The organism is Paenibacillus plantarum (genome assembly GCF_013141695.1).
GTDB lineage: Bacteria > Bacillota > Bacilli > Paenibacillales > NBRC-103111 > Paenibacillus_E > Paenibacillus_E plantarum.
In genome coordinates this window covers 346,028-397,479 of sequence record NZ_WHNY01000004.1, presented here as the reverse complement: position 1 = coordinate 397,479, position 51,452 = coordinate 346,028, and the positions used below count along the sequence as shown (strand labels likewise).

At 45.2% G+C, this 51,452-nt stretch carries 34 protein-coding genes and 1 pseudogene (1 of these 35 cut by a window edge); 33 read left to right on the top strand and 2 right to left on the bottom strand.

The features are described from left to right. From GC096_RS01360 to uidA, 9 genes are all read left to right on the top strand, one after another. Positions 1 to 90, top strand: a 90-nt coding sequence (locus GC096_RS01360; protein ID WP_281366710.1) for a sigma factor-like helix-turn-helix DNA-binding protein, incomplete at its 5' end; no start/stop codon positions are given. A 70-nt stretch (positions 91 to 160) separates the two neighbouring features. Continuing rightward, on the top strand, positions 161 to 835 hold the full coding sequence (locus GC096_RS01355) for an ABC transporter ATP-binding protein (protein ID WP_171628497.1): 675 nt from the start codon (positions 161 to 163) through the stop codon (positions 833 to 835). 766 nt (positions 836 to 1,601) lie between these two features. Then, positions 1,602 to 3,320, top strand: a complete 1,719-nt coding sequence (locus tag GC096_RS01350) for a sensor histidine kinase (RefSeq protein WP_171628496.1) — start codon at positions 1,602 to 1,604, stop codon at positions 3,318 to 3,320. 13 nt (positions 3,321 to 3,333) lie between these two features. Continuing rightward, positions 3,334 to 4,878 carry a response regulator transcription factor gene (locus GC096_RS01345; RefSeq protein ID WP_171628495.1) on the top strand — a complete coding sequence of 515 codons (1,545 nt, stop codon included), beginning with the start codon at positions 3,334 to 3,336 and terminating at the stop codon, positions 4,876 to 4,878. 256 nt (positions 4,879 to 5,134) lie between these two features. Then, positions 5,135 to 6,004, top strand: coding sequence for an ABC transporter permease (locus GC096_RS01340; RefSeq protein ID WP_171628517.1), 870 nt, complete (start codon positions 5,135 to 5,137; stop codon positions 6,002 to 6,004). A gap of 14 nt (positions 6,005 to 6,018) precedes the next feature. Beyond that, complete coding sequence (locus GC096_RS01335) at positions 6,019 to 6,897, top strand: carbohydrate ABC transporter permease (RefSeq protein WP_171628494.1); 879 nt, start codon at positions 6,019 to 6,021, stop codon at positions 6,895 to 6,897. Positions 6,898 to 6,952: 55 nt separating this feature from the next. Next, positions 6,953 to 8,470: an ABC transporter substrate-binding protein gene (locus GC096_RS01330; RefSeq protein ID WP_171628493.1), complete on the top strand. Its 1,518-nt coding sequence runs from the start codon at positions 6,953 to 6,955 to the stop codon at positions 8,468 to 8,470. Between the two features lie 84 nt (positions 8,471 to 8,554). Next, positions 8,555 to 10,840: a glycoside hydrolase family 2 protein gene (locus GC096_RS01325; protein WP_171628492.1), complete on the top strand. Its 2,286-nt coding sequence runs from the start codon at positions 8,555 to 8,557 to the stop codon at positions 10,838 to 10,840. A 27-nt stretch (positions 10,841 to 10,867) separates the two neighbouring features. Then, a complete protein-coding gene (gene uidA, locus GC096_RS01320) occupies positions 10,868 to 12,670 on the top strand; it encodes a beta-glucuronidase (protein WP_171628491.1) in 1,803 nt (600 codons plus the stop codon). A gap of 604 nt (positions 12,671 to 13,274) precedes the next feature. Here uidA and GC096_RS39470 read toward each other — a convergent pair. Both GC096_RS39470 and GC096_RS01310 read right to left on the bottom strand, forming a co-directional pair. Continuing rightward, a pseudogene (locus tag GC096_RS39470) lies at positions 13,275 to 13,543 on the bottom strand (DDE-type integrase/transposase/recombinase); the annotation flags it as partial. 122 nt (positions 13,544 to 13,665) lie between these two features. Next, complete coding sequence (locus GC096_RS01310; protein ID WP_171628489.1) at positions 13,666 to 14,301, bottom strand: bifunctional 4-hydroxy-2-oxoglutarate aldolase/2-dehydro-3-deoxy-phosphogluconate aldolase; 636 nt, start codon at positions 14,299 to 14,301, stop codon at positions 13,666 to 13,668. Between the two features lie 275 nt (positions 14,302 to 14,576). Here GC096_RS01310 and GC096_RS01305 point away from each other — a divergent pair, with 275 nt between their 5' ends. The 24 genes from GC096_RS01305 to GC096_RS01190 form a co-directional block, all read left to right on the top strand. Then, on the top strand, positions 14,577 to 15,485 hold the full coding sequence (locus GC096_RS01305) for an ABC transporter permease (protein ID WP_312886158.1): 909 nt from the start codon (positions 14,577 to 14,579) through the stop codon (positions 15,483 to 15,485). Between the two features lie 13 nt (positions 15,486 to 15,498). Further along, complete coding sequence (locus tag GC096_RS01300) at positions 15,499 to 16,383, top strand: carbohydrate ABC transporter permease (protein WP_171628488.1); 885 nt, start codon at positions 15,499 to 15,501, stop codon at positions 16,381 to 16,383. 18 nt (positions 16,384 to 16,401) lie between these two features. Further along, on the top strand, positions 16,402 to 18,000 hold the full coding sequence (locus GC096_RS01295; RefSeq protein ID WP_171628487.1) for a type 2 periplasmic-binding domain-containing protein: 1,599 nt from the start codon (positions 16,402 to 16,404) through the stop codon (positions 17,998 to 18,000). 20 nt (positions 18,001 to 18,020) lie between these two features. After that, positions 18,021 to 19,094, top strand: a complete 1,074-nt coding sequence (locus GC096_RS01290) for a sialidase family protein (protein ID WP_171628486.1) — start codon at positions 18,021 to 18,023, stop codon at positions 19,092 to 19,094. A 29-nt stretch (positions 19,095 to 19,123) separates the two neighbouring features. Then, the gene (locus GC096_RS01285; RefSeq protein WP_171628485.1) at positions 19,124 to 21,463 is read left to right on the top strand and encodes a helix-turn-helix domain-containing protein; all 2,340 of its coding nucleotides are present in this window, start codon (positions 19,124 to 19,126) and stop codon (positions 21,461 to 21,463) included. Between the two features lie 305 nt (positions 21,464 to 21,768). Beyond that, on the top strand, positions 21,769 to 23,058 hold the full coding sequence (locus tag GC096_RS01280) for a glycoside hydrolase family 28 protein (RefSeq protein ID WP_171628484.1): 1,290 nt from the start codon (positions 21,769 to 21,771) through the stop codon (positions 23,056 to 23,058). Then, positions 23,046 to 24,224 (top strand): TolB-like translocation protein, encoded by a 1,179-nt coding sequence (locus GC096_RS01275; protein WP_171628483.1) that lies wholly within the window; start codon positions 23,046 to 23,048, stop codon positions 24,222 to 24,224. The genes GC096_RS01280 and GC096_RS01275 overlap by 13 nt, the downstream gene beginning before the upstream one ends. A 187-nt stretch (positions 24,225 to 24,411) precedes the next feature. Continuing rightward, on the top strand, positions 24,412 to 25,308 hold the full coding sequence (locus GC096_RS01270) for an ABC transporter permease (protein ID WP_312886156.1): 897 nt from the start codon (positions 24,412 to 24,414) through the stop codon (positions 25,306 to 25,308). Positions 25,309 to 25,349: 41 nt separating this feature from the next. Beyond that, complete coding sequence (locus GC096_RS01265) at positions 25,350 to 26,222, top strand: carbohydrate ABC transporter permease (protein WP_376769466.1); 873 nt, start codon at positions 25,350 to 25,352, stop codon at positions 26,220 to 26,222. A 76-nt stretch (positions 26,223 to 26,298) separates the two neighbouring features. Beyond that, positions 26,299 to 27,849 carry an extracellular solute-binding protein gene (locus GC096_RS01260; RefSeq protein WP_171628481.1) on the top strand — a complete coding sequence of 517 codons (1,551 nt, stop codon included), beginning with the start codon at positions 26,299 to 26,301 and terminating at the stop codon, positions 27,847 to 27,849. Between the two features lie 87 nt (positions 27,850 to 27,936). Next, positions 27,937 to 30,186, top strand: coding sequence for a helix-turn-helix domain-containing protein (locus GC096_RS01255; protein ID WP_171628480.1), 2,250 nt, complete (start codon positions 27,937 to 27,939; stop codon positions 30,184 to 30,186). Between the two features lie 71 nt (positions 30,187 to 30,257). Further along, positions 30,258 to 30,872 (top strand): SGNH/GDSL hydrolase family protein, encoded by a 615-nt coding sequence (locus GC096_RS01250; RefSeq protein ID WP_376769465.1) that lies wholly within the window; start codon positions 30,258 to 30,260, stop codon positions 30,870 to 30,872. A 76-nt stretch (positions 30,873 to 30,948) separates the two neighbouring features. After that, positions 30,949 to 34,980 (top strand): LamG-like jellyroll fold domain-containing protein, encoded by a 4,032-nt coding sequence (locus GC096_RS01245; protein ID WP_171628478.1) that lies wholly within the window; start codon positions 30,949 to 30,951, stop codon positions 34,978 to 34,980. A gap of 107 nt (positions 34,981 to 35,087) precedes the next feature. Beyond that, positions 35,088 to 37,289, top strand: coding sequence for a glycoside hydrolase family 88/105 protein (locus GC096_RS01240; RefSeq protein ID WP_171628477.1), 2,202 nt, complete (start codon positions 35,088 to 35,090; stop codon positions 37,287 to 37,289). A gap of 32 nt (positions 37,290 to 37,321) precedes the next feature. Then, positions 37,322 to 38,491 (top strand): oligogalacturonate lyase family protein, encoded by a 1,170-nt coding sequence (locus GC096_RS01235; protein WP_171628476.1) that lies wholly within the window; start codon positions 37,322 to 37,324, stop codon positions 38,489 to 38,491. A gap of 344 nt (positions 38,492 to 38,835) precedes the next feature. Then, the gene (locus GC096_RS01230) at positions 38,836 to 39,801 is read left to right on the top strand and encodes an ABC transporter permease (RefSeq protein WP_171628475.1); all 966 of its coding nucleotides are present in this window, start codon (positions 38,836 to 38,838) and stop codon (positions 39,799 to 39,801) included. A gap of 50 nt (positions 39,802 to 39,851) precedes the next feature. After that, the gene (locus GC096_RS01225) at positions 39,852 to 40,718 is read left to right on the top strand and encodes a carbohydrate ABC transporter permease (RefSeq protein ID WP_171628474.1); all 867 of its coding nucleotides are present in this window, start codon (positions 39,852 to 39,854) and stop codon (positions 40,716 to 40,718) included. Positions 40,719 to 40,804: 86 nt separating this feature from the next. Beyond that, on the top strand, positions 40,805 to 42,400 hold the full coding sequence (locus tag GC096_RS01220) for an extracellular solute-binding protein (RefSeq protein WP_171628473.1): 1,596 nt from the start codon (positions 40,805 to 40,807) through the stop codon (positions 42,398 to 42,400). Between the two features lie 37 nt (positions 42,401 to 42,437). Next, positions 42,438 to 44,795, top strand: coding sequence for a helix-turn-helix domain-containing protein (locus GC096_RS01215; protein ID WP_171628472.1), 2,358 nt, complete (start codon positions 42,438 to 42,440; stop codon positions 44,793 to 44,795). A gap of 20 nt (positions 44,796 to 44,815) precedes the next feature. Next, complete coding sequence (locus GC096_RS01210; protein WP_171628471.1) at positions 44,816 to 45,913, top strand: TolB family protein; 1,098 nt, start codon at positions 44,816 to 44,818, stop codon at positions 45,911 to 45,913. Positions 45,914 to 46,103: 190 nt separating this feature from the next. After that, positions 46,104 to 48,422, top strand: a complete 2,319-nt coding sequence (locus GC096_RS01205) for a helix-turn-helix domain-containing protein (protein WP_171628470.1) — start codon at positions 46,104 to 46,106, stop codon at positions 48,420 to 48,422. A 222-nt stretch (positions 48,423 to 48,644) separates the two neighbouring features. Then, positions 48,645 to 49,604, top strand: a complete 960-nt coding sequence (locus GC096_RS01200) for an ABC transporter permease (protein WP_171628469.1) — start codon at positions 48,645 to 48,647, stop codon at positions 49,602 to 49,604. Between the two features lie 3 nt (positions 49,605 to 49,607). Continuing rightward, a complete protein-coding gene (locus GC096_RS01195; RefSeq protein WP_171628468.1) occupies positions 49,608 to 50,480 on the top strand; it encodes a carbohydrate ABC transporter permease in 873 nt (290 codons plus the stop codon). Positions 50,481 to 50,532: 52 nt separating this feature from the next. After that, a protein-coding gene (locus GC096_RS01190) for an extracellular solute-binding protein (protein ID WP_171628467.1) crosses the window boundary here: on the top strand, positions 50,533 to 51,452 show its 5' portion. 616 nt of this gene lie beyond the right edge of the window; the window shows 920 of its 1,536 coding nt (coding positions 1-920); it begins with the start codon at positions 50,533 to 50,535; its stop codon lies off the right edge, out of view.

Genomic DNA, 51,452 nt, shown 5'->3' with positions numbered 1-51,452 from the left:
GAGCTGGGGATTTCGCGTTCGTATGTATCGCGTATTGAGAAGCGGGCGTTGATGAAGCTTTATCATGAGTTTTATAAGGCGAAGCGGTAAAAGAATTGAATTCATTGGAATTGAATCGCATTCTTCATTCATTTGGCATCAAATAATGGAGGCGAAGACAATGACAGCCTTAATACAGATTGAGCAAGTGAGTAAATTTTACTATATTGGCGGGGAGATAATCCGCGCCCTAGATGACATTTCGCTAGACATTGTACAAGGCGAATTTGTTGCTATTATGGGACCTTCGGGGTCTGGGAAGTCCACGCTGATGAATATCATCGGTTGTTTGGACGTTTCGGATGAAGGCCTGTATGTGCTGGATGGGAAGCAGATTCATTCGCTGAAGGATTCACAATTGGCTGAGATTCGGAATCGGAAGATCGGGTTTGTTTTCCAGAACTTTAACTTACTGCCGAGATTAAATGCCTATGAAAATGTGGAGTTGCCGCTGATATATCGCGGCTTATCGAGGAAGCAGCGGGAGCCGCTGGTTCTCAAAGCGCTGGAAGCTGTTGATTTGTTGGATCGCAGGCGGCACTTTCCATCGGAGCTGTCTGGTGGACAGCAGCAACGTGTTGCGATTGCGCGCACGTTGGCGGGAGATCCGCCGATCATCTTGGCGGATGAGCCTACGGGGGCGCTGGATTCAAAGACAGGCGCGGAGATCATGGATATTTTCAGGCGCTTGAATGAGCAGCAGGGACGGACGATTATTGTGATTACGCATGATCGGCAGGTTGCGGAGCAGGCAAAGCGGATTGTAAGGTTTCGGGATGGCAGGTTATTTAATTGAAACGAACAATATTACTCACAAAGATCGGCCCTACGATAAAATCGTAGGGCTTTTGAGCTTTTAATAATGGTGAATGCTGCTTTGATGACCATGAGGAACGCTTGTTTATTGAAGTGAATTCAAATGATTGTAAAAGTGAAATTTCATGAGCATAATTCATTAGGGATCTACTATATCAAAAATGGGTTGGAGGCAAGTTGAGTTGGTGGTTGGTGATCAAGTGAAATAAAGATCGTTAGTGGTAAATAGATTTCGTTAGTGAATATTTACTATTGTGAACATTCACTTTTTAATTTCTAAGGGTTTGTTGATTAGTGTTGAATATATCGGGTGGATCTAGGACAGCAAGGGTACCGCTGTCCCTCTGCTTCGATTTGTATTTGATTTGCCAATATCCGAAAACACTATTTTATTCGAACAAATCTCGCTTACAGATCAATATAATCGACTTCAAAATATCCTTGATATCCAGGCATCTGCAAAGGTAAACTTCATTATAAAACGTGGTCTAACCGCTTACTAAAAACAGTTCCTGATGATTGTACTTACCTAATTTTGGTTTCACATGACAGATATTCTTTGTAGGACCGATACATATGACTATATTTAAATACTTATGGAATAACTTGCGTTTTTTTTCTAGCCGTAGCAACATCACATATTTTACAGATACCCTTATATCAATTTAGTAGTATATAATGGACCGAGAAAATATTTCAAATTAATTGGAATCTTATCTACTACAATGTTAAAGGAGACTTCTAACATGCTGTCGTTAAATTTTAATACGATTCGGTTTAAGTTAATCTTCGGTTTATTCGTTATCATGCTGCCGATTATTACTTTTCTTGTTTATAACAGCTATTATTCAATTAGCGTGGTTCGCAATCAGGTGGCACAATCTAGCAATAACCTGCTTCACTTATATACGGGATTGATTGATAAAGATTTAAATAATATTGACACCTATCTGCTGCAATTTGCCGCCCAGAACGCAGGATTATCCTATTTAGAGCGTCCAGCTGAGCAGGACCAAGATACCTATAATCTAGCCCAATATCAATTATTTCGGGAATTGTATGAGAAAAGTAACTCGTATAATGCGCTGGATTTTTTCTTTGCCTATTCCGTAGTGAACCAAGATCTAATCCTTGCTCCCCGAAGTACTGTTTCAGAGAGTCCAGATCTTTATGAATTTAAAAACACACTTAAGGAGATAGCTCAAGATTCTCAAAAACTTTCCCATTATAGTATGAATCGCTGGACCACAATTACAATTAATGGAACTCCTTACCTTATTCATCTATTTAAATTTGGAAATGTGTATATTGGGGCACTGGTAAATTCCAAAGAAGTCATGGTGCCTCTTGATCTGTTGGACCTAGGGGAAAACGGAAGATCGCTGATTGTTGATGCAGGTAATCAACCTCTAATGGACATTGATTTTTACAACGCACAGAAAATTCAACTGAACTATGAACGGGGCACTTATTTACTAACTGGCACGAATCAAAAGTATCTAGTCATTGGTGAACAATCAAGTAAAGGAGATTTCAGTTTGCTTGCCGTAATTCCGGATCGTAATATTATCGAGCAGCTTCCTTATACACAGCGTATTATATTGATAATAACAATTGGGGCGGTCTTTGTTTTAATCGGAGCTTTATATTTCTTGAGAAGGACCGTACTTCTGCCGATTAATCGCATTATTGTAGCGATGCGCAAGATCAAGGACGGCAACTTGGAGGCTCGGATCGTTAATACGCCGATATCTCAAGAATTCCGAATGATGAATGAAACCTTTAACGATATGATGGTTCAAATACAGGAACTCAAAATTAATGTCTATGAAGAACGTTTAAACAACCAAAAGGCCGAGTTAAAGCATCTGCAATTGCAGGTTAACCCTCATTTTTATTTGAACTCCTTAAATATTGTATACTACTTAGCAGAGGATCAAAATTATCCTTTGCTAAAGGAGTTATCCTTGTCATTAATTGGTTATTTCCGGTTCATGTTTCGTAGTCATATGGATTTCGTACTGCTTAAAGATGAAATCCAACATGTTCAAAATTATTTGCGTATTCAAGAATTTCGTTTTCCTGAAAACCTGACTACTCATTTCTTCATAGCGGAATCACTAATGAACTATAAAATCCCTCCTTTAATCGTGCAAACATTTATTGAAAATGTGATTAAACATGCCGTTTCTCTAGATGAGCCAATTCATATTCGGATTGATATTGAGCAAAATGTAGACCAATTGATTATTCGTATTGAAGATACCGGCAAAGGGTTTGAACCTGGGGTTTTGCAGAAATTGGAGCAAGGAATAGCCCTCATGAACAATGACTCGGGAGAACATATCGGAATATGGAACGTGCAGCGAAGAATATGGTTGCTTTATCAAGATCAAGCGAACATCACCTTCTATAATAATCCTGGGGCGGCTGTTAAAATCGTGCTTCCACTTCAGTTAGAATAAGGAGATCATTGCTATGTACACATTATTGATTGTAGATGACGAAGTATACATTGCCAACAAGGTGAAAGCAACCGTTGATTGGGAACAGCTTGGAATAACAAAAGTATTTGTTGCATATAATATCCGCCAGGCTAAAGAGTTATTCGAAAGTCATTCAATTGATGTGATGATTTGTGATATTGAAATGCCACAAGGTAATGGTCTGGATCTTTTGACGTGGGTAAGAGAAAAATACTTGAAAACAGAATCCATTTTTTTAACATGTCATGCTGATTTTGAATATTCCAAGCAAGCGCTGCGACTGGGAAGCCTAGACTATTTATTGAAGCCAGTACCGCAACATGAATTAAAGGAAGCCGTACAAAAAGCTATTTTAAAAATAAAGACAGAACGACCATTAGTAATCGAACGTTTTTGGCAGGACTTACTTCAACAAAACATACCTTCACACCCGGAAACAATAAAGAGAGTTCTCTCTGAAAAAAGTATCCCTTATTCAGAAATGGCAAGCTTTCTGCCCATACTGATAGGCGTGCAATTCTGGGAGAAAAAGCTTTCCGTGCGTGAGGAAAATATTATGGAGTATGCTCTTCGAAAGACAGCGGAAGAGCTAATCCTGCAACAAGGGAATAAAGGTCAAATCATTCAGATTAAAACCGGTCTTATCTTAATCATCCTTGAATTGAGGAAAGATTCCTGTCCGACCGAGGAAATGCTGACAGATTTGTGTAGGTCTTTCATTGAAGCTAGTCATCAATATTTTTATTGCCAGCTATCCTGTTATATGGGCGAAGTGACGCAAATTCAAAACGTACTTGCTATGTATGATAAACTAGTGTATCTGCACCTTAACAATGTTTCTCTTAGTAAACAGGTAATCGCTCTTCGCGAAAAAAACGTTAAGACACAAGACGTCTCTTGGCCTCAAATGAACATATGGGCTGAAATGATGAAGCAGGGGGATAAAAAGAAGCTTCAAACGGAAATCGTAAATTCACTTCATTCATGGAAGCAAATAGAAGGACTGGATGCGAAAGGTCTGAAGCTATTTTACCAGAGTTTTTTGCAAATGCTGTTGTATTTTGTGCAGCAAAACGGTCTTAAAGCGGATCAAATTTTCACAGATCACTTATCTCCTGATCGAGCACTTATTGTTACGAAGTCCATCAATGATCTTCAAAACTGGGTGATGGAGGTTCTAGATATCACTTTTCTTCACATACAAGATGAAGGGGAAAATGAATCTTTCGTGGATCGAATTAAACAGTATATTACTTCCCATATTGATCAGCCGTTATCACGGCAATACATTGCTGACCATATCGGACTAAGTCCGGATTATCTTGTGAAATTGTTTAAGAAGGAAACAGGGATATCGATCTCAGATTACATAGTACAAGAAAGGATTCATATTGCTAAAGAGCTTCTCGCACATTCCGATTTACCTGTGAGCAGCATTGCTCAGGCTGTTGGGTATTCCAACTTTGCTTATTTCTCAACCACTTTTAAGAAAGAGATGTCGATGACACCTCAGGACTATAGAAAAACGTTTCGTTAATTTCAGATAAACATCCCGTTTTGGGATGTTTATTTTATTAGGACGGAAATTCAAAAATGGGAGTGCGGATTTTTGGTAGTTGCTTAAAATCGTTTCGCTTAATATAAGGTTTATAAGAACCGAAGAGTTGAATAAGGGGGAGATGACATTGAACACAAGGGCATATGAAACATCACGATCAAAATTACAGCCCCAACAAGTTACAGCCACGAGAGCGTTATTAAAAAAGGTGGTCAAGTACCGGGCATTACTCTTAATGACACTTCCAGGAGTTTTGTATCTGTTGATTAACAATTATTTGCCTATGTTTGGGGTAGTCATTGCATTCAAAAACATCAATTTTGCGAAAGGAATCTGGGGAAGCGACTGGGTAGGATTTAAAAACTTTGAATATTTGTTTAAGACATCTGATGCCTATATCATCACCAGAAATACAATTCTGTATAACGTCGTATTTATCATTTTAACTACAGTGTTTGCCATCGGTTTAGCAATCATGTTGAATGAAATAAAGAATCGATTTTTGTCACGGATGTTTCAAAGCTTTATCTTACTGCCCTATTTAATTTCCACGGTTATTGTGGGCTACCTGGTATTATCATTTTTGGATGTTGAAAGTGGATTTATCAATACATCGATTCTTCCTATGTTGGGGATGAATTCAATCGAATGGTATGCAGAAACGAAATATTGGCCTTATATATTAACGATTGTGCACACATGGAAGGACGCAGGATATTTATGTGTGATTTATTTAGCAGCAATTATTGGGATTGATCAAGAATACTACGAGGCTGCAACGATAGATGGGGCCAACCGGTGGCAGCAGATGTGGGGTGTTACCCTACCGCTAATTACTCCTGTCATTACGATAATGTCACTATTAGCCATCGGACGTATTTTCTATTCTGACTTTGGGCTATTCTATCAAGTACCCTTGAATACAGGGGCCTTGATGCCGGTTACTAATACCATTGATACCTATGTATACCGAGCACTTATGAATTTAGGTGATTTCGGAATGGCGTCTGCTGCTGGGCTGTACCAGTCTCTTGTCGGATTTATCCTCGTTATGATATCCAATTTTATTGTTAAAAAAGTAAACAGCGAGAATGCACTGTTTTAAGGAAGGTGACACCCATGCTAACAAATAAAGGATATCAGTTATTTTTAAATATGATTATGTTGCTCTTTGCCATCTGCAGTGTATTTCCTTTTCTTCTTTTGGTTTCGGCATCCTTTACGGACGATATGGAGCTGATTCGCAGCGGATACTCGCTAATTCCTGAGACAATTAGTTTTTCAGCATACGAGTATCTCTGGAATGACGCTGCGACAATCATGCGAGCGTATGGAATCACGATACTAGTAACCGTCGTAGGGACACTAATAGGACTAACATTTATTTCTTTGCTTGCTTATCCGTTATCCAGGAAAGAGATGCCATTTCGCAAGTTTCTGGCTTTCTACGTTTTCTTTACCATGTTGTTTCATGGTGGACTTGTCCCTACGTATTTGGTCTATACCAATTTACTTGATTTGAAGAATACGATTTGGGCCCTAATTATTCCGGGATTACTGGTGAATGCGTTTTATGTGATTCTCATGCGTACCTTCTTCGCAACCTCCATACCGCCATCGATTATTGAGTCGGCTTATATTGATGGAGCGAAGGAGTCAAGAATTTTTATAAGTATCGTCGTCCCCTTATCAACACCAGTGCTTGCCACCGTTGGTCTATTCCAAACCATTCGATATTGGAACGACTGGTTCAATGGGCTAATCTATATTACCGAAAGCAAATATTACAGCCTCCAAAATTTATTGAATCGCATTTTGCTGGATATCCAATTTATGCAGAACAGTGATGGACAAACGATGGAAGCGGCGGCGAATTTACCTTTGGAATCGATGCGAATGGCTATTGCTGTTATAGGGGTCCTTCCGATCATTGCTGCGTATCCATTCTTTCAAAAATTCTTTATTAAAGGGATTACTGTAGGCGCTGTAAAAGGATAATAGCTATAACTGGCCTATGCCAGTTTAGTATAAAATTACAAAAGGGGAGTTTTGTATGGTAGCACTGAAGAAATTGAGTATAAAACTTGGTTTATTAGGGCTTGGAACGAGTGTCTTACTGGCGGGCTGCAGCTCAAATAGTAGTGAAACGCCCCAGAAAGTACAGGAGAGCGGGGCTCAGTCAAAGCCGTATGAAATTGTCATGGTGTTTCCCATCAATAACCAACCGAAAGAATTGCAGTTGGTTACGGAGGAAATCAATAAAATCACGAGAGAAAAAATTAATGCTACCGTAAAACTTGTGCCGATCAGCTTTGGAACTTGGTCACAGCAAACAACTGTTATGCTGGCGGGTAAGGAGAAAATTGATCTCATGTATAGTAGTGTCCGCGGGTCATATACGCAAACTGTAGCTCAGGGACATTTCCTGCCACTGGATGAGCTTATTGCTAAACGCGGTCAAAATGCTAAGAAGGCTCTGGATGAACAAAATCCTGCCATTATAAATGCAACGAAAGTAAACGGAAAAATATATGGCTTGCCAAATATTAAAGATCTGGCGTCCGATTACGGAATCACGATGCGTAAGGACCTAGTTGAAAAATACAAGATTGATGTAAATAGCATCAAAACACTTGATGATTTGGATGCGGTGTTTAAACTAATCAAAGATAATGAGCCCGGTGTAACGCCAGCCGTAAAATATGCCTCTTCCATTATTGATTCTTACGTGGCGGCTCTTATGGACTCACTTGGAAACGGCTTCGGTGTTCTCCCTAAGCATGACAATGGGTTAAAGGTCGTGAACTGGTTTGAAACCAAGGAATACGAGAATTTGCTCAAACTTGTTAGAAGGTGGTACCTAGCGGGTTATATTGCAAAGGATGCCGCTACGGATACGGAAACGAAATATAATCTCGTCAAGGCAGGAAGAGGCTTCTCATGGTTATCCCAAATGAAGCCTGGCATTGAGCAGCAGGAATCTCGAAGCACGGGCAAGGAAATGGTTTCCGTTCGTCTATCTCAGCCGATCACGACAACAGATAAAATTACAGGCAGCGCTTGGAGCATTACGCAGAGCTCGGAAAACCCGGAACGCGCAATGATGTTGTTGGACTTATTGTACACGAACAAAGACCTTCAAAATCTGTTCAGTTGGGGAGTAGAAGGAAAGCATTACGTGAAAAAAGGGGATGTTATTGATTTCCCTGCAGGGGTCGATGCGTCTAGCTCTGGTTACAATCTACAACAAGGCTATATGTTCGGTAACCAGTTCTTATCCTATATCTGGAACGGCGACGAGCCGCAGCTTTGGGATAAAATGTCCAAGTTCAATAAAAGTGCGGTAGTATCAAAAGCTCTCGGCTTTAGTTTTGATGCAGAGCCTGTGAAAACAGAAATCGCTGCGGTTACGAATGTACAAAATCAATTTAAAATTGCTTTAGAAACGGGTATGGTGGACCCTGAAACGAAGTTGCCTGAATTTAATAAACAGTTAAAGGCCGCGGGGCTGGATAAAATCATTGCTGAAAAGCAGAAGCAGTTGGATGAGTGGGCTAAGAGCAATAAATAAAATTTGCGGTAGATCCCTTGCACTATGCGAGCGGGTCTACCGCAATTATTTTCCAATATTGAATCATAAAGTGAGGTTAGCAGGATGATACGAACCATTGAGATGAATGATGAATGGATTTTTACTAAAAACAATAGTGTTACCTATTCATTGGATGATATTCAAGGAGGGGAGGAAGTCACTCTCCCACACTGCTGGAATCACATGGATGGGCAAGAAGGAAGTCAGTACTATCGAGGACAGTGCTGGTATCAAAAAAGACTGATTCTCTCCAGCGAGGATAAGGCAAAACAATTATTCCTGGAAATCGGAGCAGCAGGGATGCTTGGTTCGGTTTATATTAACGGGCAAAGTGTCGGCGAGAGCCGGTGCGGATATTCCATGTTCAGAGTCCATCTGAATCCTTACCTTATCCCAGGAGAAAACCTTATAGCTATCATGGTGGATAATAGCTTGCACAAGGATGTATTCCCCCTAATGGCTGACTTTACGTTTTATGGAGGTTTATATAGGGATGTAAAGCTGTTGGTCATGGAGGATATACATTTTGATCTACAGGATCAAGGAAGAGATGGTGTGTATTTAAATCAAAAAAAATTGGGGAGTAACACCTTTGAATTAGAAGTTTTCGGAAAAGTAATCAATGAATCTTCTATTCCAGTAATGGGGACTCTTATCGTTCAAGTTAGCGACCATGAGAACAAGACAGTTCTAGAAGAAAGCCAGGAATTATCACTAATCTCTGAAACTGCCTTTAATTTGAAAAGTGAGATCCATAATCCTACACTATGGGAAGGTATTGAAAATCCATATTTATACACCGTCAATGTTTCCATAAATATAGAAGGAAAGACTTATGATCTGCGATCAATGAAGTATGGATTTAGAACGTTAGAAGTAACAGCAGAAAGAGGCTTTCTACTGAACGGTAAACCTATAAAGCTTAATGGGGTTAGTCGTCATCAAGATTATGCGGGTGTAGGTAATGCCATTACTAAGGCTCACATGGATGAAGATATGGCTTTAATTCGAGATATTGGTGCGAATAGCATTCGTCTCTCTCATTATCAGCACGACGATTACTTTTATAACCTGTGTGATCAAAACGGGATGCTAGTTTGGGCGGAAATCCCTTTTATTAGTATTCCTTCTACCCTAGACCCTGAAAATCAGAATGCATTAGATCAGCTTGAAAGATTGATTAAGCAGGCCTATAATCATTGCTCCATCTATTGCTGGGGAGTGCAGAATGAAATCACAATAGCTATTGAAAATGAGAAAACATATGAAAGTGTAAACCGGCTAAAGGATTTGGCCAAACACTTGGATCCTGATCGGCTAACGGCACAGGCTAATATATATTCGGTTGAAGACGATAGCCAACTTAACACCTTTACCGATCTTGTCGGCTATAATTTGTATTATGGGTGGTACTATGGTGAAATGAAAAACTTAGGAGAAAGACTGGACCAATTCCATCGTGTACAGCCAAATGTGCCTGTTCTTGTAGCCGAGTATGGCGTAGATACGAACCCTCGGTTTCATTCTTATTCTCCGCAAGTGAAAGACTATACCGAGGAATATCAGCTGCTCTTCCATCATAATGCGTTACAGACATTTAATGATAGGCCGTATGTCTTGGGAGGCTATGTATGGAATATGTTCGACTTCGGTAGTGCAAATAGAATCGAAGGCGGCGATTCTGGTAAGAACTTGAAAGGGCTCGTAACGATTGACCGGAAAATAAAGAAAGATGCCTATTATCTATATAAAGCCTATTGGTCTAAGATTCCTTTTGTTCACATTGCCGGGCGTCGTTTTGCTAATAGGCATAGGGAGTTGAATGATATTGTTATTCTTTCCAATATTTCTAGTATCAAAGTTTATAAAGATCAACTCCTGCTCAAAGAAATAAATAGTGAAAAACCAGTAAAGTTGGTGCAGGATCTTTCGCTAACCGCAGGGGAGAATCATCTGAAGGTTGTGGGCGTGGATGAACATGGTACCATCTATACCGATGAGATTGTGCTTCATTATACGATGGAATTAGATAACAGCTATGTTTATATAAAGAAGGAAGAGGCTAGGCTTGTTGTGAACTGGTTCGAAAAGTTCGATTTAACCGATGTTAAAGAGATTGAACTGAAAGAGAGCTGTTATTCGACTTTTGACACGATTGAAGATCTATATACGAATGAGAAAGCCAAAGAAGTGTTTCTTAAATATTTTGATCATACAACTCACAATCCTAGGTTTGAATTGACCAAAGGAGTCATGTCCATTGAGAAAATGTCGAAGCTCTCATTCTTCAATATTCCTAAAGAACTGCTTACTGTAATTAACAAAGAACTGAATGTGATTAAAAAATAAGCTTCAGGATAAGGGTGATTTTTCGAAATGTTATATCCTCAAAGCAACACGAAAAGAGAATTAATAGAGTTAAATGGAATCTGGAGTTTCAAGTTGGATGACGGAACAGGGGTAGCTAATCGAATATATGAACAAAAGCTGCAGGGGACAATCCCTATGCCTGTGCCGGCCAGCTATAACGATTTGACGGAAGACGCTCGAGTTAGGGACCATGTAGGTGACGTATGGTATGAAAGAGAGTTTTATGTATCCGAAGCTTGGAGAGGGAAGAGGATCATTCTCCGATTCGGCAGCGTTACACATTACGGCAAAGTGTGGATTAATGGACAAGAGGTAATAGAGCATCACGGAGGTTACACGCCATTTGAAGCAGACATTGCACCTTTCGTATTTTTCGATCGAAAAAATCGGGTTATAGTTCTCGTAAATAATGTGCTCGACTACACTACAGTCCCCATCGGTGAGGTGAATGTCAGACGTGATGCTGCGGGGAATGAGATTAGAAAGCAGGACTATTTCCATGATTTCTTCAATTACAGCGGTATTCACAGACCTGTTCGGATATATACGACGGCACAACAGTATGTCAAAGATATTACTATTCGCACAGACCTTCGCGGCCAAACAGGCGTAGTTTATTATAAAGTGGAAACCGAAGGGTCTACCAATGTTAAGGTAACGATTCTGGATGAACAGGAGAATGTTGTTGCTGAATCATCAGGTTTGCATGCAGATATGGAAATCGAGGATCCCGTGCTTTGGGAGCCTGGGGCTGCCTATTTGTATACGCTAAAAGTAGAAGTTATTAGCATTGATGGCAGTGTTGTGGACACATATAACGAACTCTTTGGTATTCGTACGGTCAAAGTGGAAGGAAAAGAGTTTCTGATTAATGGCAAGCCCTTTTACTTTAAAGGATTTGGTAAGCACGAGGATGCGGAAATCCATGGCAAAGGTTTGGATGAAGCGTTAAATATCAAGGATTTTAGCTTAATGAAGTGGATTGGGGCTAATTCATTCCGTACTTCCCACTATCCGTATTCAGAAGAAATCATGCGACTGGCTGATCGTGAAGGAATAGTTGTTGTTGACGAGGTTGCTGCGGTAGGGCTTCATCTATCATTAGGAGCTTACGCTTCATCTAATAAACGTAATACCTGGCAAACCATTCAATGCCAAGAGAGCCATCAACTTGCTATTAAAGAGTTAATAAAGAGAGATAAGAATCACGCATGTGTTGTAATGTGGGCTATTGCTAACGAACCTGCCGGTGAGGAAGAAGGAGCATATGAATATTTTAAACCACTTGCGGATTTGACCAGGAAGCTTGATCCTACAAGACCCATTACTATTGTGAATTATTTTGCCGCCTCACCAACTACCTGCAAAATTCATTCGTTAAGCGATGTTTTGTGCTTAAACCGATACGTAGGCTGGTATGCGTTTGGTAATGACTTGGAGATGGCTGGCAGAGTACTACATCAGGAACTGTTAGCATGGTGGAATCTTACTGCTAAACCTGTCTTTCTAACGGAGTTTGGTGCGGATACCATCCAAGGGCTGACTTCTACGGTGCCTCTCATGTGGTCGGAAGAGTATCAATGTGACTTTTTGCAAACATACCATCAAGTTATGGACAAACTCGACTTCGTGGTTGGTGAGCATGTCTGGAATTTTGCGGATTTTGCTACAAAGCAAGGGATTGTAAGAGTGGATGGAAACAAGAAGGGCGTATTCACTAGGGACAGGCGCCCCAAGAAAGCCGCTCACTTTCTGCGGGAACGATACCGAAATATCAAGGATTACTACTATAAAACTGAAGGGAATTAATAAAACATTGATAATTTGAAAGTCTTGAAATGTTAGAGCATTTTCAAATTGGAGGCATAAGTCTGCCTTAGAATTGGATGAGGGAGGGGCTGTTGAGAGACAAATAAGTTTTAAAGCGACAAATTAAGCTTTGAAATTAAAAAAGGCGCCACTCCTAGAGTGAACGCCTATTTAATTTATTGGTTGGAGACAATTCTTATTCGTATGGAAGCAAACAAAACAGTCAACTCGAGGTGGCGATTGAACTAAATGAGCAGATATGATTAAATTTAAGGAATGTAGCTGTGATTAAGACGCAGTCCCTTACGGATACACTAGGATTTCTACATTAACAAGCGCTTTCCTTGTTGTATAAAGCATCAGAGGATTTGTATGGTTTCGGGATGGGCGGCTGCAGAAAGATAGTTAGTATTTGTAAAACCAGAACTCCAGGGAAAATTGGGGGTTCTGGTTTATTTTATTTATACGGAGCACATCGCTCAAATCGGTTCTGGTGCAAGGATTAAAAAGTTTTCAGTTACCTGACATACTATACAGCAGATATTTTTGAGCCATTCAACAGTAGAGAGGATAGAAGAATTATTATCGGTCTGCCTTTTCCTTATCAAATGGCTTCGATTCCCTTTGATGTCTGTTCGGCAGTTAGAAATGATTTGAAGCCAAACATCGGTTTTGTTATTTTATTTATGAACCGGTTATCTTGCTCAACAATGTTGTTTAGATACTTTGTCTGTCTAGTCAAGGTTTCTTTTGGTAAGGCTTTTTCATTTATTAATTTCGTTTTCCCCATAGAATCAACTGCTCTATATAAATAATTCCACTGACCTTGACTTTAACGTAGGTTTCGTCGGTCCGTCACGAGTCGTTTGTAGGTTTCAAAAAGGAACGGATTCGTTTGTCGATTTCGGGTCCATATTCATGGACCCATCCCATGACTTCATTATCAGTTACTGTATCATGAATTAGAGCTTTGCATCACAACCCCAGAGAAAGCATCAGCCTTTAGAGGCAGCAAGTAATCGCGACGCTTTCTCAGTAATCCATGAGTAATTTCCAGCTTGAATTTGTGGAAGATTAATTAGAGAGCCACCAATGCCTAAACCATAACATCCGATTTGTAGAAATTGGCTAATGTTCTCTTCAGTAACTCCACCCACGGCCATCATAGGAATATGAGAGAGAGGACCCATCAGCTCCTTGATATAGGTTAGGGTAAGGCTGGCACTTGGGAATACTTTGACTGCTGTTGCACCAGCCTTCCATGCTTTAACGATTTCCGTTGGCGTAAGGGCTCCTGGGAAGATAGGTATTTGTTGACTGTGAGCAAAGCGAATAACTTCCTCGTCGGTGTTGGGTGTCACAAGGAATGCAGCGCCAGCATCTATAGCCCGCTTGGCATCGTCGAAATCCAGTACAGTGCCTGCACCAATGTACATCTGATCTCCAAGCTTGTCCTGCAGCCGAGCTATCATGGAAAGTGCGCCAGGTGTATTCAAGGTAATCTCCATGACCGTCACGCCACCTTGCAGTAAAGCGTCAGCCACGAACTCCACGTGCTGTTCTTCAACGCCTCTGACAATGGCAATGATCCGAGTTCGTTCGATTTCAAGTAATCCTTTTTCACGATTCATGTTGAGAGCCTCCAAGTAAGGGATAGGTCCTATTATGACATGCATACTATCAAACATCTATCCTAGCAAGACGAAAAACCTTATAATTCCTACAATTGTAATCAATGAACCATGCAGGTCAACAGACTTCTATATACGTTTTATTGGCTCTCGCTATAGGATGGAGGTATGTCGCGGAAGAGGAGGAGATACCAAAGAGCAGCTGAGATTAGGAATGAGATAAGAAGGAAGTAGAGACAGAATATCAGGATAACGGAGAGGGGGCGACCGGAATTGTGAACAGAGTATCGCTTAAAGGAATCAGCCGAAATTGGGAATTGTACCTATTGATCTTGCCGGCCCTTACGTATGTCATTGTATTTGATTACATTCCTATGTATGGTGTCCAGATTGCTTTCAAGGACTTTAATGCTGTGCAAGGAATATGGGGGAGCCCCTGGGTGGGGCTGCAGCATTTTGAACGATTTTTTAATGGATATTATTTACAAAGGCTGCTAACCAATACTTTATTGATTAGCGTTTACTACTTAATCATCAGCTTTCCATTATCTGTCCTGTTCGCACTATTGATTAACGAAATTAGGCAGGTCATGTTCAAGAAGACGGTACAGCTTGTCACTTATGCACCTCATTTCATATCGACAGTTGTATTGGTAGGCATGATGGCGATTTTCCTTTCGCCAAAAACCGGGCTGGTGAATCAATTTCTCCTATGGACAGGGGCGACTCCAATTGATTTTATGGCGGAGCCTTCATGGTTCAAGACGTTATATGTGTTTTCTGGTGTATGGCAAAATATAGGATGGAATTCCATTCTGTTCATCGCAGCTTTGGCCGGCGTTGATCCGCAGCAGCATGAATCGGCCACACTGGAAGGAGCTAGTAAGCTCCAGCGCATCTGGCATATCAATGTGCCGGCGATTATGCCAACAGTGATGATTCTATTTATCATGCAATGCGGGCAAATTATGGCGGTAGGCTTCGAGAAAGTGTTCTTGATGCAAAATGATGTGAACATAAGTGCATCCGATATAATTTCCACTTATGTATATCGATCGGGTGTATTGGGAGCGCAGTATAGTTTCTCTGCGGCGGTTGGACTGTTCAATTCGGTCATCAACTTAATCTTGTTAATCGTAGTGAATCGCATTTCGAAAAGGCTCACGAATACAAGCCTATGGTAAGGAGGGATCAAAGGTGGGCAGACTTGCGCAAACCAGAGGAGATATCGTATTCGATATAATAAATTATACATTGTTAAGTTTAGGAACGATACTTGTTCTCTATCCACTCGTATTCGTGCTAAGCGCATCGTTCAGCAGCCCGGCGGCTGTGGTCGAAGGTCAAGTATGGCTGCTGCCGAAGCAGATTAACGTGCAATCCTATATCCGGGTTTTCCAAGATGACGGGATTATGAGAGGATATATCAATACTTTGATTTATACCTGTGCAGGCACAGCGGTAAATTTGCTGCTTACCATAGGCGCTGCCTATCCCCTGTCACGTAAGGATTTCAGAGGGCGTCATGTTCTGACGATCATATTTGTCATTACCATGTTTTTCAGTGGCGGGCTGATTCCAACCTACTTGCTGATCAAAAACCTCGGCTTGATCAATACTATCTGGGCGATTATTTTGCCGAGTGCCGTATCGATGTGGAATATTATTATTATGAGAACTTTTTTTCAGGCTATTCCGATTGAGCTTCAAGAGTCAGCCCAGATCGATGGATGCTCGAATTTTCGTATGCTTCTAAGCATCATTCTTCCGTTGTCTATGCCGGTCATAGCCGTTATGCTTTTATTTTACGGAGTCGGCCACTGGAATTCATTTTTCAACGCACTTATCTACTTGTCGGATTCTCAGAAATATCCACTGCAATTAATTCTTAGACAGATTCTATTGCAAAATCAGATGGGAAGCATGGTCAGTGGCTCTGAAACTTCGGTTGACCAAATCATGCTGACGGAAGGCCTGAAATATGCCGTCATTATTGTCTCCAGTCTGCCTGTCTTAATGCTGTATCCGTTTCTCCAACGTTACTTCGTTAAAGGAGTCATGATTGGAGCTATCAAAGGCTAAATTAGGGGGAATCACTTCATGTTGTATCTAAAATCTATTAAAACCGCTTTCGTTGTTATCATGGCTACAAGTCTGCTATCCGCATGCACGAATACAGATATGGTGACGCCAACAGGGCAAGCTAAAAATGCAAGCAAAACGCTGAATGAAACAGGCATGCCCATCGTGAATCAGCCCATTACGCTTCGTATGATGGCGGGCCAATCGCCCCTTCAGGGGGAATGGAAGGATAAGATTCTTTGGAAGGAGGCAGAGAAGCGAACGGGTATTCATATCGATTGGAACCTAGTCCCGCAAGCAAGTCTGGAGGAGAAGAAGAACCTTCTTCTGGCGACCAATGATATCCCAGATGCCTTCTATGGCGGAGGGATTAATTCGCAGGACATGATTACTTATGGACAACAAGGTTTGTTTATTCCATTGAATGATCTGATTGATAAGTACGCGCCTAATTTCTCCAAAATCCTGAAAGCGAATCCGGAAGTGCTCAAAGGGATCACCGCTCCTGATGGCAAAATTTATGGACTTCCAAAAATGTCCTCGAATATTACGCACCGAATTGGCACGAAAATGTTCATCAATCAGAAATGGCTAGATGAAGCAGGACTGAAAATGCCTTCGACAACCGATGAGCTCTATGGGGTGCTTAAAGCCTTTAAGGCAAAAGACCCAGAACGTATTCCGCTGAGCAGCACAGATATCAGCAATGCATTGCGTTCTTTAGCAGGAGCCTGGGGTCTTTACAGCCGTGGTAATGCCAACCCTTACGTCGACTATGACGATAAAGCGGGGGCCATGCGGTTTATGCAGACGGATCCGAAATACAAAGATTTGCTAACGTACATGAACAAATTGTATACGGAGGGCTTGTTGGATAAAGAGATTTTCACCAACAATGCAACCATTCTGACTGCCAAAATCTCCAAAGGGCTGGTGGGTGGATTCTCTAATATTAATGTCGTTCCTGCAGGACAATTGAAAACGAATTATGCTGGTTTTGGCGCAGCGCTGAAAGGCCCCTTCGGCGATCAAAACTGGGGAGGCATTAGCCCTGTCCTGCAAAATCAAGGAGCTTTTGTGATCACCAAAAACAACAAAGAGCCTGAAGCCACGATGCGCTGGGCGGATTACTTTTTGGATGGGGACGGAGCCGTTTTATACTGGATGGGCGTAGAAGGCAAAACCTACGAGATGAAAGATGGCAAATATCGATTTGTACAGGATATTGTGAACAATAAGGATGGTTTGACCCTGGATCAAACAATTTCCCGCGAGCTTGTTTCGCCCTTCTCTGTGCACCCTATTGTTCGTGAAGAGCGCTTCGCTTGGGATACCGGAGAAGGGATGCCGGAAGTCATTACAGCGGCTAACAACTTGAAGCCGTTCGTCCCCAAAGAAATTTGGCCTGCGTTCTTGTTTACCAAGGAGGAAAATGATCGTTTAAAAGCTTTGAGTACCGATATCCACACCTACGTGGGTGAAATGCAGACACAATTCATCATGGGGAAAGCGCCATTCTCCAAGTGGGATGAATATGTAGCGACGATCAAGAAAATGGGTCTGGACGAATATATGAAAATCCATAAAGACGCTTATGATCGCTACAAACGCAATTAGGCAGAAAGAGAGGAAGCGCCATGAGGCCTAATTTTGATTTGGCATTGGAAGGGGCAGCGATTCAGTTCGTAGATGGTGATCGTTACCGAGTTCGTCAGTGGCAAGGAATCCCTGGCGTAGCATGCGCCCCAGATAATAGGTTGTGGGCGGCCTTCTACAGTGGAGGCAAAGGAGAAGGCCCCAGCAATTATGTCGCCCTCGTCAAAAGCGAGGATCGCGGACAGTCGTGGTCGGATCTGCTCTATGTGATCGATCCGCCGGACCAGGTGCGAGCTTTCGATCCTTGCTTATGGAGGGACCCTTCGGGACGCTTATGGGTATTCTGGTCCCAAAGCTATAGTTGGTACGACGGACGCTGCGGGGTATGGGCTTCGATCTGCGCGGATCCGGGAGCTGACTCGGTTGTCTGGACTAGTCCAAGACGTATTGCTGATGGTATTATGATGAATAAACCAACCGTGCTGAAGAACGGGGAATGGCTGCTGCCGATTGCTGTCTGGGCTTGCCATGAATCACCGCTGAATGAGCTGCCGGAGCAAGCCTTTTCGAATGTCTACGTTTCGAAGGATGAGGGGGAAACCTTCCACCTGCGAGGTTCTGCGGACATTCCGAATCGTCACTTCGACGAGCATATGCTTGTTGAGCGGGGAGATGGAAGTTTATGGATGCTGGTCAGAACATTCTATGGAATCGGGGAGAGTGTCTCTTTGGATGGTGGAAGCACTTGGTCGCCTGGCAAGCCGACTGTGCTTGGCGGTCCTAGCTCTCGATTTTTCATCCGTAGACTGCAATCAGGCCGTCTACTGCTAGTTAACCACTATGGGTTCAAAGGGAGAAGTCACCTGACTGCGATGCTGTCAGAGGATGATGGACTTACGTGGAAGGGCGGGCTAGTCCTTGATGAAAGAGGAGATATCTCCTACCCAGACGGTATACAGGATCAGGAAGGCTATATTTATGTGATATATGATAGGGAACGGGACAAAGCCAAAGAGATATTGATGGCGGCGTTCACTGAAGCAGATATTGAGGCAGGTACATGTGTGTCCGAGTATGCTGCATTGCGGCAATTGGTTAATAAGGCCAGCAATTAAGAAAGTCCGGTAAAGGAGAAAGACGACTTATGAGCACAGGAAAAAAACAGAGAACACCTCAGGTTTCACGGCTTATGACTTACTTTTTTTCCTATTTGTTCTTAGTCGTCTTTCTATTGGCGGCCATCGGAGGATTCGTTTATACGAAGTTTTTCGATACGCTGGAGGGGATTGTTGAGCAGTCCAATATTACCTCATTGAAGCAGATCCGCGATCAGATTGATCAACGGTTTAATGAATTACGGCAAATGTCTTTGCAAATTTCCAGTAATAACAAGCTGATGCGGTATTCGTTCTCCGAAGGTGGCTATGAGACGAAGCAGGGCATTCAGGAGCTGAGGTCATACGGCTCGACACATTCCTATCTGTTGGATATCGGTCTCTATTTCAATGAAATGTCGGAGCAGAAGGTCTATGCGGCAAGCGGCGTCTATGATCTGGACACTTTTTTTGAGAACGTTTACCCTTTTGCGCATTTGAACCATGTTGAATTCAAGAATCTGGCAGCGGGACTTAAGGAGCCGTATTTATTGCCTGTTCAATCCATAAGCTTGAATGGTGCCAACAAGCTGGATGCGGCCATTTACATGTTTCCTCTCCCAGGAAACGGCGTTAAACCGACACAAGTACTTCTCTATTTGATCAGTGGGGCGGAAATGAAAAAGGCGATTGGGGGGGCAATAAAGGAATTTGAAGGAGAGGCATTCATCATCGATAAGGACGACCACATTATCGTATCCGCCTCTAGTGGAAGCGGGGAAGGGAAGGACGCAGCCAGACTGCTGCCATGGTTACCTGCGGATAGAACAGCATCCATCGTGAGCAGCCTGAATTTGCCGGAGGGACCGCATTCTTCGGTTCAACTCGAATCCGGATTTATGCCGTGGTCCTACTATGTGGTCGTGCCGACAGGACAGTTTCTTACTGTGGTGAGGCAAACTCAGACTATTTTTTATATCATCGTGGTTTCGGTGTTGCTGCTAGGGATCGGGTTATCTCTGTTCCTTGCCAGACAGCATTACAAGCCGATCAAAAGGCTATTGGATTCCGTCCGGAAGAATCCGTCTTCCGAGGTACATCGGCAAAATAATGAACTCGGCTGGCTAAGCGAAGCGTTTGAGCATATGAATCTGGAGAATAACGACCTGCGTTCGCATCTCCGAACCAAATCCGCTGCATGGAAGGAAAAAATTCTGGCAGATTTGATCAAAGGCAATGTGAGATCCCGCGAGGAGCTTAACGAATTGACGATCAAAGCGGGCATGCAGCTTTCTTATGAACGATTTGCCATATTGCTTATTCGTATCGATGATTATCGCAATTTTGAAAAGACGAATACGGCGATCATTCAGAATGTTCTCAAATACAGCATTATGAACGTGGCTGAAGAAATCTCCATGGAGTTAGGCCATGGCTATGCGATCGATCTAACGGAGAATCGCGGTGTTGCGCTTTTAGTTGGTATTAAGGCGGAAGAAGAAGTGGAATGCGAGCAACTACTGCATGAGGCTGCTGAAAAAATTCGTGATTTCTTCGAACGGCTTTTTCCATTCACCGTCACGTTAGGGATCAGCGAATTGTTTCATCATGTGCTGGATACGCCGGTTTACTACAGGCAAGCAGTTGAAACGTCCCATCGTCGTTTCTTGGAAGGGAACAATGTCGTTCTGAAGTATCAAGATGCACCCATTGAAGAAGCAAACTCGCGCTATGAGATTATGGATGAGGCTGTCTCGAATTTGATAAAGGTCATTAAGCTGGGAGACAGAGAATTGGTAAGTTCAGTCATTACCGAAGAGATCCAAGAAATCCGTGGCAGCGATTTGACGCCTGGAGCTGCGAGGGCTCTATGTCAAGGGTTGATTATAGCAGTACTCAAACTTGCTAAAGAGATTTCACGAGAAGAGCAGGACCGAGAATCAGACGAGATGCTGCAAGTTTTTGCTTTTGAAACGGTGGAGGAGTTTGAGCGTATCTTCCTACGTTACTGCACACGATTTGCTGATGAGATGAGCCGTAAGAAGGAAAGTCGGAATTTCGAACTGCGCGATAAAATCGTGAATTATGTTTCCCAGCATTATGCCGACGTTACTTTGAATTCCAACCAAATTGCCGATACCTTCGGAGTTTCTCCATCGTATCTATCACGGTATTTCAAAAATCAAACAGGAACTACACTTAGTGACTATGTGGAAGAGATTCGCATGAATCAAGCGAAAGAACTTCTGCAAGCTAGGTCGATGAGTGTCAAAGAGATTGTCGAGAGCGTAGGCTACCTAGACCAGTCGCATTTTATTCGTAAGTTTAAAAAAAGAGAAGGTATCACGCCTCAGCAGTACAAGATGCTGTTCCCAGATTCAAGGGATTAGGGACAGAACTTTACCATTCGAGAAGTGTTTTCAAGTCTTACGATAATTCGTAAGACTTTTTTGTGTGCGATAGGCAGTCGCAACTTTAACGCAAAAAGCGATGAGTTATGAATAAAACCGACGATGGGCGGGTCTGCAGTTTGTTATGAGAAACGAAGGGGATATTGCGTCTCGAATGTACGAAAATGCGAGCAAGAGTAGTAATTAGCAAGATAGTTAGGTAATGAATATATACGGATAATTGGCAAATACGTTACGATACTTCCGTGCTCAAGAACCTAGTATAGAAAGGATCGTGGTCGAACATGTTGGATGTGAAGGCTTTCGGGGCTATTGGGGATCGGTCCAAGTTGGACAGCGCAGCGTTTCAGGCAGCCATAGACGAATGTCACCGAATAGGAGGAGGAACAGTTACCGTTCCCGCCGGTGAATATTTGATTGGAAGTATCGAACTGAAGAGCGGGGTCATGCTGCATCTAGAAACGGGTGCTACGCTTTGGGCTTCGACTAATCGTGCCGATTACCGGGAAGATTGGTCAGGCTCGTATGAGAGCAGGATATTGTTTAAAGCGACGAATGCTGAGTTGTTCGGCATTACGGGCAAAGGAACGATTCGGGGGTTCGGTACAGAGAAGTTCGGCTCTTGGTGGGGAGTACCGCAACCGCCTGAACTGCGGGTTTGTACCTGCTTCTTCGATAATTGCCGCTCGGTCACGTTGGAGGATATTCGTATTCAGGACAGCTCATTTTGGACCGTCCATTTGAAACATTGCGATACGGTTTATATCAACCGTGTTTCGATACAAAATTATCGCTATCATTTGAATACGGATGGCATCGTACCCGACGGCTGCCGCAATGTTTTCATTACGAATTGTCACCTATCAACTGGGGACGATTGCATCCCAATTAAGAGTACTGAGCAGCAGGCATGCGGGCCAATTTTCGTGACGAATTGCATCCTGGAGACACCGAATACGGCAATTAAGCTAGGAACGGAGACGTACGGAAATATCAGTGACATTGATTTCAATCACTGCATCATCAATGCCTCGATCGGGATCGGTATATTTGTCAAAGACGGAGCCACAGTGGAGAGGGTACGAATGAGCGATATCACGATTGAGTCGGCAGACCTGTACGAGATCAAGCCGGTTTTACCGATGTTCATCGATATCGAGAAGCGGCATGCTGACTCCAAGATGGGCAGCGTGCGAGATGTAGCCTTCCGCGATCTCTTTATAAGCACGCAAAGCACAATTGTTGTGCAAGGAGCACCGGAGAGCCTGCTCGACAATATTTCATTCCAAGATGTGACGATGCGCATCACAGGTTATATGCCTTTCAGTAATCGAAGCAAACCTATTACGGGTAAACGGACACTTAAAGAGCAGCGGGATACAGAATTTATGACAAAGCCGGCTTATATGACGATTGCGTATGGGAATAATGTGCGACTTGATCATATCAATGTTTTCGAATGCGAGGAGGCGGCTGAACATAAGCGCCATGATATATGTCTAGCATATTCGGAAAAGGTTACCTGCAATCACACTCTTATTGAAGCGGGGGGAAATGAGCAATGGATCGGATAAAGGACGAATTGTTGAAGGCAGAGCGTTTAACCAAGGAAGACGGCCACTATTTTTTTGGTTATTACGACACACCTGCTTGGAGCTCGAATGATCGGTATCATCTATGCCATAAAGTAGCGTTTTGCGATCGACTCCCTGTTGCGGAAGATCGAGCCCAACTTGGTTATATAGATTTGCAAAATAATAGCTTCACCGTCATCGGAGAAACGACAGCATGGAACTTTCAGCAGGGGAGCATGCTGCAGTGGCATCCCGCGTACCCGCAGGATACTGTTATTTATAATTCAAGGAAGGGCAGCGCCTATGAAGGCGTCGTACTGAATCTGACAACGGGTAAGTCCCATACATTGGAGAGGCCGGTTGCGAATGTCGATCCGACGGGCAAGTATGCAGTCAGCATCAATTTCCCCCGCATGTACGATTTCCGACCGGGATACGGCTATGCTGGCGAATCAGACCCATACGCGAACGTCCCCTATCCGCAAGATGATGGCATCTATCTGATTGACCTGTTGTCAGGAAGCAGTCGGCAGGCGATTTCTTTGCAACGGATATGGGAGTTTACGAAAGCATATTTTCAAGGTGAGGACAGGAAAATATTGATCAACCACATCACCTTCACCACGGACGGCACCCGTCTTGTCGTTCTGGTGCGCTGTTTTCCAGATAAAGAAAAAATTTGGAAAACAGCCGTCGTAACGATGAATACGGATGGTTCCGATTTATTCTTGCTTGCCGACTACGGATATGCGTCGCATTATCATTGGAAGGATCGTGAGTGTCTGACGATTCATGCTGGTGAAGCGGCAACCAATCCTGAGGGGGCTCAACTGTATGTGTGGAAAGACAAGACGCGCGAGGTAGAGACGATCGACAAGTCGTTTTTCCTCGAGGATGGACATTGCAGTTACTCGCCAGATCGGCGATTCATGCTCTATGACAGTTATCCAGATAGCGAATCATATCGACATTTGTATATCTACAATTTACAAACCCAAAAGGGGATCAAACTTGCCTCGTATTATTCGCTGCCTGAACTGGACGGTGATATCCGCTGTGATCTGCATCCACGCTGGAATCGACAGGGCACGTTGATCTCCTTCGATTCAACTCATGAAGGACAGCGCCACGTGTATAAGATGGATTTGCGAGATCTAGGCCTTTAATCCAGTAATTAAAGGAGGATCAATGCTTTAATCTTAACGAATGATAATGATGCTAACTAATGATAATTGAATTAGAAGCAGCGTTGTCTGGAGTTTGGTTCAGCAAAGAGAATATACGGATAATCTCTAATCCAGTTATAGTGAGTTTGCAAGCGACTTATCATTTGACAAGGTGGTGCTACAGGTAGTGCGTATAGAGTTAGGTAAACATCGATGGCTATACCTGATGATGATTCCTGGTGTATTATATTTCATTATTTTTCGTTACTTGCCCATGCTTGGGAACGTTATTGCTTTTCAAGATTTTCAGCCGTTTCTCGGGTTTTCGGGAAGCCCATGGGTCGGATTAAAGCATTTCCACAGGCTGTTTACGGAAGATACGTTTCTTGTACTACTCCGAAATACTTTGATGTTGTTTGTGTATGGCTTTGTATTTGCTTTTCCAATTCCAATCCTTCTCGCCCTCATGTTGAATGAAGTCCGGAAGCAATTATTTAAGCGATTCATCCAGACGGTTATTTATCTACCGCATTTTCTTTCCTGGGTCGTTGTGGTTTCTCTCTCCTACCTGATGCTTACGACAGAAGGTGGGATCGTCAACAATCTATTGGTATCGCTCGGTGGCAACAAAATTAACTTCATGCTCGATGCCGCATGGTTCCGCCCCTTATATACGATTCAGTCCATCTGGCATGATGCAGGCTGGGGTACAATTATTTATCTTGCTGCGATAGCTGGTGTGGATACGAGTCTTTACGAGGCGGCAGAGATCGACGGAGCCAGCAGGCTGCGGCAAGTTTGGCATATTACACTTCCTGGCATACGAAACGTTGTTGTCATTCTGCTTATTCTTAAAGTAGGGGATATCATGGATCTCAGCTTCGATCATGTGTTCCTGATGTCGAATGCGATGAATCGGGGCGTGGCGGATGTATTCGATACTTATATCTATAGTATTGGGGTTCTAGGTGGCCAGTTTAGCTACAGCACCACAGTCGGTCTATTCAAATCGGTAGCGGGGTTGATTATGGTGTTTCTTGCAAATCGTTTGGCTAAAAAGTTGGGAGAAGAGGGTATATGGTAATGGAACAGTCGAAACCAACAACAGCTAATGTATCTTTACCGATCAGCGCAGCCCGCAGGCAGTCGAGTAACATGCTATTCGATTGGATCAACTATTTTCTGTTACTTCTATATGCACTGATATGTTTTATACCGATTTTGCACGTATTTGCTACATCCATCGCTGCTTCTTCGGAACTAGCGGCTCATCCGTTTCTTCTTATCCCGACACGGTTTAGCTTGGACGGATTTCGGTTTATTTTCTCCTCTAACACATTGCCACGCAGCCTAATAACAACGATTTTCATAACGGTGGTAGGGACTGCGCTTAACGTCATTGTGACGTCATTGCTCGCTTATCCGCTATCAAGAAAATATTTAAAAGGCCGAAATCCCGTTATGCTAATGATTGTGTTCACCATGCTGTTTGCTGGAGGAATGATTCCTAATTTCTTGCTTGTGAAATCGCTGGGGTTGCTGAATTCCTACTGGTCGCTATGGCTTACTGGATTGGTTAGTCCGTTCATTCTCATCATACTCAAAAGTTTTTTCCAGGCCCTTCCAGATGAATTGGAGGAGTCAGCGAAGATTGATGGCGCCAAAGACCCCTATATTCTATTACGGATCATTCTACCTTTGTCACTACCAGCTATCGCTACGATCTCGCTTTTCTATGCAGTGGGTCATTGGAACACGTTCCTATCTGCGATTCTGTATATGAACGACCAGTCCAAATGGCCGATTCAGGTGTTGCTCCGGCAGATCGTAACGGTTAGCACAGCTGGGGTTGGCGATGATGAGTTTACATTCATTCCGCCTTCGAACATTGTTCGTGCATCAGTCATCGTAGTCGCGACGCTTCCTATTTTGCTTTTATATCCGTTTTTGCAGAAATATTTTACCAAAGGCGTCCTACTGGGATCGGTTAAAGGATGATTATAGCATTACCTTCGGGAGTGCAGTTCGTCATCATTTAATATATAATTTTAATAGAAAGAGGGTATTAACTAAAATGAAAACGGTTACGGTTCAGAAAACAAAGGTTATGCTTGCCCTAATGCTAAGCACTGCGCTACTAGCGGCATGCAGCGAAGGAACAAAAAACGGAGATACACCGACTGCAACTCCGGCGTCTTCGTCAACTGCGACATCGGCAACATCTAGTAGCGCCAAACCAGCTGAAGCCGTGAATATCTCACTCATGGCCATGTACACCTCGCCAAATGCGCCAGCAGCCGACAGCGATGTCATGAAGAAGCTGATGGAGGTTACCAACTCGAAGCTGAACATCAACTGGGTGCCGAACGCGGCATACAACGACAAGCTGACTGCCTCCCTCGCGGCAGGAGATTTGCCTACGATCGTTGTTGCCGATCTCAATCTACCGGCTGTTACAAATGCCGTTGATGCAGGTGTCTTCTGGGATTTAACGCCCTATCTAAAAGATTACCCTAATTTGAAGCGCCTTGATGCGGGTGTCCTGAACAATGCTTCATACAAAGGAAAAAATTACGGCATCTACCGTAGTCGAGATAAAGCGAGAAGTACAATATTCATTCGCAAGGACTGGTTGGACAATATGGGGTTGAAAGCGCCGTCTACGCCGCAGGAGCTGTTAAATACAGCGGTTGCCTTTGGAACGGGTGATCCAGACAAAAACGGGAAGAACGATACAACCGGTTGGGTGATGGATAATGGCGGTTCGGATTTCAAAGCGTTACTTACCTGGCTAGGCGGACCGAATGAATGGGCGGAAGACGGCGGTAAGTTAGTTCCGGCTGTGCTGACGCCACAGTATACAGACGCCCTTAATGCAATGAAGAAGTTATATGATGAGCATGGCGTCAACCAGGACTTCCTACTGGTCGATTCTAACAAGAAGAACGAAATCTTCTATGGCGGCAAAGCGGGTATTTATTATCAGGTTTCTGATTCCACTCGGGAGAAGTCAGTTCAGAAAAATGATCCGAAGGCACAAGTGATTATGATTAACCAATTTACAGGTCCGGCTGGTATCAAGACACGAGGTGAAAGCGGATTCAACTTGATGATGATGATTCCAAAGAAAAACGTAAAGACAGAGGAACAGCTGCGCCAAGTATTGGGTTTTATTGATAAATTGGGCAGTAAGGAAGCACAAATGCTGCTAAGCTATGGCATTGAAGGGGTTCACTATACGATGGATGGCGATAAAGTCGTGTGGAAGGATCAAGATGGTTTCACCAAGTCAACAGGCGCGGGCCCAGGTATCTATAACTTGAGTATATTGACTGATTTGATGCCGCAATTAAAATCAGATGATCCGCAAGTCGCCAGAGCGACAGAAGTCCGCAGAGAGAATGAGAAAGTTGCAGTGTTCAATCCTGCGGCGCCTTATAAATCGGCAACGTATACCACACTCGGCAAGACGTTGGATCAAACCGTCAACGATGCTCAAAGCAAATTTATTCTCGGCGAGCTTGACGCGGCAGGTTGGAAAAAAGCGGTTGAGCAATGGAAGAGCAGCGGAGGCACGAAGTATATTGATGAAATAAACGCTGCTTATCAGGCGGTTAAAAAATAGTAGATTAGTAACAAGTGAACAATGCCTGGGCTTTCTTTTGTGCCGTCTACCGGAGGTAACACTAGTCGTTTTAACGGAGGAGTAGCAATGAAGTATTTTAATGGATCGGGAAGAAAGCGCATGAACATTGAGGTGTCTCGATACTTTACCAAGCTACTGGCGATCAGTATTTTGCTGGGTGCCATTCCGGTTATTACGCTGGGGTTACTTTCCTATGTCATCTCCTCTAATTCGATAAAAGAGAAAGTGATCCGTGGCAACGATTTGATATTGGCTCAGATTCATCTTCGAACAGAAAAGGAATTAAGTCTAGTCGATAAGATGATGAATCAATTAATGTACTCAACGCTAGTCGCCCAGACGCTAAACAAAGCCGTTACCCAACACGACTTTCAGGCTGTGGGGCAGATTCAGCAGGAAATTTCCTTTATGCAGTCTTATGAACTTGGCATCACGGATGTTGTGCTTGTCAATCTTCAAAAAAATTGGTTGATCAGCAGCGGGGGCCGTTTTAGCAGTTTTACGTATTATTCGGATCCAGCACTTTTCTCTCGCTATACAGAGGCTGGTCAGCAATTTAATCGCTATTACCTATCCGACAAATCAGTCACAGTCGTTGAAAGGTTGCCACTACATTCCGATAATCCAATTGCCTTGTTGCTCGTCGATATTTCGCTTGATGATCTTAATGCCATCCTTGCTAAAAATAAAGAGTTTGGCGAAATGTTCATTATGGACGAAAATCGGAAGTTTGTAGCCGGAACGAGCTCGGATGAGCATGTGCACGGCGCACTCGAATCTATTGTGGCGCAAACAGCCGATATGGAAAATGATAAGGCAATTGCCATTGAACTGAATGGCAAGCCGTCCGTTATTATTCCCTACCGTTCGAGCTACAACAACTGGTTGTATTTATCGGTTATTTCGTTGGACGACATTTCGATGGACTCAAGGGAAATTGGCCGATACACGATTTATATTTGCACGGGGATTTTAATTCTTACCATTTTGGTGTCGCTCTATAGCTCACGGGTTATTTATTCACCAATTAAAAGATGGTATGGAGCGCTCCGCGATTTAGTGTCGGGTTCGGACAAAGGCAGCGAGATTGACATTATCAGCGGAAAGTTGAAGTCTTTACTTCACTTGCGGCAACAAATGAGCGATCAACTGAAGCAATTTTTCGTCACCAAGCTGATATTAGGCGAATGGCGACGCAATGAAATTGAAGAGATGATGATAAACTACAATTACCCAACGAATCTGAAGCAATATGTGGTACTTGTATCCGAATTTGATACGCTTGAAGGTACCAGCTACACAGAGCATGATCGCTACTTGCTGATGTTTGCGATTAGCAATATCGCAGGTGAGATTGTTCCATCTCAGGAACGCTTTGAGTCGATTGTGATTAACCAGTCGCAGGTGTTAATCATGGGCAGTGATAGTGACGACTCCCAGGAGGCTCGACTGCTAGCTTTTGAACGGGCGATGGAGATTCAGCAAAAGGTGAGGCAGTTTTTGCGATTGCCATTGAGCATTGGAGTTAGCAGGGTTCATACAGACTTAAAGGAAATACCGAAGGCTTATTTGGAAGGGCTCGAGGCCCTAAAATACAGAATTCGCTATGAGCAAGAATCGCTGCTTTTCTTCGACGAAGTTCAGCCCAACCGCGAACTGCCCCCGATTTTTCCGATGCAGATGGAGAATGAGTTGATCGATTCGATCAAACTAGGCAATGAGGAAGAGATCAGTCAGAAGCTTAGCGTATTTCTTCAGGAAATTTATAAGAATGCGGCCGACCATCGGGATTACCAGATCTTTGTGGCGAGGCTTCTAACCGACCTGCTTCGTCTTCATCAGGAAATAGGTGGGGTTATGCCATACGATGGAACGGTCTCGTTATTTGAACGGTTGTTTGAAATTAAGACGATTCCGGAAATCGAAAGTTGGTTTATGCAAACGCTGATCGCGCCATTAGTCAAGGTGATTAGCGAGCAAAAAGATAAGGCGCATCACCGCATATCCAAAGAGGTCTGTATGATGATTAACAACGAAGCTGAAACCAATCTTACATTGGAATCGTGCGCAGAAAGGTTAAATTATCATCCCGTCTATGTTAGCCGTGTGTTTCGACAGGAAATGGGCATTAATTTCGGCGAGTATCTTGCTAATGTTCGTCTTGGAATTGCAAAACGATGGCTACGGGAAACGGATATGACGATCAGCGAAATAGCGCAGAAGTTGCATTTTAGCAATTCGGGAAACTTTATCCGCTCATTCAAAAGTTCGGAGCATATAACACCTGGCAAATATCGTGAACAAACAGAACATTAAATCTGCTGAGAGAGGAGGTGGGTTTAGGAAGTGTTCCAGGGCATTTGAAAGGAGGAGTATTGTTGGATAAAATGTTCGTTTTAGGGGACAGCATTTCGATCGATTACGGGGTCTATTTGGAGAAAATGCTGGAAAGTGAACTAATGTATGATCGTAAGAAGGATCAGTATGCCATTAACGAAAACCAAGATCTCCCCAACGCGATGAGAGGCGCAAACGGTGGGGACAGCGGCATGGTTCTTCAATATTTATCCTATCTCGTCTCTAATCGTTTGTTTAATCATTCCATTTTGTTACTAAATTGCGGGTTGCACGATATTAAACGAAATCCGTCGACGGGCGAACTGCAAGTTCCATTAGAGCAGTATGAAGCCAACTTACAGGACATTCTACAACTTATGCAGCCTCTTCCTGTTCGAATAATTTGGGTGAGGACTACGCCTGTTGATGATGCCATCCATGAGGAGCAGATCAAGAAATTTGTACGGTATAATCGCGACGTCATCCACTATAACGAAGTTGCCGATCGGATTATGGAGGCTGCTGGAGTCAAAACCATAGATTTGTACAGATTTACTCAAAAGCTGGGCGATAGCAAGATGCTGTTCTGCGATCATGTACATTACGTCCCGCAGATCCAAAAGCAGCAAGCTGCATTCATTGCCGGCTACTTGCACAACAATTGAAACCTACAATTACAAAGCTCATAACGCGCAAAACGTACTAGTTTGTTAGGGTCCATCATAAAGGAGGAACTACTAAATGAGTAACGTATTGAAAAGTCGATTATGCAAGCTCATCATGTTTTGCTTGGTATTGGGTTATATCCCATTAGGGATGGCGAAGCCTGCTGCAGCTTTCGGGAATGGCAATCTACTGAACGGTGGGTTCGAGAGTGCGACAGGTTCAGGTATTCTCATCTTTGACAACTGGAAAATCGATTCTACTGGATCGAAAGCTACCAACGGCAGCCCAGCGGGTTCGACCTATGCTCATTCGGGCAACAATGCTTTGAAGGTATCGGCAAGTTCGGGCAGTCAGAAGACGCCAGCGCAGCAATTTGTGTCGGTCATTCCCGGTCAAACCTACAACATTTCCTTTTACTTGAATGTAACGGCTTGTACCAACTCGGCATCCTCGACGGGAATGGTCGTCCGGTTTTATGACAAAGCGGGGCCAGATAACTTTTCCACGACCGGATCCACGACAGTCGGTTCGGATGTAATTGTTGGCTCGGTTACGGGGACGACGACATCTGGATACACATTGTATCAAAATAACTTCACTGTGCCCGCAAATGCGAAATATATGCGGATCTACGTGTTCTCAAGCAGCGCCGTCAGCGGCAGCATGACCGCTTATGTAGACGATATCAGCCTTGTGCAAACCGGTGGTACGGCACCGAGTACCGTTACAGGCGTCACTTTGAATAAGACGTCCACGTCGATCGAGAAAGCTGGCACGGATACACTGATCGCCACCGTAGCTCCATCCGGAGCACCGCAGGCAGTCGTCTGGAGCAGCAGCAATTCCTCCGTCGCTACTGTCGATGCGAACACAGGGCTTGTCACAGCAGTGAATATCGGAACTTCGACCATCTCAGCTACGTCTACAACAACCACACCGCCGAGCACAACCCCTACGGTGTACACCGCTTCAGCTCTAGTGACGGTGACGGCCGGAGTGCCTACCCCGGTGTACGGGTTGACGCTGACGCCATCTTTTAACTCCATTAGTGCTTATATTGCAGGCGGACGAGATGATCTAATCCGTCATCTGTACTACAAGAAAACAGCGGACACGGTGTGGAAAAATGCACTGGATCCCATTTATATTCCAGGTAAGGAGATTTTTTCAGGCAGCATTGTGAGGCTGGATGAGAATACGTCCTATGATGTCAAGTCGGATGTATATTACGGAAGCACGCTCATCAAATCTGAAACGGGAACGGTTCAAACCTGGACCTCGAACCCCGTGATCGCACAGACGATTTCGTTATCCAGTTTGTATACGAGCGGCGGATTGGTCATAAACGGGCTGACCGGATCGAACAGCGGCTGGATCAAAATTGTTAACGATACAGGTCTCACCATCGATGCCGGTACGCTAACTCAGAACGCCGTAACGGTTACTAATACGGCATATACGATTCTGGATGGCTTTATTGTCAAGGGCGGCAGCAAGAATGGCATCTACTTGAACAGCACGGATCACGACGTTCGCATTACAAATGCGGATATTTCCGGCTGGGGGCGCACGGCAGTCGATACCGTGCATACAGCTGCACAGTTGGCTTATATCAATAAAAGTGATGTAGGTTACGGCACACCAATCGATGCGCAGGGAGACATGCTGGAAGGGGATGCCGGTTTCCGGATCGAGGATGCAAAGAATATCGTTGTCGAACGCAGCTATGTGCATGAGCCGAGAGGCTATGCGAACCCGTGGGGAGGTGTCACCTCGGATGGGCAAGTGTTTAGCAATTCTCACCCTCAAGGACCCGAGGCGATGTATCTCCGAAGCGCAGGCGGCATGGTGGTCAGATATAACGATTTCATTGGAACAGATGAGTACCACCGGTTCAATGACGTGATCAGCGGCTATTATAATAATCAGGAGAGCGGCGGATTTTATAAGGATGCAGATATCTACGGCAATTTCTTCGGATACGCCAATGATGATAGTGTCGAATTTGACGGTGGACAATCGAATATCCGAGTGTTCGACAATCGGTTCGAGATGAGCTATTCCGGCACCAGCTTCGCTCCGAATATGGTCGGGCCGAGCTACGCATTTAATAATGTGTTCCATAATCTGAATGATTATCGAAGAACAGGCACGGGGTCGGTCGTCAAATTGGGTGGTAACAGCAGCACCGTCTATAAAGGTGAGACTTGGTTCTTCAACAATACGATTTATGCAGTTCCCAAAGCGATTACTGGCAGCAGCACGCCGAAGAACTGGTATGGCGGTACCCGAAATAATCTAATTGTCGTGATGAGGGATCTCACCAAGGGCTCGTCTAATTATTACAACATTGAGGATAATAGTCCGTCCGTAAACCCCGGTACGAATTTTGATTATGATGCGTTGGGACGCAGCACGGATGCCGATGGATCTGGGGATATTTATGCAAATCCGGGAGCCGAGGCACATGGCTTGTTCAAGATTGGCAAGATGATGAATCCGGAAGCAGGTGTCTTTACACCGACGACTTCTGGCATCAATACGGCAAGGGAAGTTAACGTTGTGGATAAGGGAACAATCGTAAACAACTTTGCGGATGCGTACGCGGGTGCGTCTCCTGATATCGGAGCGTTCGAGCAAGGGGCAAGCAGCTTGTTCCCGAAACGGCCAATCCCGTTCCAGTCAGATAAGTATGTGGTTAGCATTCCTGATACGAGCAGCTCAGCTACGTTCACAATTTCGACAGGCACACTCAGTGGATCTGGCAGCTATACGATTCGACGTAATGCGGAAGAAGATTGGTATTCGGTTACGCCATCTGCAGGAACCTTCGGAAGTAACTCTTCCGTAACTTTCACGGTTAACGTGGACCGCACGAAAGCTTCATTCAACCGGGCAGTTGAATACTCGACGCTGTTTGTAAGGTTGACGAATGGGTATTCGGTGCCGATTACGATTAAAGCAGATAATACAGCCGTTACAGTGCCCTTTGGGCAAACGGTTCAGCTCGACTCCACCAAGGCATTCCCAAACACATCTAATCTGAATGCCGATTGGAAATCCAGCAGTACGGCAGCTACGATTACATCTTCGTCAGTTATCGACGTACCGTCAGTTAACATCGCTGGTGTGTACGCCGGTACAGCAACAATTACGGCGAATAGCTCAGTGAATGGCGTCAACCAAGCAGAGTACAAGGTGCGCGTGCCGGCGGTGCTCGGTGACCTGCAGGTGAATGGGCAGGGAGTTGCGGGGTTTGATCCGAGTACGTATAGCTACAATGTCGTATTGCCGGCTGGCTCTGGCGTGCCGACGGTGTCGGCGACACCGCTGGATGCCAGCTCAGCATCGCCTTCAACATTGGCATATGACTTACCGGTGAGTCTGCCGGGCACTGCTGCCGTAACAGTGACATCTTCCGATGGAACGACGAGCACTACGTATACGATTCAGTTTACAATATCGTCTAGCCCTGGCTCAGCATCCCCTGTGGGGTACTGGAAGCTTGACGAGACTTCAGGAACCGTTGCATCGGATTCCTCGGGCAATCATTTGAACGGAACCCTGATTAACGGCCCCGTATGGACAGCGGGTAAAATTGGGAACAGTCTGGATTTCGATGGTGCGAACGATGAAGTCGATCTGGGAACTCCCGCTGAACTGCAATTTACGGGCGCTATGTCTCTGTCAGCATGGGTCTATGTCGACAGCTATGCGAGTGAGGGCAGAATCATCTCGAAGGAGAACGGCTCCAATTCCAGATCATGGAGTCTCTATATGAATTCCGGAGGAAAAGGTGTCTTCCAGATTGCTACCGGTGCAACTTCTTCCATAAGTGTGGTGACGGCAGGGACGCTACCTGTTGGAGAATGGGTCCATCTGGCGGGCGTATTCGAGCCGGGAACTGCGTTAAGGATCTACGTCAACGGCGCGTTAAGCAGCTCCAATCTGAGTTCAATTCCGTCTACCCAATATAACAACAATCAACATGTGTTTATAGGAAGAAGGCCGGATTTTTCGAATGCCTTTAACGGCAAGATCGACGAAGTATATGTCTTTAACAGCGTATTGACCGGTACGAATATTGCAGCGCTAGCTGGTAACTAGGAGACAGCGCCGCAAATCATGCTCGATCACATCAGGACGTTGGTTCCTACGTGATCGAGCTTTTCCCAAGCATGAAACCTCTATTTAAGGTGGAAGGAGGATAAAGAATGAAACAGTATTTTGAATTAGAAGCTAGCATGAAATATAAACTGGCTGATCAGGACACGGACGCCATCCTTGAAACGATAGCAGGCGCCTATATAGCGAATAATCCCCCGCATCCGTTCGTATTCCGATGCTATAGCAAGCTTTCAATCCCACAGCTGCAGGATGGCAGATTTGATTTTAATATGCATGGAAAGCATCCTGAAGCTGCCTATGGTCAATATGCCTTCGCACTTGGCATGCTATGGAGTGATAACGTTAGGACCGTCGAGACGGCTGTCAATTGTTATGGACCGACGAAGCTGCTGCTGAATGGCAAGCAGATCTATAAATCGGGTGTAGCCGAAGAAGTGAATAGAGATACACGTAAGATCGTGGACGTACAATTGCAAAAGGGCTGGAATACTTTCTTGCTTGTATTCCGCAAAGTTGCTTCCGGTTTCGGCTGTATATTCGGTTCAAACCGCAGCCATTCGACTCCTTTGGATTTTATGAATCCGTTCTATGAGCGATATGACTGTGGTGGCTGGTTGTATTCGGAGCCGCTGGACGATGAACGGTTCGGGGAAGCATCCTTTCCCGATGTGAAAAGATCTGAATTGGAATCCCCCGTCCGGTGGTTTCCTTCTCAGGCGCGAACAGCGGATCAGCAGTCGATGATGAACTGTGCAAGAATATTCGGCATTCAGACGGGTAAGGTGGCCTATGCTTGGTCGAAAGGGGAGTCCGTTCTACCCGGTCGGAATCCATTCGTGTTGAAGGGATGGTCAACCGGCCAGTTGCGCATCTGGGTTAACAGCGAACTAGTCGCAAAATCCGAGACGGAAGGGCTATTTGAGGTTGAAATTAATCTCGCATACGGGACGCATAATTGGTTAGTCGAGTCGGCTTGTGGGGAGAGTGAGTGGGGTTTTTCACTGGAAGTATCCGCTGGAGATGAGGCGTATTCATTCTGTCAGCCATATCCCGTGAAAGGAACGGATGAATGTTGGTTTTATTTAGGACCGATGGAACGCGCTGAAGGTATCGTCCCAGAACAGCTGCAAACGATGTACAGTTTGTTCAAATCGGATGATGCAGCAAGAGAAGCTGGCAATTATACATACTGGCGGATAGACAGACCAGGCGTTTGGATCAGACCTTATCTACACAATGCTCGTTACGCAAGATGGAACTATCCAATTGGCGTGACTTTGTACGGTCTTCTTCAGACGGGCAGAAAGCTTGCTCGCAATGATATGGTCCGTTACGTACTACAACATCTAAAAGCGTGTACGACCATGTACAGTTACGCTCTGTGGGATCGTGAGCAGTATGGGTATCCAGCGATTAACACGAAGCTAGTGGATATGAAGATGCTCGACGATTGCGGTTCGATTGGCAGTGCAATGCTGGAAGCAAATAAAGAGGCGCAGGATGATGGTTTTGTCAGGCTGGCGCATATCATTGCCGATTATATGGCGGGCACGCAAGAGCGGCTGGATGACGGTGCATTCTATCGTGAATCCAAAGGTTATTACATGGAAAATACGTTATGGGCGGACGACTTGTACATGAGCACCCCATTCCTGATCCGATACTATAAGCTGACTGGTGAACATAAGTGGCTTGATGAAGCGGCCAGACAGTTCCTTCTTTTTAAGAAATACTTATATCTCCCCGATAAAAAACTGATGTCTCATGTCTATGATTTCAAGTTTCATATGGCTAATGGGATCCCTTGGGGACGCGGCAATGGCTGGGTTATTTTTTCGTTATCGGAGCTGCTGGAGGTGATGCCGGAAGACCATCAGGACAGGGTGGCGTTGCTTTCTTTTTTTCGAGATTTCTCGGAAGGGTTGCTTGCTCGCCAAGGGAAGACTGGCTTGTGGCATCAAGTATTGACGGATGAAGATGCCTTTGAGGAAACATCCTGCACATCGATGTTTATGTATGCCTTTGCCAGAGGGGTGCGCTTCGGCTGGCTGGATAAGCCTCTGCTTTACGCGGATGCCGTACGTAAAGCGTGGAGCGCATTGATCAGCCATGCTTTCGAGGGAAATGGATCGGTCCATGGCGTATGCTGCGGCTCCAAATACTCCTATTCCCCTGATTATTACAAGTATGACCTTAAGGCAGTTACGAACGATCCGCATGGCATTGGCATCGTCCTTCTTGCCGGAATCGAAGCCGATAGGATGAACAGAATGTTAGCAACGTTATAAGTTATAGAATAATTGACGAGGAGTGGTTGTTTGTGAAAGGCGATGTTTATTACTCAACGATAACCAGAAAGCAAGATGAATTGACCGGCGTCGAAGTGGTACAGCTCACCGACAATTCCGGCGATACGTATCATCCCTATTTCACCAAAACATTGATCGATTGTGAAAATAGTTACGTCTTAGTTGCTTCTAACCGCTCCGGTTCGATGCAACTGTACACATTAAAATTTGATGATGGTCAAATGGTGCAAATTACCGATCAGGAGGGGGTAATTCCTTTCAGTTCCGTACTCGATGCCTGGCATCATATTGTGTATTATTTTGCAGACCGTACACTGATGCGGGTTCGTCTTGATAATCTGGAAACCGAGGAGCTCATGGAAATTCCCCGTGGCTTTCAGCCCAGCGATCTATCTGTCGACAATTCTGGGAAATATCTCGCTTTTTCGTATGTGGAGCATATGGAGCTTTGTACGGACAGTGGTAGTACTTATTCAACGCACAGGGAAAAACACTTCCGCAGACCAAGGAGCGTAGTCATCCGCTTTGATATTGATCGAAAAACCCCTTATGTGGTATGGGGAGAAGGACAGTATATTTCTCATGTGAATATAAGCCCGGTAGACCCGAATATCATTGTGTTCTGCCATGAAGGTCCATGGCTTCAGGTTCAGAGAATGTGGACGGCACGCTTAGACCATGACAAAGTGTACCCGCTCGTGGATCAGAAGGTGAATTTGGAGCGGATTGGACATGAATTTTTTACCGCTAGCGGCAGAGTTGGTGCTCAATATTCATCTAGGGAGCGGATCGGGGATGAATTTTTGCTGCATGGCGATATTTTCATCAACGTGGATGGTTCGAACGAGAAAAGATATTATTACCCCTACACCCGGCCCTCTCATGTACAGATGAACTACGGGGAAACGATGGGCGTCGGCGATCGTGCTCACATTCGCGAAGTAATGAAGGATAGCGGGAACTATATGTCATTGTTAAAATACGATGGGGATTCGATAGAAGTCGGCCTTCTTTGTGCACACGGCACTTCCTGGCGCAGCCAGATGTCGCATCCGCATCCTCTCTTTACCCGGGATGATCGGCATATCCTGTTCTCTTCCGACGAGGGCGGCAAATCCAATGTATACATGGCTAGAGCAGATTGGGACAAAACGCTGAAGAGTGACAAGCGGCTAATGTGAAGGTGAATAAGTCTGTTTACGATAAATTCATGATGAAATAGTAAGTACGGACCACCTTGTGACTAACCACCATAGGGTGGCTTTTTGTATTCAAGGCAAAGATACGCTAGGCTCAGTATCTGGGTGCGAAGTGACCTTGCAATTTACGTTGCTTCGTGTCCAAAACCTCAGATTAAGTGCTTAATTATCATGAAAAGAATAGTGGTGCAAGAAATGTGTAGCACCAGAATCAAAAGAAGCTGAGAACATCAAGAAGTGAAGCTTTCCATATAAAACGGTGGTTGGTATGGTGGGTTCAAGCCGAATTACATCTGGCTAACAACAGAAAGGAAGGTGAGCCATGCATGCTCTCACAACCAGCTGTGGATGCCGGAAGCCACGGACGCGCCAAACTGAAGGCATCACGCAGACCAATATGGAGGGACCTGAAACGCAGACCATTTCTTTATATGCTGCTCGTTCCCGTGATCGCTTACTTCGTAATTTTTAAGTACTTCCCGTTATACGGGGAAATCATTGCGTTTAAGAATTTTCGTCTAGCTGACGGCATTTGGGGAAGCAAATGGGTGGGACTGGAGCATTTCAATCGGCTGCTGCACAGTAGTGATCTGTTTAAGATTGTACGCAACACGCTCCTATTAAATCTATATGGACTGTGTTTTGGTTTTCCTGTCCCGATCATACTCGCCATCATGCTGAACGAGGTACGTGTGGAATGGTACAAGCGAGTTGTTCAGAACCTCTTGTATCTGCCGCATTTTTTATCGTGGATTATCCTCGGCACGATCGTCATCGGATTACTTTCACCGAGCAGCGGGTTTATCAATTTTGTCCTGAAGGCGTTTGGACTTGATCCGATCTATTTCATGGGAAATACCTTTTGGTGGCCCCTTGTCTATGTGTTTTCTGGCATATGGCGAGATGCAGGCTTTAGCACCATTCTTTATTTGGCGGCAATGGCTAGCATAGACCCCCATTTATATGAAGCAGCCCGTATAGATGGGGGCGGTAAGCTGCGGCAAATATGGCATGTGACACTTCCAGGCATCCGAAGCACGATTGCGCTCTTGCTGGTTCTGCAAATGGGCCGTATGTTCGATGTTGGCTTCGAGCACGTCTGGGCACTGACCAATCCCATGGTGACCAGCGTTTCCGACGTGATGAGTACTTATATTTACAGGCTTGGGCTCGTTAACCTGCAATACAGCTATACAACAGCGATTGGATTGGTTCAATCCCTCGTAGGGTTAGTACTCGTGCTTACAGTGAATCGAATTATTCGAGCGATGGGAGAGCGAGCGTTATGGTAGCGGAGCGAGCCGCTGGAGGCAAATTCAATCATCGAAAGGAGGGGCTGCGAATGACTGTCTGGAAAGAGCGCGTGCCCCGCTTACTACTCTATCTCTTCTTAGGGATATGCACGTTCTCGACGTTCTTCCCTTTTTTGAATGTGTTGGCGGTTTCACTTAGCTCGGGCGAAGCTATTCGCGCCGGTTATGTTTCGATATGGCCTAGACAATTTACATGGGATGCCTATCGTAACTTGATTGAGGACGGTCAGCTGTTCATCGCGATGAAAAATACGGTCGTGATGACCGTTGTTGGCACCGTGCTCAACATGCTGGTTACGATTATGGCGGCTTACCCGCTGTCCAAAATGGACCTCCGTGGACGGGGCCTAGTCCTCGGCATGATTATTTTCACGATGCTGTTCACGGGAGGACTTATCCCTCAGTTTCTACTTATTAAAAGCTTAGGGCTCATGAACACCTATTGGTCTCTTTGGTTATCAGGCCTCATCAGCACCTACAATTTGTTCGTCTTGAAAACCTTTTTCGAAGGTTTACCGAGTGAGCTTGAGGAATCAGCCTCCATCGATGGAGCCAAGGATTGGGTAGTGCTTGTTCGTATCGTTCTTCCGCTAGCACTTCCGGTTATTGCAGCATTGACGCTCTTCTACGCGGTAGGGTGGTGGAACGCGTATTACAACGTGCTTATCTTTATTAAAAGCTCAACCCACATGTCGCTGATGGTCAAGCTCTACCAGATGATCGACAACCTCGATCCCGCACTGCTTGTTGGGGATTCGAACGCGAACAACTCACTGCCACCAGAAGGTGTTCGTGCTGGAGCCGCTATGCTGGCTTCACTGCCTATTCTGATTATTTATCCTTTTCTACAAAAATATTTCGTGAAAGGCGTTTTAATGGGCTCAGTCAAAGGCTAGCTTGTTTAACGCGGATTGTCATTCGCTCTGTTCATAATGGCGCAAGTCGCCTTGTGATATAATTAAACCATGTGGGAGGTCATCGTATGAAGAGAACAAAAAGTTGGGTGTTAGGTTCTACGATTTTGGCAATGACGTTAGGAGCGGCGCTAACGGGCTGCAGTAAAACGGAGGAAGGGGCAAGTGGAAGTCCAACTCCGTCCGCAGCGGCAAAGGTGGAAGATAAATACGATAAACTGCCGAAGGCCGTTAGTGTTACCATGTACGACAGAGGTGCGGTTGCCGCAGAAGAAGGCTCGTATGAACAGAATCGCTGGACCAAATGGATTCAGGAGCAATCGGGCGTACAAGTTAAATATGTACCGGTTCCCCGCAACCAGGCGCAGGATAAGCTGAATACGCTGATTGCCTCAGGCGAAGCGCCGGATTTGATCTGGGACTTCGACCGCAATTATATCGGCACGCTTGTCTCGCAGGGCGTTGTTCAACCCCTTGATGATTACATCAATCAATACAGCACCGTCATTAAAAATTATATCAACGAAAATCCGGACTTAAAGCCGCTGATGACATTTGATGGTAAAATATATGGGATCACATCAAAACGGGCATTGAGCGGCATAGCTAATGCTGGCATGTGGATCCGGCAGGATTGGCTGGATAAGGTTGGCATGAAGGCGCCAACCACGGAGGAAGAGTTTTTCGCAGTGACGAAAGCTTTCAAAGATAAGGGTTTATCCGGCAATACGAACGCACCTGTCGTGTCGATGTTTGTTTGGTCTAACGTGATCTCTGGTCTGTATGGGACACATAGCACGCAATGGTATCTCGATGGGGGTAAAATGGTTAACTCGAGGGTGGTTGACCGCAACGTTGGTGCAATTAACTTCGAACGTAAACTATACGAGAACGGATACATTGATAAGGAATACTTGACGGATAAAAATAGTCAGAAGATGATGGGCGACTGGGCGCAAGGCAAAACAGGCATCCTGATTGGTAGTGTCGGCAATGGCATTGACACCTATATGAAGGATCTGATGAAAAATTTCCCGGATGCGAACCCAGTGCCTTTAGCAGCTTTCTCGACGAAGTACGGCAAGTTTGGCGGCTATCAAGAGACGCCAGCCAATATTTATGTCGCTTTTAACAAAAATATGAAAAATCCGAAAGCGGCGATCCAATATCTCGACTGGATGCTGGATAAGGGCTGGTACACGCTTGCGAATGGTATTGAGAACACGCATTTCAAATTGGTGAATGGCGTTCCTCAAGTGATTGACGCAGACAAATTCAAAAAGGAAGTTGCCTACGCTGGTGAGTATGCGATCCTAAGAAACGATGCAAAGACGTTCAAGTTGGAGGATTTGATGGTCAAAGCCCCACAAGATCCGCTTTCGCAGCGCTGGGCGAAGTTGAACGCTGAAGCGATGAAGACAGCGCTTAGCGTGCCGTTCCGTCGGGATATTCCGTATTCACCGAATTCGCCGGAAATCAGCAACGTGTTTGCGAGCATTGAGCCGAAATTGATCGAGATCCGCACGAGAGCTATCGTCAAAGGCGATATCACGCCAGAGCAAGCTCTTGACATGATACGTAAAGAATACAAGAGTGCTGGCGGCGAAAAGGCTGATCAAATCGCACAAGAATGGTACGAAAAGAATAAAGCGAATTTCAAATAACTCTTTCTAATTACGGAGAACTCGAGGAGGCAGAGGCATGTTCTGGCAGCAAAAGAGAAGCCGTTCGAAGCGCGCAATGTCGATCATTTTGCTTTTTTTGAGCCTATGCATTGTTTCGACAGCAGGTCTGTCCTATTTCATCACGACCGAGCATCTTCAGGCAGAAGTCGAGCAAACGAACATGTCCCTGCTCCACGAAGTAAACGATAAACTGCTGTTGGTGTTGAAGGGGATCGATTCAGAAACGATGCAATTTTTACGCAGCCGGGATATGAGGACGTTTATGGAGGATGAATGGGCTGACCAGCAAGATACGATCACGATTAACAACAGAATCGCGGATATGCTGCTGAGTAACGATACCATTTTTTCAATCGACTTGTATTCCTATGCGAAAAAGCGTTGGTCACAGACGAATCCATTTCAGACACCGGAGCTAGGTCCCGATTATCAATGGATGAATGCGTTTGAGCGATATAAGGGCTTTTATCAGTGGATAGGCACTAGAAAGCTATCCCTCGATGATTCGGGTAACATTCGGCAGAACGTCATGACGCTCATTCGTTCCTATCCGCTTGTACATGGAGAAGGATACCGGAAAGGTGCAGTTGCTTTCAATATTGATGAGCGATCGATCTACAATCTAATCAAAAACGCCATTGATCCTTCTCTCGGCTACTTGTTTCTAGCTGATGCGGAAGGAATCATTCTCAGTCATTCCGATAAATCGTTGATTGGTACACAAGCAGACGGGCTTCTTTGGTCCAAAGATATGACTCAGCGGGATGAAGGGCAATTCCGTACGAAAATGAATGGAATCAACAGAACGGCCTTTTATATGAAGAGTCCTTATACAGGCTGGGAAATTATTAGTGTGGTTTCTGACGCAGCCCTCAGCAAGCCGCTGGTTCAGGTGCGAAACACATTGTTTGGCATTTCTGTTCTGCTTCTGCTTTTAGCAGGTGGCATGTCCGTGGTGTTAAACAGCTGGATGTTCCGACCGGTGAATCGGGTCCTTTCGAATGTGACGAAACAGCTTCAAGCATACGGCCAATATGAAAGAAAAAACGAGCATTGGGCTGACGACGAATGGAGCGGTATCGAAGTTTCTTTGTCATACGTTTTGGCGGATAGTAATCGCATGTACAGGCAAATGAGGGAAACGCAGCCGGTTATTAAATGGCGCTTAGTGATGGATGCCTTGATTGGCGCACGCAAAAACCCAGAGGAGCTGCGCGCAAGTCTTGAAGCTATTGGATTCCCGCTGCATGCGAAGCAGTATATCGCGTTGGCTGCTGAGTTCGATCAGAAATCCAGCATTACCTCGTCACAGGATCTCCATTTATATAGCTACGCACTTTGCAATGTTGCGGAAGAGATGATCAATGCGGAATACCGGGGGATCGCCATTGAAGCACGTGACGGCCTAGTGGTTATTGTGATCTCGTTCCATGAAGCGGAAGCGGAAGCGAATCTACTTCGTGCACTGGCAGTTGCAGAGATGATCAAGAGCTATGTGGAAGAGCAGTTCAAGCAGACGATTTCAATTGGATTGGGTCACATTGCGCAAGACATAGACACGCTTCAATACTCGTATCATGATGCGTTGTCAGCATTGTCGTACAAAATGATTCTCGGGGGCAATACGATCATCTCTAACGATGATATTCGAGAGCCAGCGAGCGGTGAGTTTATGCGGCTGCTTGGCATGACGGACGGCATTATTGACTCGCTTCGACTGACGGATAGCGAGAAGATGAAGAAACAGACAGAGCGCTGGTTTGGTGAGATGGCTGGCAGCGGCGCTGCTCCTGATATGATTCGCCAATTGGTTGTGCACTTTATGATGAAGGCAGCCAAAGCTGTCGGTGAGATTGACCCTGTGATGCTCGAGGAAGCACCCCCTCATCGATTATTCGACCTGCTGAGTCAACATGAAAGCATTCATGAGCTCTCGGATTATGTCATTGAGCAGCTTGGTCAGTTTGCCAAGCAAATTGAGGAGAGACGCAGCAATCGGGAACGAAACGATGTCGTTGAGCGAATCACCGACTTTATTAATGCCCACTATATGCACAGCGATTTATCCCTGAATTATTTGGCAAGTGAATTCAAGCTGAGTGCGTCGCATGTGAGTCGCATATTCAAGGAGCACAAGGAAAGAAATTTTATTGATTATTTAATGGATATTCGCATGAGAAAGGCGAAAGAGTTGCTTGCCGGTTCCGATATGTTGATTAGAGATGTGTCGGAGGCGGTCGGCTATACGAACGTCAACAGCTTCGTGCGGATTTTTAAGAAAAGTACCGGATTTATCCCAGGTGAATATCGGGAGCGTGAACAAGCACTGCTGAGAGGAGCAGATGGAGCTGACGATACCGATGCTGCCAAATAAAAATGCTACAGGAGGTACTGATGATGTTAACCAGTACAACAATAACAGATACAATCACGGGGCAGTCGATCCTCGCACTTGGCTCTGAAGGAGGCGATACAGGGCATCTGTATTTTACGGCGATGTCCTGGTTGTCGAACAGCCGACATCTCATTGTGCACACGGACATGAACCGGGAGACGTGGACGGGTAACATCGTGCGTTTTGATACAGAAACGGGTGATGTGCAGGTACTGGAAGAAGGTCTGACTTGGGGAAGCGGGGTTGTTTCGTGCGATGATATCATCTATTTATTGAAGGGGAATGAGCTATACGCAATTGATGCATGGAGCGGGGAAAGACGTACGATTTGCAAGCTGGGGGAACATTGCACGTTCTTTGGGCCTTTGTCGATAACGAACGACGGCAAAGTGCTTGGCGTGTATTGGAAGGAGGCGCTTCATCCCTCCGAGGATGCTGAGTCTGGGGGTGCCGAATGGGTGATTGGCACGGTAAATGTGGCCAGCGGCGAGCTATACGAAGCAGCCCATCCTCAATTTGCTGAGCCTTACCCGATAGCGAATCATGCGATGATCAATCCGATTGATCCGAATCAGGTGTTTTTTTCCCATGAAGGCGCCACGGAGCAAATTCCAGATCGGCTCTGGGTGGTCGATACGGAAACCGGGGAAATGAGCAACCTCTTTTCGCAGAAAAGGGAGGAGAGCGGACGGCCAGTCGAATATGTTGGGCATGAGATATGGGCGTTCGACGGCAGCGGACTGTACTTCGTGAAATATCCGCATAGCCCGGATAAACCAACTGGCGTATATTTCGTGGATCGTCGGGGCGAACGGCACGAATTCATTAACGGTGACTACAGGTATTGGCATGTCGGCATTAGTCCTGACGGCCGATATGCGGCGGCGGATACACAGGAGCCCGGCATTTCCAAAATCGTGCTCATCAACACGGCTACGAAACAGTCTGAGCTGCTATGCGAGCTGCCATGCCGTGGGATGCATCCTGGTCACCCGCATCCATCATTTAGTCCGGACAGCCGTAAGGTCACCTTCACGTTTTCGGATGAGCATGATGTGTTACATGTTGGGATTATGGATATTAGCGACCAGTTATAGCTTAGCGATACCGGAAAAAGTGTTTCGATGGGAAGAATAGCCTTTGTCAAAAAAAGGAGCGCCTCGGTATGATGGGTTTGTCACGGGCTTATAACCCAACACCATCAAGGAGGCGCTCTTATCATGTAGTTTAGACAATCTGAAATACAAGATCAATGAATTGAACGAATCATTAAGCAAGGGAGATGCTATGAAAATTCGTTCCAGCACATATTTCAACCGTCTCTTAATGTACAGTCTGCTGATCGGCTCTATTCCAGCTATTATCGTTGGAATCATCTCATATTACAAAGCCTCCTCTATAGTTCAAGACAAGGTCAACCAGAGTAGCATGGCGACACTCCAGCAGACCCAACTTCGTGTGGAGCAGATCCTCAAGACGATCGATCATTCGGTTACACAGTACATTAGCTCGCCCCTTGTAGTTAATGCTATGTCGCTCCCTTATTCAGCAGCCAATTATCAGGTTTATAATGAAATGTACCAGAACATGGTGCGCAGCCAAACCTTCGAGCTGACGATAAATAATATGACGGTACTGAATTTAAAAGGTCAATGGGGCATCGATAACAACAATATTTTTACATTTGATGATGTACGGAGTCTGGATCAGCTTCTCCGGTATGAGAAGCTGCCTTCATTTTCTTTTTGGATAACGGACGAGGACAAGCGTTCGCCAAGTATTAGTCTCGTGAAGAAAATCCCGCTGAATTCGCTGAAAGCCGACGGACTGGCCATCGTTACCATCGACGAATCGCAGCTGGCGAGACTTCTGGCAGCCGACAACCGGATCGGCAGCATCATGGTAATGGATAAGGATTACCGTTTGCTGTCCCGAAGCGATCAGAAAGTGCAGCAATCCGGCTTGGAGCAACTTGTTGCCGAGGTGCAAAGGCGAAGTGAAACGGAAGGGCAATTCAATGTAGAGCTTGACGGTGACAACACAAGCGTCATCATGCGCAAGTCTAGTTACAATGGCTGGATTTATGTGTCAGCCATATCCATAAAAGATATTACCCGAGATTCTCGCTCAATAGGCTGGGTTACTCTATTTGTATGCCTGCTCATGGTTCTGGTAACCTGCGGGCTGGCACTATACGGTTCCAGGACGTTCTACCGGCCAGTACGGAAATTGGTCGCGACGATTGCCGACAGATTTGAAGATCCGCCAGAAGAAGCCCGCACCGATGAATTTGCCATGATCGGCTATCGATTGCAATCCATGCTGCAGACGGAATCCCTCCTCTTGGCCCAGCTTACGGGACAAGTGCGGGAGCTGAAGCAGTTTTTTGTCATGAAGTTGATCCGAGGCGAGGAGAAAGAGTCTCAGTTACCGGCCAGACTGAAAGAGTATGGCTATCATGCCAATTGGGAGTGGCATGCCGTATTCGCCATTCAGATCGATGATCTGGAGAGGTCTCAGTATAATGAAAATGACCGTGATCTGCTGCTCTTCGCCATTGCAAATATCGCAGGCGAGTTGATCCCTGCCGAGGAACGGCTAGACCCTGTGTTGCTGGAACAATACCAGATCACGGTTGTGGGGGGCATCGGAACTGCGGATGTGGAGTACAAGAATCGATTGTTTGGCGTAGCGGAGCTTATCAGAAGAACAGTACAGCAATACCTGAAGCTGCAAATTAGCATTGGCATCAGCCGTCCCCAAAAGCGACTCATCGATATTTCTGTCTCTGCCGAGCAAGCGCTAGAAGCGCTTCGCTACCGGATTCGTTTCGGCCCGGAATCAGTTCTGTTTATTGATGACGTCCAACCTGAAGACTTGGTATCCAGCGTGTTCCCGCACCGTGCGGCCAAAGAGCTTTACGATGCAGTTAAGCTGGTGGAGCGGTCAAGGGCTGACAAGCTGTTGGAACGTTGCATTGGACTGATCTTTAATGAGCAAGCCGACTGGCGCCAATATCGGATGTCATTGGTCAGGCTGTACACTATGCTGACCGAGCTTGGACAGTCGGAGATAACTGCGGATACAAAGAAAGATACAAAAACGGAATTACCACTCGATCAGGAAAAGCAGCATTTTGACAGACTACTGGATCTAAAATCCCAGGAGGAAATCCGCCTTTGGTTTTGCGATACCGTCATTGCCCCAATCATGCGCAGGCTAGAGCAGCAGAGCAAGTCTCACGCCAAGAAAATATCGGACCGGATAACTGATTTGATCCATCAGCGCTTCGACACCGAGCTTACCCTTGAGGCATGCGCGACGCAATTGAATTACCACCCCAACCATTTGGGGCCTCTGTTCAGCAGGGAGAAAGGGATCAGCTTCAGCGAGTACCTTCTAAACTACCGTTTGATGATGGCAAAGCAATGGCTGATCGAGACTGATATGAAGATCGGAGATATTGCGGAAAGATTAACCTACACCAACCCTCAGAATTTCATCCGTTTTTTTCGTAAGATGGAGAACATGACGCCCGGACAATACCGGGAATTGAACTGCCATCCCAAAATAGGAAAGCTTCACTCCGAAGACTCCACGCGATAGGTCTCCTGCCTGTCGTAGGGGGTCTTCTTTATGTTGATGCGATAACAAGAGGTCTCTTCTCGCCTTGGCCTCATGATTATTCTGGACGTGATTATGATTATAGTCTCTACAACGACAAACATCCTTCCTGATGATTATCCCTTGATTATATACGTCCGCATGTCGGCCGTTTATCTTGAAGGTACTCACAAAAAATCACGAAAAACGAAGGTGGAGTCGAAGATGAATCAAATCAAAGGAAATTTTGCGCTTCAAATGTCTGCCGCTAAGCCGAAGAAGCAATGTTTCTGGTACCAGATACGGAGGAACAAATGGCTGTATGCGATGCTTGCCCCCGGGTTGCTTTACTTTCTGTTGTTGAAATACGCCCCTATGTGGGGACTTCTCATAGCTTTCAAGGATTATCAGCCTTACTTGGGCTTTTTCGGCAGTAAGTGGGTTGGCATCAAGCACTTCGAGCGGCTGTTCCATGATCCATCGTTCTGGATGCTTCTGAGGAATACCCTGGTGCTGGCCGGGTGCAATATTTTTTTCTTTTTTCCCGCACCGATCCTGCTTTCTCTCATAATTAATGAAGTTCGCCAAGAGAAATTCAAACGGGCCATACAGACCTTCATCTACGTACCCCATTTTATCTCATGGGTCGTGGTAGTTGGCATAGCCTATACCTTCTTTACAATCGACGGCGGACTAGTGAATGAAGCCATCATGGCAATGGGGGGGAGCAAGATCAACTTTCTCGCAAATGCAGGCTGGTTTAGAACCATGATCACACTGGAAGTGATTTGGAAGGAAACAGGATGGGGGACCATTATATTCCTTGCAGCCTTGGCAGGAGTCGATCCCCAGATATACGAAGCCGCAAAAATAGACGGAGCGGGAAGGTTGCGCCAACTATGGCACGTGACGCTTCCTGCCATTCGCTCTACCATTATCATTCTTTTCATTCTCCGGCTGGGTACCTTTTTGGACACGGGCTTTGAACAAATCTTCCTGATGCTGAATCCGATTAACCGTGAGGTCGGGGAAGTGTTTGACACTTATGTATATTCGGCGGGGATTACGCAAGGGCAGTTCAGTTTCAGTACCGCTGTCGGCCTTTTCAAGTCGGTTGTTGGATTTGTACTGGTCATCAGCTCAAACTGGCTGGCCAAAAAACTCGGTGGGGAAGGGGTGTATTAATCCATGAATCAACAAAACCGAAGCTGGGGAACCCGTCTGTTCGACTGGGCCAACGTCGCAATCCTTCTGTTAGTGTCGGCTGTGATGCTCATTCCGTTTATGTATATCATAGTGATTTCCTTCGCGACGGAGCAGGAGGTGCTATCCAAAAGCTTCCTTGTATTTCCAACGAAATTCTCTTTGGCGGGCTACCGTTACATCCTGTCTACTCCAATACTGCTTCGTAGCTTGACAGTTACCATTGGGGTGACTGTGATTGGGACAATTGTGAACCTGCTCTTGACTGTGCTGATGGCGTATCCACTTGCCCGCAAAGATCTGTATGGACGCCGTCCCGTCATGCTTATGGTTATTTTCACGATGGTGTTCAACGCCGGTATCGTACCTACCTTTTTGATGGTTAAAGCATTGCACCTTACCAATACCTACTGGGCGCTTATTATTCCCAGCGCGATCAGTGCTTTTAATATGATCATCATCAAAAACTTCTTCCAGCAGTTGCCTGACGGTTTGGAGGAATCGGCCAAGATCGACGGTTGCAATGACCTTGGGATTTTATTCCGCATTGTCATCCCATTATCTCTGCCTGCGATTGCAACCTTTTCGCTGTTCTACGCAGTAACTCATTGGAATACTTTCCTGAGCGCTATTTTGTACATCAACGATTCAAAGAAATGGCCAATCCAGGTCCTGTTAAGACAGATTGTGATCCTTTCGGAGAAGGGGTTGTCCGATATGAACGAGGCGCCTCCTCCACCGTCCAAGATTATAAACATGGCGGTTATCGTGTTCTCCACCGTCCCGATTCTGTCGGTTTATCCATTTTTACAAAAGCACTTCGCCAAGGGAGTGCTGCTCGGTTCTGTTAAAGGATGAACTTGTTCATCATTTAATATAATATCTTCAATATTATGAGGGGGAGTAAGACATGAATCAATTAAATCACAAAATGGTCCTAACGGGTTTCGCAGCAATCCTGACGGCTGCCAGTTTGACGGCCTGCGGCGGCAATCAGGAAGAGAAGAACCAGAAGGCAACGCCAAGCGGAAAGGTTACATTCACGATGATGAACCAGTATTCGTCGACCGAGCCTCCCAAGGCCGACAATCCGATTATCAAGCAGATCGAGGAATACACGAATACCAAGATCAATACCACCTGGGTTCCGGCGTCTGCTTACAATGACAAGGTCAACGTCTCCATCGCCTCCAATGATCTGCCGCAGGTCCTGATGATTGGGGATACCAAGTCCTCATCAATTATCAATGCGGAACGATCGGGCATGTTCTGGGAGATCGGACCCTATATCAAGGAGTTTCCCAACCTAAGCAAGTACAACGCGAATGAGCAGGTACTGAAAAATATCTCAGTGGATGGCAAGGTTTACGGTTTGTATCGCGCCAGAGCGCTTGCCCGTCAGGGCATCGCCTTCCGGCAGGATTGGTTAGACAATCTGGGCTTGCAGCAACCCAAGACCATCGATGATCTCTACAAGGTTATCCGCGCTTTCGCCTTAAACGATCCGGACAAAAATGGCAAAAACGATACATTCGGGCTAGTGGAGGCAGAAGATTCCGGCGGCGCAGGCGCTATGGGTCTCACCGGCTTCCAGACCATCGCTTCCTTCTTCGGAGCGCCCAACCAATGGGAGATTCAGGATGGCAAAGCAGTTCCCCAGGTTATGACTAAAGAGAATATGGAAGCCATGAAGTTCTACAAAAAGCTGTATGACGAAAAGCTGATTAATCAAGATTTCGCTGCAACCAAAGTCAGCAAACAGCAAGAGCAATTCTATCAAAGCAAGGCCGGCATGCTGTTCACTACCCTTGACTTCGTGATTACAGGAGG

What these genes read in the sequence shown, in the direction of transcription:
- GC096_RS01225 (WP_171628474.1), top strand. Translation starts at nt 39,852, where the DNA reads ATGACTGTCTGGAAAGAGCGCGTGCCCCGCTTACTACTCTATCTCTTC.
- GC096_RS01350 (WP_171628496.1), top strand. Translation starts at nt 1,602, where the DNA reads ATGCTGTCGTTAAATTTTAATACGATTCGGTTTAAGTTAATCTTCGGT.
- GC096_RS01240 (WP_171628477.1), top strand. Translation starts at nt 35,088, where the DNA reads ATGAAACAGTATTTTGAATTAGAAGCTAGCATGAAATATAAACTGGCT.
- GC096_RS01310 (WP_171628489.1), bottom strand. Translation starts at nt 14,301, where the DNA reads ATGAATCGTGAAAAAGGATTACTTGAAATCGAACGAACTCGGATCATT.
- GC096_RS01230 (WP_171628475.1), top strand. Translation starts at nt 38,836, where the DNA reads ATGCTCTCACAACCAGCTGTGGATGCCGGAAGCCACGGACGCGCCAAA.
- GC096_RS01210 (WP_171628471.1), top strand. Translation starts at nt 44,816, where the DNA reads ATGATGTTAACCAGTACAACAATAACAGATACAATCACGGGGCAGTCG.
- GC096_RS01200 (WP_171628469.1), top strand. Translation starts at nt 48,645, where the DNA reads ATGAATCAAATCAAAGGAAATTTTGCGCTTCAAATGTCTGCCGCTAAG.
- GC096_RS01250 (WP_376769465.1), top strand. Translation starts at nt 30,258, where the DNA reads ATGTTCGTTTTAGGGGACAGCATTTCGATCGATTACGGGGTCTATTTG.
- GC096_RS01335 (WP_171628494.1), top strand. Translation starts at nt 6,019, where the DNA reads ATGCTAACAAATAAAGGATATCAGTTATTTTTAAATATGATTATGTTG.
- GC096_RS01260 (WP_171628481.1), top strand. Translation starts at nt 26,299, where the DNA reads ATGAAAACGGTTACGGTTCAGAAAACAAAGGTTATGCTTGCCCTAATG.
- GC096_RS01220 (WP_171628473.1), top strand. Translation starts at nt 40,805, where the DNA reads ATGAAGAGAACAAAAAGTTGGGTGTTAGGTTCTACGATTTTGGCAATG.
- GC096_RS01215 (WP_171628472.1), top strand. Translation starts at nt 42,438, where the DNA reads ATGTTCTGGCAGCAAAAGAGAAGCCGTTCGAAGCGCGCAATGTCGATC.
- GC096_RS01285 (WP_171628485.1), top strand. Translation starts at nt 19,124, where the DNA reads ATGAGCACAGGAAAAAAACAGAGAACACCTCAGGTTTCACGGCTTATG.
- GC096_RS01245 (WP_171628478.1), top strand. Translation starts at nt 30,949, where the DNA reads ATGAGTAACGTATTGAAAAGTCGATTATGCAAGCTCATCATGTTTTGC.
- uidA (WP_171628491.1), top strand. Translation starts at nt 10,868, where the DNA reads ATGTTATATCCTCAAAGCAACACGAAAAGAGAATTAATAGAGTTAAAT.
- GC096_RS01280 (WP_171628484.1), top strand. Translation starts at nt 21,769, where the DNA reads ATGTTGGATGTGAAGGCTTTCGGGGCTATTGGGGATCGGTCCAAGTTG.
- GC096_RS01205 (WP_171628470.1), top strand. Translation starts at nt 46,104, where the DNA reads ATGAAAATTCGTTCCAGCACATATTTCAACCGTCTCTTAATGTACAGT.
- GC096_RS01330 (WP_171628493.1), top strand. Translation starts at nt 6,953, where the DNA reads ATGGTAGCACTGAAGAAATTGAGTATAAAACTTGGTTTATTAGGGCTT.
- GC096_RS01345 (WP_171628495.1), top strand. Translation starts at nt 3,334, where the DNA reads ATGTACACATTATTGATTGTAGATGACGAAGTATACATTGCCAACAAG.
- GC096_RS01340 (WP_171628517.1), top strand. Translation starts at nt 5,135, where the DNA reads ATGACACTTCCAGGAGTTTTGTATCTGTTGATTAACAATTATTTGCCT.
- GC096_RS01355 (WP_171628497.1), top strand. Translation starts at nt 161, where the DNA reads ATGACAGCCTTAATACAGATTGAGCAAGTGAGTAAATTTTACTATATT.
- GC096_RS01195 (WP_171628468.1), top strand. Translation starts at nt 49,608, where the DNA reads ATGAATCAACAAAACCGAAGCTGGGGAACCCGTCTGTTCGACTGGGCC.
- GC096_RS01290 (WP_171628486.1), top strand. Translation starts at nt 18,021, where the DNA reads ATGAGGCCTAATTTTGATTTGGCATTGGAAGGGGCAGCGATTCAGTTC.
- GC096_RS01275 (WP_171628483.1), top strand. Translation starts at nt 23,046, where the DNA reads ATGGATCGGATAAAGGACGAATTGTTGAAGGCAGAGCGTTTAACCAAG.
- GC096_RS01255 (WP_171628480.1), top strand. Translation starts at nt 27,937, where the DNA reads ATGAAGTATTTTAATGGATCGGGAAGAAAGCGCATGAACATTGAGGTG.
- GC096_RS01325 (WP_171628492.1), top strand. Translation starts at nt 8,555, where the DNA reads ATGATACGAACCATTGAGATGAATGATGAATGGATTTTTACTAAAAAC.
- GC096_RS01295 (WP_171628487.1), top strand. Translation starts at nt 16,402, where the DNA reads ATGTTGTATCTAAAATCTATTAAAACCGCTTTCGTTGTTATCATGGCT.